The sequence below is a fragment of the Janthinobacterium sp. PAMC25594 genome (genome assembly GCF_019443505.1).
In the GTDB taxonomy this organism is placed as follows: Bacteria; Pseudomonadota; Gammaproteobacteria; order Burkholderiales; family Burkholderiaceae_D; genus Janthinobacterium.
Genome location: NZ_CP080377.1, coordinates 2,010,238 through 2,066,832, shown reverse-complemented (window position 1 = coordinate 2,066,832; position 56,595 = coordinate 2,010,238). Strand labels below are relative to the sequence as shown.

Sequence of the window (56,595 nt, the reverse complement as noted above, 5' to 3'; positions counted from 1 at the left end):
AGTCTTTGATTTAATAGGGTATTAATTTTCGGCGTCGAATCTCACCGCTTCCGCCAATTATTCGTCTTAATTATTTGATTTTATTGATATTTTTTTATTTTAATAATGGTCGACTATCAAATTGACTATCAAATAGAACGTTGACTGCGTTTTAACTAAGAACATGTCTAAGTGGTAAGGGACTCTTTGTGGTTTGGATGCGTTGCTGCCTGTATCGCTGTTAAACGTCATGCTTCATCTTCCGCTCGGAGCTCGTCTAGGGCCTGCATGGTCTCAGGTTTCAAGTAAACCATGGTCTCAGGTTTCAAGTAAACGCATGTTCAAACTTTGTACTCATTGGTACAGATCGACGAGGTCTAGCAAGTTCAAATCTGGTTGGTCAGTCACGATTTGAAGTCTGCTGCGCTTTTTCTGCGGTCACTGGATCAATCAGCGTTTTCCCTAAGTGTTACCCTCAGCGGTGGGTGTTGACCGAACTCATCAGATCGTTGGCGTATGGCAGAAGTTTGGGAATGCCAAAGCCAGCGCGACTGAATGAGACGCTGAGCGCCATAATTTCGACACCTGCGATTATTGCCTCTTCAAAGGCTTCGGCGTAAACAGGATAAAACGAACTGCTTACTACAAAACTGTATGCGTCAGATCTTTGGATGAGGAAGAGAAGAACTGCACGATTGCCTTTCAACACTTGTCCCGTTAGGCCCTTCAGCTGCTTTATTCCTCTTGGAACCAGGCAGTCTGGATAGCGCTCAACGCGTTCTCCCCAGCTGTGGAGCTTTTTACTTCTAGAATGCAATCGCCATTCTCCCCAGCAAGTAGGAAGCCCACTCGAAAACCGCTTTCTATGAGTCGCTCGCGGGCAATATTGTTATACGAACTCATCCCCGGAATCAATTGCTGTTTTAGTGCCTCTTCAATAATCCGATTGGAGAGATGAGTGTCTGTGCCGATCCAAATCCCGTTAAGCTCAATAGCCCGCAAGGTATATCGAAGCTTACGTTTTAGATCGTTACTTTCCCATAGTAGAGCTCCGCTCCCAGGGAACAGGCAACCGGCCATAGACCCAGAATTGGCAAAATAGGCAACCTCGTCAGTTCCGTCAGAAAACTGCATTTGAGCTAAGAACCGCTGACGCCTCTGTAGAAACATAGCCTCTCGTTGCGGCTGAGGGAACGGCATAAAAACTTTGTCGGCAATCACTTTATTGGTAACCCTGCCATGTCAAAACTTTTGCTTATGCCTCCAACTGTCTCAAGCGAAGCATTCTTTAAGTTCATGTGCCGCCTTAAATACGAATGCTGAGTAACGCGGCCACGCCGGAAATCCCTCCATCCGAAAATAAGCTTCATTGGCGAAATCAGAATGATGCATCACCTTAGCTTTAATTGAATTCGCTGTAGATACAAGAGCGATAGCTGATCTAAGCACTCAAAGAGTGGAAAAAATCCTGAATTATTCGTTAAGCACGTGTACAGCCAAGCGGGTATTGATAATTAGTCGATTAAAAAATTTGTCTTGACAATTAGTCGATTAAAAAATAATTTCGGTAATTTTCTATGCAAGCCGGCGGCAATCAAAATATCTCTAAAATTGGAAGAGCTGAAATTGGACATGTTTAATTTTTCGCATATTCGATTTCTGCATTTGTAGATAGTATCGGCGGTCCTTGCATTCTGCTTTGGCCTGTATTTGTCCATGAAAGAAGCTATTTGTTTAAAGTTCCAATTCATTATTATCAAAAAACATATTTCATGTTCGTATTCTGTCAATTTCAAACCTTCAATATTGAATTCATCACCTGTATTTGCAATACTGCATTCCATGCCGAATTCCATGGCGTAGTTCGGTATCAGAATAAAGAAATTCTTTATATCTATTTCGTAGGCATCGTACATCAATCCCAAAATCGATCTCGATAGGTGATGTTTTATCATGCTCTTGTTAAATACCAGCGCTTTCATCCCATCGTCATATTCGTGAATATTTAGTGTTATTATTTTATTGTTAATGTTGGTTGACTGAAGAAGATCTCCATCTTCCTTTATATAACTTTCAGCAAAGCTGGCTGTGCCTTTGCATGGCATATCCCGGTCCAATCGATTCTCCACATCCTTCCCATTGAGCAGACCAACGAGATTGGCATATGCATCGGTTGAAGTGAAATGCCTGGAATTAATATCTTTTGCGCCAAGGATGATATTTGACTGAGTAGAAATGAGATTGATGGATTCCTTTAGTTTTTCCATGAACACAGTTTGCTCTACTGTGAAATTTTCTTGTGCAACCAGGCGGTAACTCATAGGCGGATTGACTCATTCAAGGTTGGGTGTCGCCGACCAGTGACTTCTGCGAAGGCATCGGTGTGAGATAATTAAAGATAATTAAATTTTTATCATTATTTAGTATTTGGCATTATATGTTGCGCCAATTTATGCCGCTTGGCAAGCGTGCGGGGGTAGAGCGCGGCGATCGATGTGTATGTTGAGGTTGATATCGGCCAAGGCCGCTGTGTCGTCCCGCCAGACCAGGCCGGAGAACTTGCGCGATAGGTCGTGCGCAACGGTCTGCGTTTGGCCGGACTACAAGACTACCAGGGCCAAGCTCAGCATGTTCGCGCACTGGCACACGCCAGGCTAACGTGGCGGCAGCGGCTGGCCGGGTGGCACTGGCACGGGCAAGTGAGGAACGGGCTGGACTGAGTGTGGGCATGGTGACGGGCGGTGGTACGAGCACTTGCTGGCACGATAGTCATCGGCATTTACGGCGAAATACGGCCGGGCACTGATCTGTTCATAGATCGCGACTACGGCGCCAACGAATGGACGCCGCCGCACCGGCTTTCGAGCAGGCGCTGTTCGTGAAATGCCAGGTGATCAGCCGCAGCCTGGACCATGCTGTGCTCGATGCCGGTCATAATGCACATGTGATCGACACCGGTCTGCCCACGATTGTCGGTGGCACGCTGTGCTACCACAACGGCGGTGACGAGCATGGCCTCCTTACCGCCATCGGTGCGGCGCCGTTGCCGGAAATGGGCGACATGGTCTGGCTGATCCCCGGCCATTGCGACCCGACCGTCAACTTCACACGCATTATGCCGCCGTGCGCGGCGGGTTGGGCGCCGGCGTGGTCGATGCCGTCTGGCCGATAGAGACACGGGGCTGCTTGACCTAAGCATGAGTCGTGGATTCGCACGGAATTATACGGAAAATTTCGTCATCGGCTCAGCCACGCGACAGGAACCCGGTTCTTGGTTGGAACCGCCTGCGCGCCGGAAGGGCCGATCAATTCCATGCCGTCTTAGACGCCGTGGCACAGGCCATGGCGCACACTCCGCGAAGCAGTGCCCAGGTCGAAAATCTCAATTCGAGGCTGCGCAACTACTTTACCCTGCGTCGTCACTTGGGTGGCTCGTATTATCTGGACTTGCTACAATTTTTCCTGAGCCACCGGCGCTTCCTGTGTAGCTGGATTCCGGAACGAGTCGGTAAAAGTCCAAAACAATTGCTGTACGGATCCAGCCATCCTTATTGGCTCACGTTCCTTAGCTTGGGGCCGCTTCAACCACAGCAGGCCTGAGGCTAGGTGACAGTACCGATCTCGTCATTGAATGGGATAGAACGTGCGCGCATACACTACCGGGTTTTCACGATAACTTGAGAGATTGGTGCGCAAGTGGGCGTGATAGACCAGAACGGATGGGCACGATCACCGGAATACGCACAAACCCTGCGAAGTCCAAAAAAATGGACTTACCATGCAATCCTTTTGTAAATATCATTCCACTAAACAAATAACTCCACTGCGCTAAAGCCTAAGCCATGTCGGAAAGTTTTAGTCGATTTCCGAAATAATAGTTGAATTATTTTTTAAGTTGTTGAAATTATATCGAATTGACGATTAATGAAGACGCATGTCAATTCGTCTCACGAGTGTTGTTTGATACAATTTTTCAACCTAAAAGGATTTCATAATGGAGTGGCAGCGAGAAATTCAAAGTGATGGGATAGTGGATTCGCGAACGGTAGAATTGCCTATATATGAATATGAACGCACACCTGCATATGAGCGTGCGGGCCGATATCGAGCCCAGGTTGCATTTGTATCTCCACCAAGTCGGCGATCCAGTTTCGAATCAGAAACGGAATGCTTTCTTGGTGTCAGTTTGGAGAATCGCAATTTTGAACCGGCTCGATTTCATGCCCTGCTTGAATGGATAGCACGCCGCTTCGCGAAATGTAAGATACTCATCGGCGATAGCATTCATCGAATTACGCTGGAAACCAAGTTAGGCTTACTGGCTGAAGTGGCGTTACCAGCAGCCCTGAAATCAGGCCGCGAGTTTATCGATGAACATCGCTCACTGGTTGAATCCTATCGAGGTACCACCGAATTCGAATTCGTGACATGCCAGGATATTCAGAAAACCAGCGCCTATGCGCAATACAGTCGGCATATTCGAGACTATTTCGACCGCACGCCTGAATTCAAGGACTCGGTCGAAGCGTTTGGTCGTCACTACCATCGCAGTGACCTGGATGAGATCGGTCATAATCGGTCTACATACCTTATTCGACGTTCCTGCGATTATTTTCTCGAGGAGTTCGCCATTTTTTCTTGCCTAGTTAAAGACGGCAATGCCGTCATGGTCTATCCGGGCTCCTTCAGCACACTGGCGGAAATTGCCGATGGGGTGTTTCCAACCGTACTGCCTGAGTTGCAGGCGCTGACCGTTGTTTCCATTAAACTGAAGAGGCGTTAAAGATGACTCAGCCTTCCATTTTTCCACAGTGGGATTTAAAGCGGGGCGCCATTTACCAGGACGTCTACAGCAAGCGGGTCGATGAGCGGCCAGTGGAGGTGGTCGCCTCGCTCGTTCGAGCGCGTGTCGAGGGAGATGCCTTGACCTTTGCTTCCGAGTCGCAACGACACTGCGCATTACGTGATGGCATCTTTCTGTTGTACATTCCCGCCACCATCGACCTATCGGCCGGTGACGCCTTTGCCGGCGGATTCTATCAAGGATCGACATCTCAGCCTTACGGAAGATTTCGCTCGATGACGTCCGAGCATTTCGGCGATCCATTGCTCGGGTTCCACGAGCGTAGCAATCAGATCGAGCAATTTCTGCTGGAGCGCCGCTTCTGGAAGCGAGACTACCCGATTGAGATTATGGATATTGGCGAGCAGATGGTTGCCCTCGCCCATACGGTCCTTAGGTCGGTGCTGCGTCTCACCGACATACCTGAACGTGATTGGCCGACTGCGACAGGGGGCTGCTCCGACGCGGCAGGGTCCTACCATCTGACCTTCAACCATTACCGTCCCGCCTTGCCGGGTGTTGGTTTGGCGTCGCATAAAGACGATGGCTTTGTGACCCTGCTTCGTACCACCGCTGCTGGCCTGGAGATCAATCGCAACGAGAACTGGGAGTCAGTCGTACCTGATCCCGCGTATTTCGTGGTGAACTTCGGTTTATCGATGGAGGTGCTGACCCGTGAGTCGGCCCAACCGGTCGCCGCGATTATGCACCGTGTCCGCCACCAGTCCAGCGATAGGTTTAGCTTTGGGCATTTCAGCTCCAGTTTCTGCGAACCAGACAGCGATGTAGGGATCTACTGCTTCAATACGGAGGCTGGCCTGAGACGGATATGCAGCTCGCGGAACCTGATTGATGCTAACGACGAGGAAATTTACCAGGGAACACAGAGACGCGGGGAGAGCCCATGATAAGCGGTGACCGCTACCTTCCCCACCGCGCCAGGATGAAGGAGGGGTATTTGTGCTTCGACAACCCTGACGCCATCTTTGAGGTGTTGCGCGCCGGTTGCTTTGCGCTGCGCATTCCGGACGATTTCAATCCGGCGCCGGGTATCAAGCTGGCGCGTGAATTTTATCTTGACGCCGATACCACTACATCGCATGCGCACATGAAGTACCGCGGGTATCGACACAAGGCTGGTATTTACTTCGACCGCGATCGTTTTCAGACAGAGCATATCCTGATCGATACGCCGCGGCGCGAAGTCGAGTTTCCGCTTGCCGTTAATGTTGCTTGTGAGCAGATGTACGGATATGCCAGGATGATTCTGGGCGAGATTCTGCGCATCGCGGGGATCGATCCAACTTTGTGGCGCGACGTGACCGACGGTTGCATCGACGGGTGCGGCGTGCAGTGGTTCGGGGTCAGCCATTACCGTCCCGAACGCACGCAACCGGGCGCACCCGCCCACAAGGATACGGGCTTTATTACGGTGCTGTACTTTGATCAGGCAGGCTTAGAGGCGCGCATCGATGGCCGGTGGCAGGATATCGCACCGGTTGACGGATATTTCCTGGTGCATTTTGGCGGGGCTCTTGAGGCGCTCACCCAGCAGCTTCCCGTGCAAGTGCATGCGCCCTTACATCGTGTCAGACAATGCGTCCCCCATTCGGGTCGGGAGGATCGTTTTTCCTTTGCCGCGTTCCTGAATCCTTCCGCTGACAGCAATCTTTATCAAGTGAGCGCCGATGGTCGAAGCGCCAGCACGCTCGGCTCTGTCGCGGAATTTCTACTCGAGTTCAACAACGTGACATGGCAGGACGAGCATACCGACTTTGGTATAAAAAATAGCGTGCTTGAATTGCCGTATGATAAGGAGGCGCAAGAATGATAAAAAATGTACTGGAATGCCAACCTGAAAAAAGCCGACCGTGCGAGCGGACCGGACTGCATGGAGAGAGTACCGATACCGGGAAGGGATGCCCATCCTATTTACCCTATGCCGGTGTCATCGCCCATCATCCAGGTTCTGGCGTGTCGTCGGATCACGAGGGCGCCTTCCGTGTGGCGACCCAGGAGCAAGGCCTCGATGCTTCCAGCTACTTCGAACAGTCGGGGATCGCTGAATTAGCCGACGCCAACGAGGGACTGTGTACTTTCTGGCTCGGTGAAACGCTCGCGCTCTACCAGAGTACCAATATGCCGCTGGTGCAGGATGTGGACTTGGCGCCTTCGATCGACACCAATGCCGGTCTGTTCGGATCCTTTATGGGGGCCCTAGACTCGGGCGATCCCACGCGTGTGGCGAAGCGCGCCGTGGTCGAGCGTGTGTTAGGGAACTCAAAATACCTCGCCGGCCTCGATGAGCCGATCCGGGAAGAGGCCAAGGCCTGGCTGGCAAAGCTGAGTGGGCAGCCATTGGCGCTCGATGCGTTTTCGCTGCAGTTGATCGCGCATATCGACAGCGTAATCCCTGGGATATTGGATCTGCGGGACAAGCCTTTGACGGCGTATCTTGACTCCGCCCAATACGGGTTCATTGCCAAAAGTTTTTTTGAGATCGCATCGGAAGTGATCAGCAAAATGGCGCCGCAAGCCATCAAGGACGCCGAACTGGTGGTCGATTTAACGCGCGATATCTTGGAGGCGAATTTTCAGTCGCTCACCGGAGCGCCCGCAGCGAATATGATCCGTGCGCAGTTCGACCATTTTGAGCTGCCGTTTACCTTGGCGTCGATACGCGCGCTGTCGGCCGAGCAGCTCAAGGAATTGGGCACGGTCATCATTGCCACGTACGATACGACGGCGCTGAGCCTATTGTGGAGCATCGCGTTTCTCGAAACCCATCCGCACGAGAGGGGGCGCTTACTGCAGGCCATCGACGAGAGAACCGACCCACTTGCGGTGTCGTCAGTGCTCGTCCTCGAAGCATTACGTCTGGGAGGCAGCAATCCTAGCGCCTTGTGGCGCAGGATCACGCGACCGGTCGTGATTGAGCATCGCGGCTTGAGCGTCACAATTCCCGCCAACACCATACTGTGGCTGGACCGGCGTCGTGCCAACAGAGATGCGCGCGTATTTCCTTATGCCGATCGCTTCGATGCCAGGAACATTGAACAACTGATGAAGACCTGTGCCGAACTGCCCGCTTCGGTCTTAGCTCGCAATCGTTATGAGATCAACTCTTTTAGCATGGTCAATGCGGAACGTAATCCGAGAAAGTGCCCTGGTCGTTTGTTCGCCGTTAGAGTCCAGGCGTTGGTGTTGGTTGAACTCTATACCGGCTACGAGGTCTGTGTCAGCCAGATCGATACGGCAGTCGCCACGCATAGTTCGATGCCACGCCCCAAGCAAGCCGGAACCATCACGATCACACCACGGCGCTAAATCCCCCCGCATTTTTTTACTGTTATGCCAAACTATATGGAAACTCACATGAGCACGATTCTTCCGGCCGCAACCCTGGCCAAAGGACAACTTCACTTCGCGGACCAAGATGGATTCGACAGGATGCGCCAGCATGGAGCATTCTACCTTCGCTATCCTGAAGGAATGGACTTTCGGGCCGGCATCGAATTAGCACAGAAATACTATCTCGACTGTCTTGGCCAGTCCGATGACGCATATCGCGGTTTCCGCTCGCGGGATCTGGTGAAGTCCTTGCTAGGATATTCGCAAACAGGAGGAGATCAAGACGAATTGCTGCAGATTGAGCTGCCGCTATGGGGGGAGTATCTGCCGGGGCAGGTCACCACACTACTCGGTTCTCTGAATGAGCTCAGTCGCACTGTGCTATTAGATTTATTCCGACGTACTGGTATTGATGCCGCTCACATTGACACGATCTCATCGGGGTTGTCGAACAACCAGTCGCTTCAGTACTGCATCTTTAATCACTATCGCTCGGCGGTGCAGCACCCGATTGGTTTGACTGCGCACAAGGATAGCGGCTTTATCACGACCTTGTACACCACAGAGCCTGGTTTGGAGTCGCTAGAGGAGGGGGAATGGGTGCCGTTCGATCCGCTTGCCGGTCATTTCACGGTCGTCATTGGCCACGCATTCGAAGTGCTCACTGAACAGTTGTCGAAGGCGATGCGCGCGAGCTACCACCGTGTGCGTGGCATGGCACCCAGGACGGCGGAACAACCGGAGCGCTTCACATTCGGTGTCTACATTGGACCGGCCTGGACTCAGGATTTATATCAATGCGATGTCGACGGGCAGCCCGTCGCGAAGATGTCGTTTCTGGACTTCCAGAAGCGCAAGGCGGCCGAGATGAACTACGAATTTCATCCCAAAGTTCACGCAGCGGTGACTTGAGCGCAACGCGCTCAAGTCAACTCAATCACGCAAGGAGAATAGTCATGTCGCACATTCCATCGCCGACGCAAAGGCGCCCCGTCCACCTACCGACCATGCCATTGGAGCAGGAAGCTGCAGGGACAATCCCCCCGGTCGTGATGGCGCGTTCCCGTCTCGACGGCGACGAACTCATCTTCGATGACAGCGATGGCTTCGAACGTGCTTTGCGACAGGGTTTTTTTCTTCTCCGCATCCCGTCCGACATCGAACTGAGCGCCGGCGACTGCTTTGCCCAGCACTTCTTCGAACCGGCTGCGACAGGCGAGTTGGCGGCCTATACCGGGTTCAAGTCCTGCGCTGTCCCCGGAGCGTATCAGGGCTATTTTGATCGCGAGCATGATCAGTGGGAAAACTTTTATATCGAGCGCGGCAATTGGCGATTGCTTCCCCCTGACTTGAACGAACTGGGGGATGTCCTTGCCGGGGTAGGTATTCAAGTATTACGGGCAGTGCTCCAGCGATTGGCGATACCGCGGCAACTGTGGGCGCAACTGACCGGTGGCTTGTCTGAGGGAGGGGGCCACCAGTTGTTCGCTTTCAACCATTTTCGCTCAGACAAGCCCACGCGCGGGTCGAAGTTTCACCGAGATTCTGGATGGGTGACCGTGCTGCGTTCCATCGAGCCGGGGTTGCTGGCGCATATCGACGGTGAGCTGCACGCGGTCAACCCCGAGCCAGGGTATTTCATTGTCAATTTCGGCAGTTCCCTTGAAGTGCTGTCCGAGGACATGGTGCAGCCGGTGCGCGCCAACGTACATGGCGTGGCACGCACTGTGCGTCAAGCCGGCCAGGCTGACCGGTACTCTTATGTGGTCTTTCTCGATAGCGATTTGAGCGGCGATATCTATCGATGGGCGGCAGATGGGATGCAAAAGGTGCAGTCCGTCGCGGAGTTCGCGGTCCAAGAGGTTGCCCGAACATATGACGCCCATGATCAACAACTGTAGGAGCGGTGCTAGCCTGGAGAGCAAATTATGTTAACGAAGAGTGAATACCCATGGGCGAGTGCCAAACTCGAAAACGATGCGCTGGTGTTTGCCGCGCCAGGGGGCCTATCGCAGGCTTTGCAAGACGGTTTTTTTTTCATCGATATTCCCGCGCAACTCGATCTATCCGCCGGTGATCTGTTTGCGACGAACTTTTACCAATCGTGCAGCGGCGGCCCCTTTGATAGCTACCAGGGTTTTCACGCATGGAGTGCGGATCGGCTTGCCGAGCATGAAGGCTATTTCGTCCGCGATACCGACCAGGTTGAGCAGTTTTTCCTGGAGAGCCGTTTTTGGGATCGTGTCTTCCCGCCTGTGCTCACGCTCCAAGCGATAGCCATGCGCAATCTGGGCCTGGCCATCTTGCGGGCCGTGCTGGCGCAACTGGATATTCCTACGCAGTTGTGGAACCCGGCAACCGGAGGCTGCCTGTCCGATAAAGGTTCTTACCACATGACATTCAATCACTTCCGACCATCGGTCCGTGCGCGCGGACTCAATACCCACAAAGACTCTGGCTGGGTGACGGTGTTGCGATCTCTGGAACCTGGCTTGGAGGTGCGACGAGGCGATAGTTGGCTGCCGATCACGCCGCGTGCGGGCACATTCATTGTCAACTTTGGCTGTGCGATGGAGATGTTGACGCGCCACTCGCACACCCCCGTTGCTGCCGTGGCACATCGCGTGGCCGAGCAGCGGCCGGACGGCAGAACGTGTCCTGATCGCTTTTCCTACGCTCTATTTCTCGACAGCGGCATGGGTGAGGACTTGTATCAATACGATGCGGCGCACGGCCTAGTCTCCACGATGCCCTTTAAAGAGTTTCTCGACAATATACTTCGCAATACCTATCAATTGGGTACCGAAGGACTCTACTGACCTCGCCCGCACCCATGAATAATCGCTCCACTATCTCTTCCACCTCCGTGCAAGCGCCGCGAAACAGTCGCATGTTTCTCCTAGTCTTGGCAATGACCGTCTATTTCGTCGGCTTCACCGAATTCATGCTGTCGTCGATGTTGAGTCCACTGGCGCAAGCCTTTCGGACCTCTCCTGCGGGGGCGAGCTGGCTGATATCGAGTTATGCCTGTTCCTACGCGCTGGCCGCGCCCGTGTTTGGCTATTTTTCGGACCGGGTCAATCGGGAACGCCTATTGCTCGTTGCCTTGTTGTTGTTTGCCGTCGATGGCATCGGCATCGTCTTCGCCCCATCTCTGGAAGTGGCGGTTGGGTTGAGAATTTTTGGCGGCATGGCCTCGGCCGCGCTCATCCCCGTGGCATTCGCCTTGATTGCCGATGTCGTTGAGCGCGAGCGCCAAGCGGCAGCGATGGGCGTCGTGATGCTCGGTATGACACTGGGCATTGCCGCAGGGCCAGCGCTGGCCGGGATACTCACGGACCTGTACAGTTGGCGCATGCCTTTTCTCTTCTCCTTTGTCGGCTGCCTGCTCGCGTTTGCTGTCGGCGTTCGCGTGATGCCGCGTCGTATGCAGCACACTGTTACGACAGCGCAGCCGGGCTTGAGTTGGTTAAAGAACGGGGCAGTGCTCAGGCCGCTGATCGCCAAAGGCGCATGGAACGGCACCGCAGTCGCGGCATTCTTGCTTTCGGGGCAAGTGCTGCAACAACGCTATGGTTTTAGCGCTTCAGGGGTCGGGCTCACCGTTACGGCCTTTGGCATAGGTTTGGGGATGGGCAATCTCTCGGCGGGATGGCTGCGAAAATTATGCGGTCGTGAAGAAGTCTCGCTGGTGTTCGTGACCGTACTGGTGACGATATCCATCTCATTGTTCATGTTGTTACCGTTACCGTTGCTCGGCTCCCTGGCTTGCCTGACTTGCTGGGGCGCGGCCTTGGGCGCAGGTGCGCCCTCGAGTACCGTGATCTTGGCTGCGCGGGCCGGTGCGGACAAGGGGATGGTGTTGGCATTTGCGGAAACCCTCAACAATGTCGCGATCTTGTGTTCGGTTCCTCTCGCGATGGACAGACTCATGGCAGATGGACCGCGATCGGCCATGCCGATTTTGGCTGTCGGACTCAGTATTGGATTGGTGCTCACGCTGGCGGATCTCGTGTTGAGCCGGAAGTCCGGCGCTCAGCACTACACGGATAGCGATGTTGCAATCTAGTCTTACTGTGTCACAAAATGAATTATGTCCGGGCCATAGGGGGAAGCAGGAACTGCCGAAAATTCCGGGCTGCTGTATCCCACTCGTCAGCTTGAGCCATAGTCCATTCTGACAAGCAGCGACGCGGAATTTTCTGGGGTTCCGGCTTACATCCCGGTTATGTCGCAGTCGAGCCTCCTGTCGACGGCCGGCCATCAGCCCGAGAGAGTGGATGGCCGGTGTGAAGGGATGCCTGGGATCCATGGTGCTGGCGGCGCGCCTGGTGAGCTCTACGAGGACAGGTGCATCGTGACAGAATGCGTAAAGGCTCCCCATTTCAAGTTGCCAAACGGGACTAGCCATGTAGGCGAATGCAATGGTGAGACCGTCGGAGAGTCATCGACTGTGGTGACTAACCCATCAAAGGCGCCAAAACGAATGGTAGTGGGTGGCATTGAACTGCCTGAAGCGTTGGTTAAGCGGCGCAAAGCACTAACGCTCCGTAAACCTGGTGAGGACGGCCGGGTACCTACGTGTCAAAACCCGCTTGGTTGTACACGTACTTAACGAATAATTCGGGCTTCTTTATTTGCCAGTCCTTGAGTGATTAAATCGGTGTCATGTGGTTTAACGCGCGCTGCGGAATGCTGTTGTTGTAGATCTTCAGATAGCTGCGTAGGGTCGATTCGAGCTCTGCAGCGGACGTGAACCGGGTCTTGCTGACGACCTCGCTGATGCGTCCGTTAAAGCGCTCCACCATGTCGTTCGTTTGCGGATGACGCGGCGGGATGAGGCGGTGTTCAATGCCCAATTGCTTGCAGAGTCGATCGAACACATGGTTGCTAGTCGGTATCTGCTTGCCGTCGGCATCCTTCTTCCTGCTGGTGTAGCGGTCGGTGAATTGGCTGTCATTGTCGGTCAACAGTTTGATGATGGTGACCGGGCAGGCATTTTTCAGCTTGATCAGGAAGTCGGTGCTGCTGCTGTCGGACTGGTCGGCATAGATCTCCATGAAGACCCAGCGTGTGGCGCGGTCGATAGCGACGAACAGGTAGCGCCGCGATGACTCGTCCGGCATCTGCGGCAGGTACTTGATGTCGATATGGATGAATCCCGGCTCGTAGTTGTAATGACCTGCATTTGAACCAGGCCCGACCAGCATTCCAACCGATTCTCAGCCAGGAATACCTGCAACCGAAGGCCCCCTCAAACCAGCATTTGCTGCGAATGAACCCGCATTTATCCGCGCCGACCTGCATTCCATTGCCGCGAACCAGCATTATCTGCAACTGACCAGGATGTGCTACACCGCCATAATATCGGCCAGTACGCCCAACCAGCGTTTATTGACGTGGTGGAACGGAGCCGTTCTGAACATACACCTGAGTCAGTGGAGAAGAATCCATACCGGACGCAAGCAAGCGCTACCCATCTTGAAGAAGGAAGTTTTTCAGACACTACCAAAACTTGTAAAAACTATGCTAGATTTCCTATAACAAGTAATAGAAGGAGAATCTTTCATGTTGCATCATTTTTTGTTAAATAACCGGGACGAGTTGACTGCTCGCTGTCGGATTAAAGTGGGGCACCGTCCTGGTCGCTCAGCTACAGAAGTGCAGCTTCAGAACGGCATCCCCTTATTTCTTGACCAGTTAATCAGAACCCTCGTTGTTGAGCAAACACCCGAGCGGGAGAATAGCGAACTTATTTCAGGACCGGCCGGAGGAGGCGTAGCACTGTCAGAAGTGGGCGCGTCAGCCTCTCAACACGGCAAAGATCTGTTGGAGCTGGGTCTGACCGTTGACCAGGTAGTGCACGACTACGGAGATCTTTGCCAATCTATTACTGATCTGGCGGTGGAACAGGATGCACCTTTTGAGGTGGATGAATTCCGTACACTGAACCGATGCTTGGACAACGCCATTTCTGATGCAGTATCAGAGTTCGGCTATCAAAGGGATGGCCTTCATGCCGCACGATATACCGATGAGTTGAATCAGCGGATAGGCTTCTTCGCTCACGAACTTAGAAATTTGCTTGGAACGGCGTCGCTTGCCTTTGCAGCTGCCAAAGCTGGTAACCTCAGTTTTACCGGCGCTACGGGCTCGATTCTTGAACGAAGCCTGAATGGCCTCGAAAAATTGATCACGAATTCCATACAAGACGTTCGTTCCGCAGGGCAGACTGAACTCACCTTGAACTCTTTTTCTCTTGCTGGTTTTATCCAGGAGATTTACGACGCCGCCATGCTCTCAGCTCAGGTGTACGGTTGCGCGCTCCGCACCTTGCCGGTAGATGCCGACTTGGCGGTTAGAGGGACGCGGGATCTGCTTATTGCTGCAGTCGCCAACCTATTGCAGAATGCGTTCAAATTCACCGAGCCAGGTACAGAGGTCTTGCTGACAGCGTATGCGCAGGGGGACCGAATCCTGATTGATGTCAAGGATCATTGCGGCGGGTTGTCGACTGGGGTAGCGGACACCATGTTCCTACCTTTCTCGCAAGCCGGAACTAATCGAACCGGGATAGGCCTCGGGCTGACCATCGCAAAACAAACAGTAGCTGCGAACGACGGCACGTTGACAGTGCATAGTCTTGATGGGATCGGCTGTGTTTTCACCATCAGCCTGCCTCGCCACAGTATACCCACCTGATTTCGCCGACGGCGAACCTAACTTACCAATTCGCGGTCAGCGACTTGTGATGTGTCGAATGTGCAAGACCGCCATTTCAACATACGGACTTCGGTAACGCCCCAATCGTGTCCAACAAATGAGGGTTTTTTGCACTCCCGCGCCCGGCCGACGGGCGGCGGGTAGCGCAAGCACAAAGACCATCCACAATCCCTTTCCAATATTCAAAGTCCAGCTATACTGAATTTTCGTGATTTACTGGACAAGTCGCCATGCTGATCGGCTACGCTCGTGTTTCGACCGACGACCAGAACCTTGACTTGCAGCGCGATGCGTTGCAGGCTGCCGGTTGCGAGCGCGTCTTCGAAGATATGGTGAGCGGTGCCAGGGCGGACCGAACCGGACTGGCCACCCTCATGAGCATGCTGCGCGCCGGCGACACGGTGGTCATCTGGCGGCTGGATCGGCTGGGCCGGTCGCTCAAGAACCTGATCGAACTGGTCGAACGGCTTGAAGCCGCCAAGGTCGGGCTGCGCAGCCTGCAAGAGAACATCGACACCTCGTCGAGTGGGGGCAAGCTGGTCTTTCACCTGTTCGGCGCATTAGCCGAGTTCGAGCGCAACCTGATCCGTGAACGTACCCAGGCCGGGCTGGTCGCGGCGCGCGCGCGTGGCCGCATGGGCGGGCGGCCGAAGCGCCTCGATCCGGTCAAGCTCGCGCTTGCCGTGAAACTGCACCGAGAGCGCAACCACACCGTTGAGGAAATCTGCAAGATGATGGGGATTTCCAAATCCACGCTCTACAACTACATCGACAAGGCTGAAAGCGATGGCGGCCGGGTGGCGTAAGCAAATTCCGGCCGAATCGCTGCTGCAATTGCGGCAGCGGCTTGACCGCTTGCCTCACAAAAGTCCGGAGCGTGCCGCCCAGGTGCGCGCCATGTCTGAGCTGTACGGCATCTCCACCACGTCGGTGTATCGCGCCCTGAAGGACTTTCTGAAGCCGCGCGTCGTCCACCGCATCGATCATGGCAAGCCGCGCGTGCTGCCGAAATCCGAACTGGAGCGCTACTGCGAGCTGGTCGCCGCCCTCAAGCTGCGCACCACCAACAAGCAGGGCCGTCACCTGTCCACGAAGCGCGCCATCGAGCTGCTGGAGGAATACGGCGTCGAGACGGTGCAGGGACTAGTGCGCGCGCCGAAAGGCGTGCTGACGCGCAGCACGGTCAACCAGTACCTCACACTTTGGCACCTCGACCAGCCACGACTGCGCCGGCAGCCCCCAGCCGTGCGCTTCCAGGCCGAGCACAGCAACGACTGCTGGTAATTCGACATGTCGCCGTCCGACCTCAAGCGGATCGACAAGCCTGACTGGATCGAACCTGGCAAGGGCGAGCCGACGCTGATGCTGTACAGCGTCGTGGACGACCGCAGCGGCGTACCCTACCAGGAGTATCGCTGCGTCTATGGCGAGGATGCCGAATCGGCGCTGCGCTTCCTGTTCAACGCAATGGCGGCGAAGGCGGACCCCGAATACCCGTTCCAGGGACGGCCGTTGATGATCTACCTAGACAACGGCCCTGTCGCCAAGAGCCGGGTATTCCAGAACGTAATGCACGCGCTGGGCATCGAGTGGATGACGCACATCCCTGCCGGCAAGGACGGCGAGCGGGTCACCGCGCGTTCCAAGGGAAAAGTCGAACGGCCGTTCCGCACGGTGAAGGAAGCCCACGAGACGCTGTACCATTTCCACAAGCCGGAAACCGAGCAACAGGCGAACGAATGGCTGTTTCGCTACCTGATGCGCTACATTCGCCAGGATCACCGCTCCGAGCAGCATTCGCGCATCGAGGACTGGCTCGCCAATTTCCCGAGCGGTGGCATCCGGGAGATGTGCGCGTGGGAGCAGTACTGCCGCTTCGCCCGCGAGCCGGAACGGCGTCGAGTGGGCGTGGATGCGCGCGTGTCGGTCGAGGGCACCAGCTACGAAGTCGAGCCGGACATGGCCGGCGAATACGTGCTGCTGCTGTGGGGGCTGTTCGACAACGAACTGTACGTCGAGTACGAAGGCGTGCGCACCGGCCCATACTATCCGGTCGCCGGGCCGATCCCGTTGAACCGCTACCGTGCATTCAAGCGCGGCGCGGCTGACGCGCGCGCCGACCGTATCCGCACTTTGGCCGACCAGCTTAAGCTGCCCATCGAGGCGCTGGCCGGCAAGGAGCTGCACCTAGCTCCACTGAATCTACCAGGTGAATTGCCAATCCAGCCCTTCGACGCCGAGGCGCACGAATTCCATTTTGCGAACGTCATCGTGGCCAAGCTCGCAATTGCGGACGAGCTGGCCAGGCCGCTGGCCAAGCTGTCGCAGGAGGATCGCGCCGTCATCGACCAGGTGCTGAGCGAGACGCTGACACGCAGCGTCGTGCTCGCACGCATACGAGATTATTTCCGAAACAAGAAGACTGGAGAGGACCATGCGAGTTGAAGTGATGCAGTACTACGGGTTGACACAGCCGCTCAGCCAGGCCGGCTACTACGAAACCGACCACCACAAGCAGCTGATCAAGGACATCAAGGGCGCGGTCCTTGAGGGGCGGCTGATCGCCCTGTGCGGTGTAGTCGGGAGCGGCAAGACGGTCACGCTGCGCCGCCTTCAACAGATTTTGAAAGACGAGAACCGCGTGGCCGTCGCCAAGTCGCTGTCCGTGGAAAAGCACAGCATCAAGCTGGCCATCCTGATCTCCACGCTCTACTACGACCTGACGCAGGACAAGCAGGTGCAAATTCCCAAGCAGAGCGAGAAGCGCGAACGCGAATTGCAGGAAATCGTCAAAAAGGGGAAGCGGCCGGTGGCGCTGTTCGTCGACGAGGCGCACGACCTGAACGGCCACACACTCATCGGCCTCAAGCGCCTGATGGAAGTGGTCGAGGACGCGGGCGGCCGACTGTCAGTGATCCTGGCCGGCCATCCGAAGCTGCGCAACGACCTACGCCGGCCGACCATGGAGGAAATCGGCTACCGGACCGACATCTTCACGCTCGATGGCGTCGCCGGCAGCCAGCGCGAATACATCCTGTGGCTGCTTGGTGCCAGCTCTGCCCCGAACACCGATCCAGAGTCGATCCTGGACGGTGCGGCCATCGATATCCTGTCCACCAAGCTGCGCACGCCGCTGCAAGTCCAGTTGCACCTGACCCTGGCGCTGGAAGCAGGCTACCAGACCGGCGAGAAGCCCGTCACGGCCGCGCTCGTGGAAACCGTGCTGTCGCGCCAGTTGGACGATCTGGAGCCGACCTTGACCCGCCATGGGTACAGGCTGAAGGACATGGTCGAACAATTCGACGCCAAGCCTGCGGAAATCCGCGCGCTGTTCAACAACAAACTCGAACCGGCGCGCACAGCGGAGCTGCGCGACCGGATGCTCGCTGCTGGCCTGCCCATCTAATCTTGTACATGAAATTTAAACAATTTACAGTCGCCAACTGCTTTTCGTCCTTCATGCTGCCGCACGTTCTCTTCGTTGACGAATTCGAGACGCGGAAGAAGGCCACCATGAGCTGCTGCCTTGCCTGGAATATCAGCCTCTTTCCTGAAATCGAGCAGGAAAGCCACGTCGAGCGGATTTGGAAAATGGTTGAGGCCGACAACCGAGACGCAGCGCCTCCCGGCTTGGAACAGGGATTCAAGCAGGACCTGCGCTTGCTGGTGGAGCAGAAAAATGAACTGTTTACGTGGACGCATACGAATATCCCGAATGCGGATTTGATCGGAGCGGGCGTCCACGATGTCTTGAGGATCGCCACCGGCACCGGCACGACCGAGGAAATCGAAATCCTTGCCTGGCCGAATCCGACCGGATTACCGCTCATCATCGAGCACCTGCGTGGAATCCAGAGCGACACGGCCGCCCAGGTTGGCCTGTTGGAGCAGGCCCGCCGTACCCCCGGAGCATTTACTGACATCGAGGCAACCCAGATGACGACCGCGTATTGCGTGCAGCGGGCCGATCTGGTCGGTTACCAGCGCATTCTGACGGTTTGGCGCGACACCCAGCCGGCACCGAGCGTCAAGCGGGTCATAGGTCACTGGATGGGCGTGCTGGCCGAAATCGAGGCCGATACCAAGGCCGTGTTGAACATCCTGGTCAGTTGCAGATAATGCTGGTTCGCGGCGATGAAATGCAGGTCGGCGCGGATAAATGCAGGTTCATTTGCAGCTAATGCTGGTTTGAGGGGGCCGTCAGTTGCAGTTATTCCTGGCCGAGAATCGGTTGGAATGCTGGTCGGGCCCGTTTCAAATGCAGGTCACTACACGTAGTCCTTGAAGGTTTTTTTCTTAGCCGGCTCACCGCTCTCCTGGAGCACCAGGTCGGTCAGTTGGGACACGCCATGGCGGCGCAGGCAGCGCCCCAGGCCAGCACGGGAGACGGCGGGATTGATGAACTCGCGCGTGATGGCCAGCAGGTCGTCGGTGGGCAGCAACAGCGTCGTGCGCAGTTCGACGACGATCGCTTCCTGCGCTGGCGTGAGCGTGGTGTGCAAGGTGTCGGGACGATGTGAGCGGTCCTCCGCACTATCGCGTCCCTGCCACTTGCGAATGGTCTGGCGGGTCACGTTGTAACGGCGCGCCAGTTCCGCCTGGGTTAATGTCGACTCCCGAGTCTCCTTACGGATTAGGTGGGTCGTTCTGGCAAGGCTATGCAGGGCTTGGCTCATGGTGCGCGCTCGGATTCGCTGGAAAAAAGTAATGTACTCAAAACGTGCCGAGCTTTGAAGAGGGGCCAGCTACGGATGGGTGCATAATCACACGAATCTAAACACCTACGGTCTCCCAGCGCATCAAGGTGAGACGTACGAGCTTATCGTGGATGCGCTAGATGACGTCTACTGGGTTACTCAACACCAGCGTTAAATCGGCGCCGAACGTAGCAGTAGCGACTACTTCGGTTAAAGCGAAGAAGACCGCGCATGCTGCCGCCGGTTTCATCGCTTGGTGGCAACGCTGACTGGCACTGGCCGACCAGACCCCGAAGCGTCTGGTCGGCCGCATCCGCCGTCAATCCGCGCGCTTGTTGAACACCTGAAGGAATTTAACGCTTGGCATATTTGGGATGGGAATTCTGGTGGCTGGGATGATGGCTCTCTTGGAAAAGACATTCACTGCGTGTGCTGGGTACCTTTATCGTGGTTGGCCTTTTCCTCCACTTGGTCAAGTAGGAAATGCGGCGCTGAGATGTCCAGGCACGGCCGACGTGCGTGCGCCTACAATGGCCTAACGGGAGGGATCGCGGGCAATATCGCCTCAAGTGGCAACTTGGCGTTTATGCGGGCTTTTTCGATTCAGACGTGCGCCGCGAAGAGGGCATCCCGCAACCGCCCTCGGCGGCCCTGGTAGTTGGGGGCTTTCGGCGCCAGAGAACCAACTCACCGTCGCCCAGGCAACCGTCGCCAATGAAAGCATACAATGCGGTGCGCACTGATCTGACCGAACAATTCAAGAGATAGGTATTGGCAACCCGGCGGCAACATCCGCCACGATCCTCAAATTTGTCGACAGCCCAGAACCGCCGTTGCGCTTGCCTTGGCCGGACTTGGCGTTGCGCCTGCGATGACGAACTAAGTTAGGCGGTCTGATACGCTGCGTCCAATCACCTCGAAATCCCAGTACAACCTGCTTGCAGCGAGCCTGGTTCATCAGTTATGATTCCCCATCGGGGGTACAGATTTTGGTACAAATGAGTGGTACAAAGTGTTTTTTCAAAGCCGCTTAAGTCTTTGATTTAATAGGATATTAATTTTTGGCGTCGAATCTCACCGCTTCCGCCAGGAAATAAAGAAACCGCCTTCGGGCGGTTTTTTATTTCCTGGCGGAAGCGAGCAGGGCGCCTTCGCGCCCTGCGTGTGAGATTCGAAGGGCTGGGCCTACCGGCCCAGCCCGCCCCGAATCCTCCAATCGCTGCCGCTGCGCGGCAGCTTCACGTGCCGCAGGCGCGCGTTCGTGGTTCTAATTAGGTCTTCAACTGAGCCACCTTCCACGCCACCCAACGCACCAGTCCGTGTCTGAATGGCGGACCTGACCCTTGCGTCCGCTTGCGTCCGATCAGGATGTCAAATGGATTGATGCGCGAGTGTATGAACAACGACCCTGACGGAGTTCCTTGTTGGTCCATAGAAGTGAAAAAATGAGATTCCCAATTGTCAAGAAATTGCTTTTCACCGCATCCCTGTTGGTATGCATCCCGCTTCTGGCCGCTAACACGCCGTGCTCCGGTCGCAAGGGCGGAATTTCTCACTGTGATGGCGCAACCTTCGTCTGCAATGACGGCTCGATCAGCGCATCGAAAAAAATATGTTCTGCCGCCGGCCAACCAGCCAGAGTGCCAGTGGCCGATACTTCGGGTTGCACCTGCCGCAGCGGCAACTATTGTACCGGGCCGCGTGGCGGGCAGTATTGTTTGAGCGACAGCGGCGCCAAGAGTTACCGGCGCCACTGATTTCTTTTCCAATTATTCCCTATTGCATCTCGACATACCTGTCTTCCCGCAGTGACGCGAGGTGCACGTATGCTCGTTGATTATTTCCAGGTGAATTTGAATAAATTACCTTCCTGCGTATAGCTCAGACTTGCCGATTCATATTCCGGGATGTTTTTTGCATGAGGCTTGCCATCCTTCCAATAGAAATGGAGGGAGCCATTGGGGGACTCATACTCGCCGTTGGATTTTCTGACGAATATCGCCGTCACCACGGGTTTGGTTTCGATATCGGTTTCCTTGAGCGTGACGAATGCGCGCGGAATATTCGGGTCGATTCCTTGCTCCGGCTCGGGATTAGGTTGCGTGACAGAACCGAAACCCGCGCTCTGGAGCGTCATGCTGCGCCGCAGATCGGTGCTGTCGTCGAACGTGAATAACAACGCATGGTGGCCGACTTTATTGAGCACCACAAAAGCGCTCATGCCACCCACATTGATATTGCCCGTATCGGTATTCAGTTCGTTCGTAGGTGCCCCAAAACCTGCATGACGAAATGCCAAGATTTTGCAGGCGGCCCCCACCTTAACCGAATTCAATCGATCGTTCAGATGGCGGTAACTTTTGTAAATATCGACTTCCGCGCCCAGTGTGGACAGATAGGCTTTGCCTTGGAAGTTTTGTCCCTCATAGAAAATAACCTGATTTTGATCCGGCGTGGTCAGCGTGGTTTCAGTCAGTGACATAACGGCTCCTTAATTAAAATCAATGCATTTTCTCCCGGTATTACTCACCGTGCGCTTTGGGTGGATGCGCGGGTGTGATAATGCGATGCGTCCATTGCTGTACCTCTCGCAATATTCCCATCGACACTTTTTCAATCGATTTCCGTAGTAGATATAATAATATTTAAATTAATATGGAAATTTGTAAATAATTTCCAATCTGAAATTCATTGTTTTATTGGAATCTGTCAATTTAATATCCATGGAACTTAAGTATTCTCTGCCTTGGAAGATAGAGAAATTTGATATATATCAAATGGAACGAATGTTAAAAAATATTGTGCTGACACATGATTTTCAATTGCGCGTCTGATGGGCACCTCGAAAAAACACCCAAGCTCTGGAATGATGTAGGCGAGCCGATTCTGACTTTATTCTAATGATCAAAGCCAGCCTATTTTCCGACTAGGAATGCGAAGCGAAGCTGAATAAGCTTGACGATGTGCTGCGAGGTGATGGAATAGCATGTCGATTTCGCGGAGCTGGCGTATGCATAGCCAACGTAAGGGCAGCCAAGACAAGCCGATCTCAGAAACGAAGGAACGCCGGAATAAACGCATCGCCAAAACTCGGGCGCGTGTGGAACACGTCTTCGCGGGCTTGGCACTGATGGGCGACAAGGTGCTGCGCTCGGTCGATCTACCGAGCGCTACGCTGCATTGGAATTGGAAAGTCGCCGCATACAATTTGCAGCTCCTTTGCTAGTCAGTTGGTGGCGTCCACCTTGGCAAGGTCCGTCTTCGGCCAGGAGCTGTTTTTGACACATCGAACGAATCAAATAACCTGATGTAAACCAGGAGCTGTACGGCGTGCCGCAGTACCTGAGCGCGCTGCAATCAGCCTGGCTCAACGAGGCGGCCACCTTGTTCCGCCGCAAGTACTACAAGAACGGTTCGCATGCGGGATTCGTGTTTTACATGACGGACGCCGCCGCCAACACGCAGGACGTGGACAAGCTGCGCCAGGCCATGCGCGACAGCAAGGGCCCTGGCAACTTCCGCAATCTGTTCATGTACGCGCCGAACGGCAAGAAGGACGGCATCCAGATTCTGCCCGTGTCGGACGTGGCCGCCAAGGACGAGTTTTTTAACATCAAGAGCGTCACGCGCGACGACCAGCTGGCCGCGCACCGCGTGCCGCCGCAGCTGATGAGCATCCTGCCGAACAATGCCGGCGGCTTCGGCGCCGTCGAACCGGCCGCGCGCGTCTTCGCGCGTAACGAGCTGGTGCCGCTGCAGGCGCAGTTCGAAGCGATCAACGAGTGGGCCGGCGTGGAAGTGGTGAGGTTTGCCCCGTATGACCTGGCTACGGGCGGGGAGGGCGCGGCATGAGCGACCACATCGATAACACCGACAAGATCATCTTCGCCGAGGTGGCGCGCGGCCTGGCCGCTGTGCGGCGCCGGCCCGCCCTGGTGGCGCATGGCTGCTGCCACTACTGCGACGAGGCGCTGGCGCCCGCGCTGCTGTTCTGCGATGTGGACTGCCGCGACGATTACGAAAAGGAGCAAGCGGCCAAGGTCCGCGCCGGCCGCCCAGGATGACCGCCACGCCGCGATAGTCGGCAGGGCGGGGCCGCGCTAGCGCAGCCGCGCCGGAGCGTCCCAGCCATAGCCATCTATGAGACGGCTTTTTCACGTCCCGACGAATGATGTTGCACCAAAAGCAAGAAAAAAGCCCATTTCAGCCCGGTGCGCGCAGTTGTCCCCCCCTCCACACCTGCCCGCTATATAGGGCTCTTTTGACTCAACTTTGCGCCATGGCCGAAGGCGCATGAGCACTGGCGCGGCGGGGCGGAGAGGGGGCATGCGATTTGACGCATTTTGACGCACTTTTGAGCCATTTTTCACGGCTCGTTTCCTTGGCAATGTATGCTTATTTTTACTCGGCGGCGAGCCTGTGTGTGCTGCAAATAGCCAATTCAGCGCATTGGAAATTACGAGCCAGGCTTTTCTCAAATATTAAAATTGGCATCAGTAAAGTATAATTTTTCTGATCAGGTTAGCCTCGCTAAATACCTGCGCGATAGCAGCTTGAGAGAAATTAAGCTAAGTTTAATTTTTTTAAAAAACTAAATTGATATTAGTCCGCCGTTCAGGAGTTCTGGTTGCACTAAGAGGGTGTAGACAAAATCAATACCGGAGTTGTGGCATGCTATCGCGATGTGGGAGGAGCATGCCATGGCAACGAAATATCCACTCGACGGCACGGAGCCGTCAAGCAGAGCCGGCGGCAGGCCACCTGCGTTGAAGCCTGAGCATATCGCATTTTTACACGATATCGTAATGGAGCGCGCGCAGGCCAGCTTGCAGGAAATCGCCGACGAACTTCATCACCGCTGTGCTTTACGCGTGTGCGCAGCAACGATTCGTCGCGCGCTACGCGCGCTAGGTGTCGTACGGCTCAAGCCGGTACACCGGACCTTCGCTGTGCGAGCCGAAGGAACGAAGCGGTATGGCTACACAGCAGCCCACAGGCGCGAGGCCATCTCGCCATACAGCACCAACCTGACAGATGCGGAATGGGAGCTGGTTGCCGATTTGTTCGAACGTATGCCGGGACAGCGCGGCAAGCCCGTGCGTTACAGTCGCCGCGATCTCGTCAACGCGTGTTCTTACGTGCTGCGCACCGGCTGCGCATGGCGGCTGCTACCGGAGACGTTTCCACCCTGGCAGGCGGTCTACAAGGCGTTTTCGCGCTGGGTTGGCGCAGGTGTATTCGAACAGATGCAAGACCGGCTACGCGAACAATGGCGTATCCGCATGGGACGAGCAAGTACGCCAAGCGCGGCGGTGATTGATGCACAGTCCACCCGTATCTCGCCGCAAGGTGGCGAAAGCGGATTTGATGCAGGCAAGAAGATCAAAGGGCGCAAGCGTCATCTCGTGGTCGATACGATGGGGCTGCTCATCGCAGTGTCGGTCACCGCCGCGAGCGTGCAAGATCGGGATGCCACACCAGCGGTGGTGACGCAAGCGTGCAGCAAGAGCCCTCGCCTCGAGAAGCTCTATACCGACGGTGCCTATGGCGGAAAATGTGCGCATGCCATCGAGCAGGCACACGGTATTCGCGTTGAAGTAGTTCGTCATCCAGCCAATGGCACCACCGGAACGCTACACGATCCCAAGATCGCTCCTGTGCATGATGCGGCTACAAATGCCGGATTCATGGTCCTTCCCATGCGCTGGGTCGTCGAAAGGACCCATGCGTGGACTGAACGCTGGCGCCGCACGGTAATGCATCACGACCGCAAACTCGATGTCTCGGCAGCTTGGGTTTGGTTGGCTGAAGCGCGTATGCTACTCAACAGACTCGCTTATAAGAGTTGATTTTGTCTACACCCTCTAAGAGACGGTTTAATAACTTAGCGGAAATTTAGTCGATGCAGCAGCAACGATCCCATGGCCAGATAGATCATGTTTTCCGACACGTCAATGCGCTGTTCGTAGTCACGCACCAGACGCCGGTAACGCATCAGCCATGCGAACGTTCGCTCGACCACCCAGCGCCTTGGCTGAACAGCGAAACCTTGCTGCCCCTGCAGACGCCGCACGACTTCCACAGTAAAGTCGAGAAACGCGGCCTTGTCCATCAACTGTCTGCGGTCGTATGCAGCATCCCCAAACAGATGCTTCACCCACGGCCAGCGTTTGATCAATCCATCGAGCACCATCTGCGCGCCAGTGGAGTCGGCAATGTCGGCTGGCGTCAGGTTTATCGCCAGCAAGCGACCATCCGTGTCGACCGCAATGTGGCGTTTGCGCCCGCTGAGTTTCTTGTTGGCGTCATAACCTCGCGTTCGCGCGCCGGGTGCTTTCACGCTCTGGCTATCGACAACACCGGCACTCGGCAGCACCTCCCGCTCATTGCACAAGCGATCCAGCATCAGCGCCAAGTCATGAATGGTACGAAACAGCATGCGCCGCATCAGGCGCCGAAACCAGTAATAGACCGTCTGATACGGCGGGAAATCATTGGGCAGCATGCGCCACTCGCATCCGGACCGCACCATGTAACGCAGCGCATTGATCACTGCGCGCAAGTCCGTCTTGCGAGGTCTTCCCGTCTTCGCTTGCCTTGGCAGCAGCGGCGCGATCAGGCGCCACTCTTCATCTTTCACATCTGTGGGATAGCCACGTTTGAGTGCCGTCCTCACCTGCTGATGCCGGTTTCGATTCTCTTGCGTCCACATCATCAATCGCTCCAAAAACATCAAAGATGCTTTGACCCGAAAGTTGCTATGAAGTTTTTAAACCGTCACTTAGCAGTCATAGCTCTTTATCTTAAGCTGACTTCAAACTTTATAGAGCCAGATATGCACAGGTCAAGCTGTGATTGCTGACCCTGGGCACTATGCGGGCACCCACCAGTGCCGCGCACGATCCACTGTTGCGTGAGGTCCTGCGCCGCTCCAAGGTCTCCATGGCAGGTATGCTGGGTGACCAGGATGGCATGGCCCAGGCAATGAAAAATCCGGAATATGCAGCAATTTTCCAGAGCGTCGTGCAAACCATGGTCGGCGATCTAGTATCGCAATACCCGATTCCCAAACTACTGGAGATCATCAAAATTTTGCTCGAACACGGCGCCAATCCCAATGCCATCGTCAACGCTCCGGCGAAGGGGAGGACGGCCCTGATGCTCGCCGCCGAGAGCGATAGTGTGCCGGCGTTCGAGCTGATCCTGCGCCATGGCGGCGATCCCTTCCGCAGGGATCATGCCGGTGCCGACAGCAGGCAGATCGCCCGCAGTTTTGGTGCGCGTCGGGTGCTTGACTGTATGCATAGCCGGGGCATGCTATAGGACTTAGCAGCGTCCAAGCAATGGGGCCGTTGAGCGAGTGCAACCTCATGCTCTTACCGAAGTTTTCATCTACGTGTGCGCAATTCCATTAACGGCATCCCCACCGGCACCAACTACACTGTCGCCTTCGGGAACGTCGATGGGCAATACGTCGTCGAGCTGCGCAAGGAGTCGCGCGTTCCTGTGATTGTCCTGACCGCAAACGAGTTGTTTGCGCCGCATTCACTTTGCGAAGTATGGGGGAAACTGGGCGGTAAACATGATGAGTTAGCAAACGTGTGGGGGATCCGGACAGAAAATTTGCGCATGCTTGCCGATTTGACTCAGCAACTCTATCTACAACTGCCACCCGACAGTGCGTGGCTGAGGGTGAAGTGGGAAAACGGTAACGCGCGGCGTCTAATCAGCTTTCCGACTGAGCTGATTGATAAGAAAATCGTACACCACCTCCATGAATAAAACAGGAGAATCTTTGTAGACCTCGTGCCCTGCATATGGGATGTTCAAGAAGGCAGAACCTTTTATTTGATCTCGTAGGTCAGCGATGCACTTTAACGAACAAAGATGATCTTCGTCGCCACGCACCAGCAACGTTTGTGCCGTGATCTGCTTGATCAGATTGCCAGGGTAAGCGCTGTGTTTTATATTTGTCCAGAGCGATACAACCGATTTGATCAACGCATCAAAGTCTGGTTCTGGATTGTTCTCTCTGTAGTAGGAGACTGCATCGGGAAACTTTGTCTCCCAGAAATCAGCCGTCACGCCACTTAACATAGGAAGGATCGGGGCGTCCGCTTCCATTTGACTTTGAGCCGCCACAGCCACCAGTCCCTTGATCCGCGCAGGGGTTTCAGCGGCCATGCGCAAGGCGGTGATACCACCGTCACTAAAGCCCAGTATGGAAAAACAATCGATGTTCAAGTGTGCCAGAATAGCTTCAACATCTGCTTGATATCGTTGATAGGTCAAGCGGGATTTCCCGAGCATCGACTTGCCGTGCCCACGAAAATCAACGCCAATCAATCTAAATTCATTTGCAAGTTGACCGACAATACCATTGAAGTCTGTGAGGTTGCCTAAGCCGCCGTGCAGTAACAGCAATGGACTCCTTATCGGATTGCCTATGATTTCAAAGTATATTTCGGCATCATCAACGGATAAGTGCTGGCCTGAAGAGTGAGTAAAAGTAGTCATGGTGAATTTATCCCTGTAACTTTTTGGTTTTTGGTTTTTGATTCGCCGATCATACGTAGGTTGACTGTCAGTTTTTGTCAGTATCTGATCGGTATCTGGCCCTCACGCCCGTATGGTGCTTTCTGCTTTAGCTTCTGAAAAATTCCTCCATGTGTACCTTGTCTGTCCAGAAGTACTGTGTAAAAATACAGTGTCAACTTTCAAAAAGGACATCTCATGATCAAAGGTAGTTGCTACTGTGGCTCAGTAAAGTTTGAATTGGCATCACCCCCGAGCATGATGGGCATGTGTCACTGTTCTCGTTGTCGGAAGGCCGGAGCGAGTGCCTTGGCCTTTGTTGATAAAAATTCATTTACCTTGCTGGAGGGGCGAGAATTTATTCAACGATATGAACCAGAGCCTCCCTTTAAATATGCAAGAACTTTTTGCAAAAATTGCGGAACCTCGTTGGGGGAAGTTGGCTCAGAGAGTGATTCATTTCCAATATCGGTTAACTGTCTGGATGATGACCCTGAGGTAAGAATGCAATTTCATGTTTATGTTGGCTCCAAGCCTGCTTGGTATGAAATTTGTGATAATGCAAAGCAGTTTCAAGAAAGTCCGGCATAATGAAAAAAGCCAGTCATTTGACTGGCTTTTTTATCGTACTCTTGATATTCCGAAGAATTTCGATGTTCGTTTGCTGCCTTCGCGCCCTTCGAATCCTCCAACGGCAACTTCGCGGACCAATATTATCTGAAAATCATCGATTCTTTAAAATCACACCACTCATGTATTGATTCAAGTCGCGAAAATCCTGAACTTTCCAGGCGTACGCCGATATTTTTACGCCATTTTCTCGCAAAGTTTTTGGAATCAAGTCGCCATTCGGGCGAAGTATGACTGATGAAACAATAACGCCAGGATAATCTTTCAGACGTTTTTTGAAGGCGGATGTTGTAAGGTCAGGCGTGGGAGGATTACTTTTATTTGCCAATGGGCCGGTTCCCCTGATATCTGTTCCATGACACATGGAGCATCGCTGTACATAGAGATTTTTCCCGTTGATATTATCCGCGAAGGATGGGGGTGCTTGAATTAGCGATAGCATTCCTAGCGAGGCGATGAATGATATTTTTATTTTCATGTGGTCTTGTTGTATCAATAAATCTGAGTCGATTATTATATCTGCCGTTGTTCGGTTGCACCAGATTAGTGATTCAGAAGCGAAATTGTGGTGCCAGTGCTAAGGCAGCGCCGCGTGGTTCCGCTGATCTCCTCGGTTGAGCCAGTTTCTACGACGGCCAGCACCTCAGTTCGTGTGCAATGCCATGGAATGACCCCGATGTGCTCATGTATGCGCCATCGGCTCCTTATTGATTGGTACGAACACTTCCCATTTCTTTTGCATCGTGGGTTTTACGGTCTGGCCGCAACTTACAGCAACATTCGGTCCAGACAGGCCATGGCTCTTCGGAACCCATTTCACGCGCAGAGATACCGCGCATTTGGCAACCAGAATCTTCCGGTTCGGCTCCATGGCCTGCCAGTTTGTTCCATTTTTCAGATTTTCAGCTGCAATGAACTGTACAGCGGCATCCCTTATCTCAAACAATCCATGTATGTCACCTCGTGTCCGATCCTCGTCAAGAGTGGTAGCAAACGCCGATGAGGCACCCGCAACAAGAAAGAAGGATCCAGCAAGGGTGGCGTACACGCGTTTATTCAATCGTAACGGTAGCAACATATTTATAATCCTTGTCAAGTTTGCTTTTTATCAGATAAGTTTCAGCGTGCCTGCTTGCGTGAGCTGGCCGCCTCGGTCTTGATGAGCGTTAAATGCGGGTATGCATCTTGTCTATGGCGCGACTGGAGCCTCATGCCGCGCCAGCCCCTGCCCGCAAGACAGAACCGCTTATTGCTCCATTATCTGGCAGAAGAGGTTTCCCATGCGCGATCTCCTTACGCTCGTGAACCGATGAAAAACATCACTGTCGTATATCGTCATAACTTTTCGATGCCATGTCCTACTATCCCACGCTCGGTTTTGAAGCTGCCGGCAATGCATACGTCATTCGGCGCAAACACTGAGTGAGCGCTTACAAGAACTCTTGCACCCTTATGTGACCTGTCTACACCCTCGCCGAAGCCCTGGCACAAGACCCCGATCGCGTCGCCAAGACGCAATCGCTGACCCTTGACAGCGCCAAGCCCCACATGGGCCTGAAAGGCAGGCACGGCCTGTTCGCCTCCGAAGCATGGTGGGACGGCATCAAAGCCGGCCGCCTCCAGACGCAAACGGTGACGGGCAGCATCGAACGCACGTATTTCGCGGGCCAGGATAGCCGCCATGGCGATCAAGTCAACAGCTTCACCCTGCGCCTGGCTGACGGTTCGACAGTCGACGAAAGCATCTACACGCACAGCAAGCAGGACATCAAGTTGTTCGTGCCCGGCGCCATTGTGACGATGGTGTATGCGCTGGACGAACTCAAGGCACAGCCGGCCGCCGATGGCAGTGTCAATATGGCGCGGACCGTGCTGGAAGTGTACTGCGTCTTGCCGACACACCAGCCATCTGCATAGAATTGATCCCAGACAAATTCCCCACCGAAATTCGTTTGACCGCCCCCCGCGCCAGGTCTAGAGTCAACAAGGAACCTTCAACCGACCACGATCGCCTCCCATGGCCAAGCCCTTTCCCTTGAACCCCAAGAACCCCGAACGCATCTGTTGGGGCTGCGACAAGTATTGTCCGCCGGATGCCATGCGTTGCGGCAATGGTTCCGAGCGCACGCAGCATCCTATCGAGCTGTTTGGCGAAGGCTGGAATGACTGGGGGCTGGCGGCCGCTGATAAAGAAGAGGCGGAGAAAAAACCTTGACGGTGCGGGCGGCTGATTAAACGGTTGCCTCAGTGCCCGGCCACGGGCGCGCCGCCGCTGCGCCGTCCCGGTCGGAAGCCATGTTTGCGGGCCGACCAGGCGACCGCGAAAGCCAGCACCAGCAAAGCCACCATGGCCCAGGGAAAGGCGCCCGCGCCCCAGGTTTCCAGCAGGGCGCCACCCACCACGCCCGCGGCCGCAATCGCCCCATTCCACGCCACCACGTTCATTGACAAGGCCACGTCGGCACCGCTGCCGGCCGTGTCGGCCAGTGCCGTTTGCAACAGCGTTGCCGCCCCGCCAAAGCTCAGGCCCCAGACGGCCATGCCGACATAGATGACAGCAGGCAAGTGCGACCCGACGCCCAGCACCAGGGCCGTCGCGGCGAACGCGGCCAGGCTGAACAGCACGGTGGCGCGCAGGTGGCGCTCGACCAATTTCCCCGTAATCCAGATGCCGGCCATGGCGGTGGCGCCGAAGACGAGCAGCACCAGGTCGATGCGTCCCGTCAATCCGGCAGGGGCCACAAACGGGGCAATGTAGGTGTAGAGAATGTTGTGCGCCAGCATCCAGGCGATGACGACGGCCAGCACGGGCCGCACGCCCGGCGTCGTGAAAACGCGGCGCAGGGGCAGGCGTTCATGGACGGACTGGCCCGGGTAGTCCGGCACTTTCGCCAGCACCCAGGCGATCAGGACTAATGTCAGGGCGGAAATGATCCAGAACGCGGCGCGCCAGCCCACCAGCGAGCCGAGCAGGGTACCCAGCGGCACGCCCAGCGACAGGGCGATGGGCGCACCCACCATGGCCAGCGCCAGGGCGCGGCCTTGCTGGTGGGGCGCCACCATGCGCCGTGCATAGCCGGCCAGCAAGCTCCACGCCAGCCCGGCCGCCATGCCGGCAAAGAAGCGGGCCGCCAGGGTCAGCCAGTAGTACGACGACAGCGCCGTGACGGTATTGAACACGAGAAAGCCGATGATGGTCAGCAGCAACACGTTGCGGCGGCGCCAGCCGCGCGTGGCGATGGTCAGCGGAATGGCTGCCAGCAAGGAACCGAGCGCGTAGGCCGTGACCATTTGCCCGGCCAGCGCGGCGCTGATGCCGAGGCCCGCGCTGATCTGCGGCAGCAAGCCGGCGGGCAAGGTTTCCGTGACGATGCAGATAAAACCCGTCATGGCCAGGGCCAGCAGGCCGGCGACGGGGAGGCGGTCGGCCAGCACGGGGCTGGTTCCGGTAGTGATAGTGGCGTGATTCACGGCAAACATCCTTGTAAAGAGATCAGGCGCAGGAGTGCCCTGACCGTCATGGCGGTATATATATATCGATCGGTATAAATATAGGCGATGGCGCGCTCCGTTGTCAATGACTTCTGTATCGAGTAGTATGTAAGTAGAAAATGCGTAGATGAGAAGGAGCGATGAATGGCGCAAATGGGACGGCCGCGCACGTTCGACCGGCAGGCAGCCGTCGAGCAGGCCATGTTTTTATTCTGGCAGCAGGGATATGAATCGACGTCCTTGAGCCAGCTCAAGGCGAGCCTGGGCGGCGGCATTTCCGCGCCCAGCTTTTATGCGGCGTTCGGCTCGAAGGAAGCGCTGTTCCGCGAAGCGGCGCAATGCTATCTGGGCACCTTTGCGCGCGTGACGGAATGTCTGTGGGACGATGGCCTGGCGCCGCGCGCGGCCATCGAACTGGCCTTGCGCCAGTCGGCCCGCATGCAGTCTGATGCGGGCCATCCGCCCGGCTGCATGGTAGCGCTCGGCTGCATGAGCGCGCCGACGGCCGAACATGCGGCCGTGGCCGCGCCGCTGACGGCTTCGCGCGCGCACACGCGTGCCGGCTTCGTGCATTGCGTCGAGCGGGGCATGGCCAGCGGAGAGTTATCCGCGCAGACGGATGGGGTAGCGCTGGCGGCCGTGTTCGACAGTTTTCTATCGGGCGTGGCGATCCAGGCCCGCGATGGCGTGGGCTACGCCGTGTTTGACCCTGCCATTACGCAGATCCTGCGCGTGTGGGATGCCAATCGCGTTAAAGCCTAGGCTGTCAGGCGAAACTCCAGCACATCGTCGCCATACTTGTCGGTCTCTCCCGTCGCGGTCCAGCCCAGGTAGCGGTAAAAACCGTAGGAGCGCGAGGCGGGGTCGCTGGAGCAGCCGAGGAACAGCCGCTGGTGGCCCCGGGCGCGAAGGTCGGCCATCACCAGTTCCAGCAAGGTCTTGCCTATCCCCAGGCCTTCGAATTCCGGCAGCAGGGCCAGGACGATGATTTCGCCCGTGTCGCGCTCGCCGAAGCAGTAGCCGACCAGTTGGCCGTCATGATGGCAGACCTGGCCGGGCAGGCTGCCTGAGCGCATCATTTCCGCCCAGGTGTCGGCCGTGATGCCCACTTCCGCCAGGCGTTCCTGGGAAACGGCGTTTTGCCGCGTCTTGCCGCGCAATGCGATGAAGGCCGGGGTGTCTTCCGCCTTGGCGGGATGAAAAGTAATCGATGCTGGATGTGTCGTCATGTGTGCGTGAATTGTTGTGAATTGTTGGATGGTAGTGAAGGATTTAATCCCACGGTTTGCGCATGATGTGCGCGTGGCGCTGCCAGTCATAGGCTTTGGTATGTTCGATGGCCTGCTGGCCGGGATTGTCGCTATCGATGATTTCATCCTTGACGAGTATCAAGTCATTCTTTTCATTCAAACGATATTCCCGATAGCGCTCGCAATCCTGCTCGCGCCGGGCGATGGTAATTAATTTGCTGGCCTGCCAGGCATAGCTGTCTTCATAAAAGCATTGCGCCGCGCAGCCGCAATTGGCGATGCCGCCTGCGATTCCTTGATCGGCGATGCTGATGTCCAGATTCGGAATCGCCGACAACGGTTTGTTGAAACTGTATTGTTTTGCTTGCGCATCCCACAGCCATACATCGGAACAGCGGATGCGCCCCTGGCTATCCGTGTAACCGGTCACCCACAGGTCGGCATGGCCGTCGAAATTCATGTCCAGCAGCAGCGCATGCAAATTGCCCGTGCCGCTGCTGCTGCAGCTGCCAGCGATCCAATGCTTGCCGATTTTCAGCTGGTAAGTCTGTTTTTCATCGTGATTGACATAGCGGATATCGGCCGCTTGCCGCACCTTGCCTGTCGCGGCTTTATCCAGATGCAAGGTGGCGCCATAAGCGGAGGTGGAAAGCAGGGATAAAAGCAGAACAATCAATTTCATGGCGTTATTCTTGGGGCACAATGTCCCGATTGCATCAGGCGGAGAATGATCATAACGCAGGATTTGGGCAATGCGCCACACGGTTCCTATCGTGCATTCTGTGTGGAACAGTGCTGTGTACAATGCCCAAAAATCCCCGATAAGGAATTCTGATGACATCCTCTCCCGAATCTTTGAATGAAGCGGGCATCCTCGCTTATAACGACGGCAATCATGCCGAGGCCTTTAAACAATTCAACGCCGCCGCCGCGGCTGGTGATCCCGCCGGACAGCATTTGCTGGCCAGCCTGTATTGCCAGGGCCATGGCGTGACGCAAGACATGCCGAAAGCGGTGGACTTGTTCACGGCGGCCGCGCAAGCGGGTTTTCCCCCGTCGCTGGCCAATTTGGCACTGATGTATGCGAGCGGCGATGGCGTCGCGCAAGACATGGCCCAGTCGCTGGCCTACGGGCGCCAGGCGGCCGAGGCGGGCGATGGCCAGTCGCAATTCAATCTGGCGCAGGCTTACCGCAAGGGCGATGGCGTACCGCAAGACTACGCCGAGGCGGCGTTCTGGTACAAGCAGGCGGCCGAAGCCGGCTCCCTTTCCGCGCAGAATGAATACGGCTTGCTGTACGCGCAAGGACAGGGCGTGGACCTCGATTACGTGCAGGCGTATGCGTGGATCGCCATGCCGGCCGAGGCGGGCAGCGCGCAATCGGTCAAGAACCGCGACCAGTTGCTGGAAATCCTCACGCCCTCACAGCAGCAGGCGGCGCGCGCGCTGGCGGCCGAATATGCGGCGCAGTATGGCGTCAATCCCCACTAGATTTCTTTGCCGGCAGCCTGGCGAGCAGGCCTGTCGCATCGAGTTCATAGCTGTCGAAATCGCGCGCCAGGAACAGTTCACCCGAGTAATGCAGCCGCGCTTCCGCTTCCAGCTCGGCCATGCCGTCCGCATTGTGATAGCGGGCGCTGAAGTGCGTTAAAATCAGATTGGGCAGGCGCACCGCTTCGGCGAACTGCGCCACGCGCTGCACCGAACTGTGCGTGGGGCCGGGGCCGACCTTTTGCAGCATGGCTTCCGTGTAGGTGGCTTCATGCACGAGCAGTTGCGCGCCGGCGCAGGCGTCCGTCAGTAACGACGGCGTGTCGTTGTCGCCGCCGATCACCACCGTGGCGCGCTGCGTTTCCGTCTGGCGGAAAGCGGCGGCGCGCAAGACCGTGCCATCGTCGAGGATCGCATCCTGGCCCGCCTGCAAGAGTCCCCAGGCGGGGCCGGGCGGCGCGCCGGCCGCCTGCAGGGCCGCCTTGTCCAGCTTCCACCTGCTCGTTTCCAGCGCAAAACGGTAGCCCACGCTCGGGGCGCGGTGCGACAGCGCGTGGCGCGAGATGGTCAAGCCCGCTGCTGCATGCACGACTGGCGCGCTGTCCACGTCGATGTGGATCAGCGGGTACGTCAAAAATAGTTCCGTGTGCAGCAGGGTGGCGTCGATCCAGGCCTTGATGGGGGCCGGGGCGATCAGCAGCAGGGGTTTCTTGCGCCCCGTCATCGAGGCGCTGGCGAGCAGGCCCGGTAGTCCATAGCTGTGGTCGCCATGCACGTGGGTGATGCAGATGCCCACCAGGTCGTGCACGGACAAGGGCAGGCGCTGCAGCCGGTGCTGCGTGGCTTCGCCGCAATCGATCATCCACCAGTCGCGGTTGTGCGTGGTTTGCAGGGCCAGCGACGTGACGTTGCGGTGGCGCGTGGACACGCCGGAAGACGTGCCGAGAAAAGTCAGTTTGAACATGCCCGCATTATGCGGCAGGCGTGCCCGCTTGCCAACGCCGCTGGCCTCAGCCTGCCAGCTGCTCGCCCAGTTTGTCCTTGTAGATGCGGCCGTTTTTCATGATCAGGAACAAGCTTTCCTCGGGATGCGCGAGGAAATCGAGGTTCTTCGTGGGGTCGCCCTCGGCCACCAGCAAGTCGGCCAGGGCGCCTGCCGCCAGGCGGCCCAGGGCGCCGGGGTAGGGCGCGCGCTGGCCGGACAGGGCCAGCAATTGTCCATTCTGCCCCGTCGCCTGCGCCAGCAGGGTCAACGGATCGTAAAAGCGCATGAGCTTGGCCAACTGGCGGCCTTGCGTGGGCGTGTTTTTCGCGTTGAACAGGATATCCGTGCCCCAGCCCGTCTTGATGCCGTACTTTTGCGCCAGCGCATACGCCTTTACCGTGCCTTCCGAGACGATCCTCTGGCTGGCCTTGCGCACCGCATCGGGGTAGACATTCGCATCCGCATCTTGCAGGAAAGGCTGCAGGCTCCACCACGTGCCCGTGTCGCGCATCATGCGCGCGGACTCGTCGTCGGCCAGTTGGCCGTGCTCGATGCTGCGCACGCCCGCGCGGATGGCGCGCTGTATGCCTTTCGGCGTGTACACATGGGCCATCACATACGTGCCCCAGTCGGCGGCCGCTTCCACGCCGGCGCGCAGTTCGCGTTCCGAATACTGCGTGCTGTCGAGCGGATCGTACATCGAGGCGACGCCGCCGCCGGCCATCATCTTGATCTGCGTCGCGCCCAGCATCAGTTGCTCGCGCACGCGGCGCAGCACTTCCGCCTCGCCATCGGCGATCATGGCCACGCCCATCGATTCCACCATGCTCAAAGGCGCATTCGCCGCGCGCGGGATATCGGAACGCATGCGGAAGTCGCCATGGCCCGAGGTTTGCGAAATCATGGCGCCCGAGGGAAAGATGCGCGGGCCGTCGACGATGCCTTCATCGATGGCGCGTTTTAATGCAAAGGCGGGGCCGCCAGGATCGCGCACGGAGGTAAAGCCCCGCAGCAGGGTGCGCCGCGCTTCCTGCGCCGCCACCAGGTACAGATAACCGACGTCGGACGTCATGGCCGTCACCTGATTGATGGCGGCCAGCATGGTGTGCCAGTGGGCATCGATCAGGCCCGGCATCACCAGCTTGCCCTGGCAATCGATCACTTGCGCACCCTCGACTTTCTCGCCGGCCGGCGGCAGGGCGGTAATGCTTGCCCCCGTCACCAGCACATTGACACCCGAACGGGGCGCCTTGCCCGTGCCGTCGAACAGGCGCAGATTGGTCAACAGCAGGGGACGTTCGGATGTCTTGGGCTGCTGGGCAATGGCGTTGCCCGTGGACAGGCCGAGGCCGATGAATGGCGCCAGCATGGCAGCCGTGCCACCGAGAAATTGTCGGCGCCGCATGTCCGCCATCACCCGCTGGTGCAGGATGGTAAAGACGGTGCCGCCGCAATCGCAGGCGCGCGGTTTCAAGCCGCCCGTCTGCCAGGTTTCCGCCAGATGCTGTTCTTGTGCCAGGGCCATCGCGCCATCCTTTCATCGCTGCCGCGCCAGGAGCGTGGCAGCCGGCAAAGTTAATGATTAGAAACTATTGCCATAGAAAGCCGCCAGCGTGGGCAAGTCAAGCGTGCACTTGCTTTACGGAAAAAAATGTAGCATCGGCTTGCCAGACGGTACGCTTGCCCCGTTTTTCCTCCGTCAAGGCGGCGGCGCGTCGCCGGCCGTGTAGTCGACAAAGCCGTCGCGGCGGCAAAAACTGGCCAGTTGCATGCCGGCCTGGCGCGCGATGCGGATGGCTAGCGAGGTGGGGGCGGAGATGGTGGCGACGAGCCCGATATGCATGCGCGCCGACTTGCGCACCAGTTCATAGCTGGCGCGGCTGGACAGGAAGACGAAGCCGTCGTGCATGGCGATGCGGTGCAGCGCCAGATAGCCGATCAACTTGTCCAGGCCGTTATGCCGGCCCACGTCCTCGAACACTTTGACCACCGCGCCCTCGGCCGTGCACCAGGCGGCCGCGTGCACGCCGCCCGTCTTGTGCATCAGTTCCTGGTACGGCAGCAGTTCCCGCGCGGCGCGCCCGATGATGGCGCTGCTGGCAACCAGCGGCGGCAGCGGTCGCGTGATCTTTTCCGGCACCAGGTCCAGCAGGGCCAGGCTTTCGATGCCGCACACGCCGCAACCGGTGCGCCCCGTCAGCGCGCGGCGGCGGGCCTTGAGCTTGATCAAATCGGGCTGCGCGATGGTCAGCCGCACTTCCGCGCTATCCGCGCCGCAACATACATCGAGGTCGTAGATGTCGCGCACGCTGCCGACGATGCCTTCGGTCAAGGTAAAGCCGACGGCGAATTCCTCCAGGTCGCGCGGCGTGGCCATCATCACCGCGTGCGCGATGCCGTTGTAGACGAGGGCCACGGGATATTCCTCGGCCACCATGTCACGGCCCGCCGTGGCCACGTCCCCCTGGTGGCGCACCATGGGCACTTCCAGAAATCCATCGCGCTCGATGGTGGTGATGTCGCATTCCATGATTTTTCCTCCGGTTAATCGATCTGATAGCGCGGGCAGGGCCGGATCGAGGGCGGCAGCGGCTCGCCGTTCAATTCCAGCAGCGAACGTTCCGTTTCCCGCGTCATGGCGTTCAGGGCCAAGCAGTTGGGCGCCAGGCCGAACGGTTCGGCGATCTGCTGCGCGATGGCTTCCAGCGCAAACAGGGTGTAGGCGACAAACACGGAAATGAGGGGCGTGGCCACGCCGATGGCGTCCACCAGGCCCAGCGGCAGTAAAAAACAGTACATGTAGACGGTGCGGTGCACCAGCACGCCATACGGATACGGAATCGGCGTGTTCTTGATGCGCTCGCAGCCAGCCACGGTGGCGGCCAGGTCATTGAGCTGCGTGTCGAGCATCCACAGCAGCTGCGTCTGTCCCGGCTGGCGCTGCACGGCCTCGTGCAGCATGGCCCGCACCGTATGCAGTACGGCGACGGGCTTGAAGACGATGCCCTGCAAGCGCTGCACTTCCTCGGCCGGCAGGTAGCGCGCCAGGTCTTGCTGCGGGTCCGTCTGGCGCAGCTGATGCTTGAGCGCATACACGAAGGCGATCAGGCGGCGCAGCAGCAATTCATGGTCCAGGCCGCTCGTTTCTTGTGGCAGATACGTGAGCGCCTGTGACGCGAGGGCCCGCGCGGCGATCAGCAATTGCCCCCAGATATGCCGCGCCTCGACGAAGCGCGCATAGCTGGCGTTGTTGCGAAAGCCGAGGAAGATCGCCAGGCTGATGCCGACCATGGGGAACGGCGCCGTATCGAGCGGAATCTTGACGCCGAAGATGCGGCCATCCGTCAGCAGGGCCAGCGAACTGACGACCAGCATCAGCAGCAACTGCGGGATGATGGCTTGCAGCACGGAGCCGTTCCAGACGAACAGCATGCGGAACCAGTTGGTAGTAGGCCGAATGATCATATTGGATGCCGCTCAATGCTTGCGGGGCACGACTTTGCCCTCGAAGACGTAGTATTGGAACAGGTTGTAGCCGATCATGATCGGCAGCATGGAACCCATGCCGATCAGCATGAAGATCAACGTCGGCTCGTCCGATGCGGCCGCCGCGATGCTCAGCTTGCCCGGCACCAGGTCGGGGAAGAAGCTGATGGCCAGACCAGCGAACGAGGCCAGGAACAGCACGATGGCGCCGCGGAACGGTCCGCGCACGCCGTTCACGTGCACGGCCCACAGGATGTAAATAAAGGCGCTGGCGGCGATAGCGGCCAGGGCCAGCAGCACGCCGAACACGCCAGGCTGCGCCCAGCGGTCGTGGCCGATGGCGCTGAAGACCATGGTGCCGGCCGACAGCACGATGGCGGCGGCGACAGTCGCCAGCACGCTGGCCGTCGCATAGCGGCGCGCCGCCGCTTCCAGCTGGCCGCCCGTCTTCTTGATCAGGTAGGTGCTGCCCAGCAGGCAATACCCGGCCACGACGCCCAGCGCCGTGCAGGCCGTGAAGACGCCGCTCAGCGGCCCAGGCTGCAAGCCCGTGATGACTTCGCCCAGCACCACGCCTTGCGCCACGGCGGCCAGCAGGCTGCCTACGCCGAAGATCAGGTCCCACAGGCGCTTGTTGCCGGCCGCATGGCGGAACTCGATCGAGGCGCCGCGCATGATCAGACTGGCGATCAGCAGCATGATGGGAATGTACAATCCTTCCAGCAGGGTGGCGTAGGCGCTGGGAAAGGCGCCGAACAGGGCGCCGCCCACCACCACCAGCCAGGTTTCATTGGCGTCCCACACGTGGGCTATCGACTGGAAGATCAAGTTGCGTTCCTGCTCGCGGCCGGTGAACAGGCTGAGGATGCCCACGCCCAGGTCGAAGCCGTCCGTGACCACGTAAAACACCAGCATCAGGCCGATCAGGCCGAACCAGGCATTGCCCAGCATGGCATGCGAATTGATATCCATTACATACTCCTTGATTGATGGGGGCGCATTTCAATACCCCACGGCATGGGCGGCGTCCGGCAGCGGCAGCGCCAGGTCCGGGCCTTGTTGCAACCATTTCCTGGCGAACACAAAAAACGCAAGGAACAGCACGATGTAAAACACGCAGAACATCAGCATGCTGCCGGCCACGGCATGGGCCGACACGTCGGAGACGGCGTCGCGCGTGCGCAGCAAGCCGTACACGACCCATGGCTGGCGTCCCACTTCGCGCACGATCCAGCCGCACTCGACGGCGATATACGGCAGCGGTATCGTCAGCACCCAGGCCAGCAGCAGCTTGCGGTTGCGCACGAACTCCTGCACCCGCCCACCCACCTTGCGCCAGGCCACGAAGGTCCAGAACGCCAGCAGCACGAACCACATGCCGATGCCGGCCATGGCGCGAAACGCGTAGTACAGCAGCGGCAGCATGGGCGGCTGGTCTGCGCGGGCGATGTCGGCCAGGCCCGTGATCTTGCCCGTGGCGCTATGCGTGGCGATCACGCTGAGCATGCCGGGCACTTCGAGCGACCAGTCATTCTTTTGCTCGGCCTGGTTGGGCCAGGCCAGCAGGGACCAGGCCGCGCCCTCGCCATCGGGATTCGTGTGCCAGTGGCCTTCGATGGCCGCGCCCTTGGCGGGCTGGGTCTTGAAGACGTCGACGCCGCTCGAGTCGCCGAGCCACACTTGCAACGGCGCGATGACCAGCAGCAGCATCAGCGCCAGCTTGAACGAGCGGGCGAAGAAGGCCGGCTCGCGGCGCTTGAACATATACCAGGCGGAAATGCCGGCGATGACGAACAAGCCAGTTTCCACGGCGGCCACCCACATGTGGCCCACGGCCCAGGCCATGTCGGGATTGAAGATGGCGGCCACGTAATCGGTGACGATGATCTTGCCATCGACCACGCGCACGCCGGCCGGCGTCTGCATCCAGGAATTGGCGACCATGATCCAGAACGAGGAAATGCTCGACCCTAGCGCCACGATGCCGGTGGCAAACAGGTGCACGCCCTTCGGTACGCGGCCCCAGCCGAACATCATGACGCCGATGAAGCCCGCTTCCAGCATGAAGGCCATGGCGCCCTCGAAGCCGAGGATGTTGCCGATGAACTGGCCGGAATGGTGCGAGAACGGCGCCCAGTTGGTGCCGAACTGGAATTCCAGGGGAATCCCGCTGACGACGCCGACGGCGAAGTTGAGCACCAGCAGCTTGCTCCAGAAGCGCGCGTGGCGGTAGTAGACGGGGTCGCTGGTGCGCAGCCACAGCGCCTCGACGACGAACAGGAACAGCGACAGGCTGATCGTCAATATGGGCCACAAAATGTGGAAGATGGCCGTCATCGCAAATTGCGCGCGCGACAGGTCCAGGGTATCGAAACCGAACATGGCGTTCTCCTGATCAGCTGAGGGCGGCCGAAGGCGACAGCAGTACGGGGATGGATTTGAAGGTCGGCGTGCGCGAACCGTGGCCCACGCTGTCCAGCGGCACCAGCGGATTGGTTTCCGGGTAGTAGGCGCCGATGCAGCCGCGCGGAATGTCGTACTCGACCAGCAGGAAGCGGTCGGCGCGGCGTTCGATGCCGTCATGCCACACGCCGATCAGGTCGACCCAGTCGCCGGCCGCAAAGCCCAGCATGGCCAGGTCATCCTTGTTGATGAAGACGACGCGGCGCTGGCCGAATACGCCACGGTAGCGGTCGTCCATGGCGTAGATCGTCGTGTTGTACTGGTCGTGCGAACGCGTGGTCATCAGCACCATCAGGCGCTCGCCATATTGCTGTCGCGCACGGTGGATCGGCGTGTCCAGTTCCACGGCGTTGACGAGGAATTGCGCCTTGCCGCTCGGCGTCTTCCAGACTCTTTCACGTGAGGCGATTTCCAGGTGGAAGCCGCCCGGCTTGGCTATGCGCAAGTTGTAATCGAAAAAGTCATCGAATACTTGCTCGATGGAATCGCGCAGCAGCGCATAGTTGCCGGAAAAGCGCAGCCAGTCGATCTTTTCGCTGCCGACGGTCGCCTGCGCCATGCCGGCCACGATGGCGATTTCCGAGCGTAGATTGGGCGAGGCGGGCTGGTTCATGCCGAACGAGATGTGCACCATGCTCATCGAGTCTTCCACCGTCACGCCTTGCGCCACGCCTTGCTGCACATCGATTTCCGTGCGGCCCAAGGTGGGCAGGATCAGCGCATCCTTGCCGTGCACGAGGTGGCTGCGGTTGAGCTTGGTGGCGATATGCACGGTCAGGTCGCACGAACGCAGCGCGTCCCAGGTGCGCGGCGTGTCCGGCGTGGCCATCGAGAAATTGCCACCGAGCGCGACAAACACTTTCACTTTTTTCTCCAGCATGGCGGCGATGGTGCCGACGGCGTCATAGCCGTGGTGGCGCGGCGGCTCGAAGTTGAAGACCAGGCCCAGGCGGTCGAGGAATTCCTTGGTCGGCTGTTCCTCGATGCCCATGGTGCGGTCGCCCTGCACGTTCGAGTGGCCGCGCACGGGGCACAGGCCCGCGCCGCGCTTGCCGATATTGCCGCGCATCATCATCAAGTTCGACAGAATTTGCACGGTGGCCAGCGAATTCTTGTGCTGCGTCACGCCCATGCCCCAGGTGGCGATGACGGCCTTGCCTTTGACATAGATCTGCGTCAACTCTTCGATCTTGTCGCGCGCCACGCCCGATTCGGCGATCAGCAAGTCCCAGCTTTCCGCGCGCAGGTCGGCCGCGAAGGCGTCGAAGCCGCTCGTGTGTTCGGCGATGAAGGCGCAGTCGAGCACGCGCTCCTGGCCGTGGGCGATGGCGTCGTCATCGAGCTCGACGACGCGCTTGGCCATGGCCTTGATCAGCGCAAAGTCGCCGCCCAGAGTCGGGCAGATGAACAGCGAACAGATGTTCGTGCTGCCGCCCGTCAGCATTTCCAGCGGGTGCTGGGGGCTGGTGAAGCGTTCCAGGCCCCGTTCGTGCAGCGGGTTGATGGAGACGATGACGGCGCCACGGCGCGACGCTTCGCGCAATTCGCCCAGCATGCGCGGGTGGTTGGTGGCCGGGTTCTGGCCGAACAGCAGCAGGGTGTCCGCATGCTCGAAATCGTCCAGCAGCACCGTGCCCTTGCCGATGCCGACCGTTTCCGGCAAGCCACGGCTCGTCGCTTCATGGCACAGGTTGGAACAGTCGGGGAAGTTGTTCGTGCCGTAGGCGCGCACGAACAGTTGATACAAAAAGGCCGCTTCGTTGCTGGCGCGGCCAGACGTGTAGAAGGCGGCCTGGTTCGGGTCGTCCAGCGCGTGCAAGTGGTGCGCCACGAGGGCGAAGGCGTCGTCCCAGGCAATGGCCTGGTATTTGTCGCTGGCCGCGTCGTACACCATGGGGTCCGTCAAGCGGCCATGTTGTTCCAGGTCATAGTCCGACTGCTGCATCAGTTCGGTGACCGTGTGTTCCTGGAAAAACTCGGGGCGCACGCGCTTGCTCGTCGATTCGGCGGCCACGGCCTTGACGCCGTTTTCGCAGAATTCGAACGTGGACGCGTGTTCGCGGTCGGGCCAGGCGCAGCCGGGACAGTCGAAGCCGTCGGGCTGGTTTTGCTCGAACAGCGAACGGTAGTTGCCTGCGCTGACTTTTTCCTTGAACAGATTGATGGCCACGTACTTGAGGGCTCCCCAACCGGCCGCGGCATGGGTGTAGGGCGCGATGCGCGCGTCGGACTTTGGCTTGCTCATGATGACTCTCCTGGTGATATGCGATGGGACAATCACATGGTAGGGGCGGCGGACCTCCCCGTAGGCGCACAGTTCCGGACAAAAAAACAGAGTACAGATGGCAAGACGACGATGCCGGTCGCGCCGGCGCCGGCCGTGATTTATGATGTGGACAAGGAGAAAAAACATGCACAAGGAAGAAGGGATCGACGCGGCGCTGATAGCGCTGCTGGCGCTGCTGTGGCAAGCACGGCAGGAGGCGCCGGAGAAACCGTGGTCGCTGGCCAAGCTGGCCAAGCGGGCAGGGGTACAGATGAGTACTTTGCTGCGCCAGCTCAATGCGCTGTCCAGCGCGGGATTGGTGGTGGTCGCCGCGGCGGAGAGCGGCGGCGGCAGCGCATCCCTGAGCGCGGCGGGCGCGCAGCTGTGCGCCAGCATGTTCGCGCCGCCTGCGCAGTAAGAGCACAGTCCGGCGCGTCTGTACTCTATCGGCTGGCGCCGGACTGTACCTCTTTGCCTGCCCCCATTCGTCTTATGCTACATCCTGACGTATGCCTATCGAGGGGAAGCAACAATGAACACCATCCTGTATCCGCAGCCAGCGCTCCGGCAGCCAGACTATTTTGAGCCCTGCGTGGACATGCTGGGCCGCCCCCTGACGGACTTGCGCATTTCCGTCATCGACCAGTGCAATTTCCGCTGCACCTATTGCATGCCGGCCGAGCTGTACCCCAGCGATTACCCGTTTCTGCCATCGAGCGAGCGCCTGTCCTTCGCGCAGATCGAAACGATGGCGCGCGCCTTCGTGCGCCTGGGCGTCGATAAAATCCGCATCACGGGCGGCGAGCCGCTGCTGCGCAAGAACCTGGAACAGCTGATCGAGATGCTGGCGAGACTCACCACGCCGGACGGGCGCGCCGTGGGCATCGCGCTGACGACCAACGGCAGCTTGCTGGCGGCCAAGGCGCGCTCGCTGAAGGATGCGGGCCTGGAGCGGGTCACCGTCAGCCTCGACAGCCTGGACAACGGCATATTCCAGCGCATGAACGGCGTCGACTTTCCCGTCGAGAAAGTGCTGCACGGCATCGAGGTGGCGCAAGCCGTGGGCTTGCATCCCGTGAAGGTCAACATGGTGGTGCAGAAAGGCGTCAACGATAGCCAGATCGTGCCGCTGGCGCGCCATTTCCGCCACACGGGCGTTATCCTGCGCCTGATCGAATTCATGGACGTGGGCGGCATCGGCGCCTGGTCGCGCACGCATGTCGTCACGTCGGACGAAGCGCGGGCGCTGATCGCCGCCGAATTTCCCCTCGTGTCGCTGGGCGAAGGCAAGCCGATCTTGCACGAGACGGCCAGCCGTTATAGTTACCTCGATGGCGGCGGTGAAGTGGGCTTCATTTCCAGCGTGTCGCAGCCGTTCTGCGGCGACTGCAGCCGCGTGCGCGTCTCGTCGGACGGCAAGCTGTTCACCTGCCTGTTCGCCCACGACGGCCTCGACCTGAGGCCCCATCTGGATACCGAGCAAGGGCTGGAAACCGTGCTGCGCCGGCACTGGCAGCGCCGTGGCGACCGCTACTCGGAAGTGCGCGGCGCACTGGCCCAGGTGGGCGGGCGCAAGCAGTATCCCACCGTGCGCATGTCGCTGGTGGGCGGGTGACGGGACTGCGTGGAGTGGCTACAGGAATTCGGTGATAAGTTTGCCGAGCAGGATGATCGCCTGTTCCACGCCCACGCTCCACGGATAGCTGTAATTGAGGCGGATGCAATGTTTGTAGGCCTGGCTGACGGAAAACATGCGCCCCGGACCCACCGTGATCTTGCATTCCAGCGCGCGCCGGTACAGCTGAATGGAGTCTATGTCGCCGGGCAATTCCACCCACAGCACGTAGCCGCCCTGCGGGTGCGAGATTTTCGTGCCAGCGGGAAAGAAGCGCTGCACGGCGGCCGCCATGATGCGTGCCTGCTGGGCGTAGGCCTTGCGGGTGCGGCGCAGATGCTGTTCGTAGCCATCGTTTTGCAGGTATTCGGCGATGGCCAGCTGGGGAAACGAGGACGTGGCCAGGGTGTTGAGGAATTTGAGTTCCTCCACCTTGCCCCGATAGCGCCCGGCCAGGGCCCAGCCCACGCGCTGGGCCGAACTGAGGCTCTTGGAAAACGAGGAACAGTGCAGCACCAGGCCCTTGCGGTCGTAGGACTTGAGCGAGGACGGGTGGGCGTCGCCGTAATACAGTTCGTTGTAGACGCCGTTTTCGATGGCGGGCACGTCGTGCTGCTCCAGCAGCTGGACCAGGGCCCACTTGCGCTGGTCCGACATTTGAAAGCCCAGCGGATTCTGGAAGTTCGGCATCACCATGACGGCGGCGATCGGTTGCCGGGCCATGATGTTGGCCAGCGCCTCGATGCTGATGCCTTCATACGGATCGGTGGAAATTTCCACCACCTTCATGCCCAGCCGTTCGACGGCCATCAGCATGGCATAGAAGGTGGGCGACTCGACGGCGATGGTATCGCCCGGCTTGGCCACCGCTTGCAGGCACAGGTTGATCGCTTCCGTGGCGCCCACGGTGACGATGATTTCGTCGGGATCGACGGCCAGGCCGTTTTCCATGTAGCGGCGGGCGATTTCACGGATCAGCTGCGGGTTGCCCGGCGGAAGGTCGTCCGTCATGTTCCACACGCGGTTGCGGCGCGCCACGGCACCCGCATACTGGTTGATGCGTTCCCAGGGAAACCGCGAAGGGTCGGGGTAGGGCGAGCCCAGCGGAATGGCATCGTGCAAGCCGATCGAGCGCAGGGTCGACAGCACCAGGCGGCTGACGTGCACTTCGGCCGGCACGGGGCTGGGGTGCGACGCCTGCATGCACAGGGACGGCGCGGCCGTATCGCTGGCCCGCTGGCGCACGAAGTAGCCGGACTGGGGCCGGCTTTCGAGCACGCCCATGCTTTCCAGCTTGACGTAGGCGCGCAGCACCGTGGTGATACTGAGCTTGTGCTGCTGGCTGGTCTGGCGCACCGAGGGGATGCGTTCGCCGGGCAAGAGCACGCCCTTGTCCACCAGTTGCTCGATGTCGCCGACGAGCTTTTCATACAATTTCATGCAATGGTTCCATTCTTGATTCTTGCTCTACATCATTGCATTATCGTCCAATTCATGACGACCTATAGTTACAAAGATCGCATGTTGCCTAAATGAAACTACCAACCTGCACTTCTGGTTTAATATCCATAGAGAAAACTAAAAGAGGAACATCTGTCATGGCAATTCCACAAAGCATGCTGTCCGTCGTCGCGCGCGATGAAGTGCATTTGCAGTTCAATGTCAAGGCCGGCGTCGATATGCGGCAGTTGTTCAAGTCGCTCAGTAAATTGTGGGAATCCGAAGTCACGGGCATCCTCGACCCCACCCTGAACCGCCACCATCAGTTGACAGGCGGCACGGCCAATGTGGTGCTGGGATTCAAGCCTGAGCTGTGGCGCGCCGCCTGTCCCGGCGGCGTGCCGGACAACATGGAATCGTTCGCGCAGGATCTCGTGGGCGCCAACGGCAAGACGGCGCCCGCCACCCAGCACGATTTCTGGGTCTGGATCACGCAGTCGAACGCGGCCACCCTGTACGACAGCATGCGCACGACGCTCACTTTGCTGAGTCCCTTCGCCGAGCTGGCCAGCGAACAAGTGTGTTTTCCATATCACAATAATGTGACCTTCGACGGCTTTGCCGACGGCGTCGCCAATCCGAATCCGTTCCGCGCCCACGGCGTGGCCATCATTCCGGACGGCGAGGCGGGTGCGGGCGGCTCCACCGTGCTGCTGCAGAAATGGCGCATGGACGTCGAGCGCCTGCGCGCCTTGCCCGTGCACGCGGCCGAGCAGGTGTGGGGCCGCACCAAGGCCGGCAGCCATGAATTGTCGCCGCTGCCCGTCGATTCCCATGTGGGCCGCAACCAGTTCATCCGCGATGGCGAGGAAGTCGATATCGTGCGCCGCAATGCCAATTACGCCAATGCCGGCGAGGCGGGCGTCATGTTTGTCGGTTTTTGCCGCGATATCACGGTGACCATGGGCATGCTGCGGCAAATGTACGGCGTAGGCTATGATGGCGTCACCAAGACGGACAGGCTGCTGGATTTTTCCACGCCGCTGTCGTCGGCGATTTACTTCGTGCCCAGCATCGATGCCTTGCTGGCCGTGGGTATTTCGCCGGCGGATCCCGGCTAAGGGCCGCCCCGGCGGTTCCCGGTCCTGTCCCTATTCTTTACTTTACAAGGAGTTTTCCATGCGTATTCGTCCCGCCACACTGTTGTCCGCCCTGATCTTCGGCAGCGTCGTCTTCAGCGCTTCCGCTTCCGCCGTCGGCCTGGGTTTCCTGGCCGATACGCCGATGGCCTACCTGAACAAAAACGACAAGCCCGTCTTCGTGAAAGCCGTCACCGACGTGCTCAATGACAAGAAGGATGGCGAAACCGTGCAATGGAGCAATGAAGGCTTGCGCAATTCCGTGCGCATCGCCGCCGAGATCACGGCCAGCGACACGGAAAAGACGGACGCGCAAACTTGCCGCAAGGTGCAGGTGGGCTTGAGCGCCAAGGGCCAGGAACAGACCCTCAAGCTGAAGGTCTGCAAGGCCGGCACGGCCGCGTGGAAAGTGGCGAAGAGCTGATTTTCCGTGCATTGCCCTTGCCGGTTCTGCGCCGGCAAGGTGCGACTTTCGTCTAAGTAGGGCGTGGGAAATTATTGTGAAGTTATGACGAACAGAACCGGATGCTCTGCAAGGCGCCCGCTGCGACGCAGTGCGAGCACTGCTAGCAGCGGGCAACACCGCAGAGCGTCGGTTATGGAAGTCAGAAATCACAATAATTTATTGCGACCTACTTAGGTAAGTCTGGCAGCGGTTAGAATCACGCTTTACCCTCACTTTTCCCAACTACATGCAGCAAAGTCGCCTCCTGTTCTTCCGCCTGGCCGGCCAGTTTCGCCGCTATGGCGCCATCGTTGCCGCTACCTTGCTGGCCGTGGGCGTGGCGTCCGCCACCGATGTGTTGTTAATCCGCCAGTTACAAAACGTCGTCGATGCCATGCGCACGACGGCCAGCGAGCAGGTCGCGCCCGTGTCCGGCGTGATGGGCATGCTGCAGGGCTGGGTCGACCGTTTCCTGCCCGCGCATGCGGGACAGGTGGACTTGTGGGTCATTCCCGCCACCATCCTGGGCCTGGCCGTGCTGCGCATGGTCTCCAGCTTTGCCGGCGATTACGGTTCCGTATGGCTATCGAGCCGGGTGCAGGCCGATTTGCGCGAAAAGATGTTCGCCACCATCATGCGCCTGCCCAGCCGCTTTTTCGACACCACCACCACCAGCCTGACGCAGTCGCGCGTGGCCTTCGACGCCAGCCAGGTGTCGCAGGCGGGCTTGAACGTGCTCAACGTGATGGTGCGCGATTCCGTCGCCACCATCGGCTATCTGATTTTGCTGTTCAGCATCGATGTGAAACTGGCCCTGTTCTGCATGGCCTCGATGCCCATCGTGGCCCTGGTCGTGACCCTGGCGGGCCGCCGCATGCGCCACCTGAGCAAGAGTTCGCAGCAAGCCGTGGGCGAGCTGACCTCCGTGCTGGACGAAAGCATCGCCGGCCAGCGCGTGGTGAAAATCTTCGGCGGGCAGGATTATGAACAGGCGCGCTTCGTCGACGTCGTCAAGCGCAACCGCCAGCTGGCCGTCAAACATGCGGCCACCTCGGCCATGAATTCCGGCTTCATCATGATGCTCGTCGGCATTACCCTGTCTTCTGTGATTTACTTTGCCATGCTGCGCGCGCAAAGCGGCGCCATCACGCCGGGCGCCTTCGTCGCCTTCATGGGCGCGCTGATGGCGATGCAGTCGCCGATCAAGAATTTAACCAAAATCAATGAGCCGCTGCAGCGTGGCCTGGCGGCGGCCGAATCCGTCTTCGGCTTGATCGACACCCCGCTGGAACCGGACCCGGGCACCATTGCGCCGGCGGCCGTGCAGGGCAATCTGTCCTTGCAGAACGTCAACTTCCGCTACAACAGCGACGATCCCGATGCGCCCACGGCCTTGAGCGAGATTACGCTCGACATCCGCGCCGGCGAAACGGTGGCCCTGGTGGGCGGCTCGGGTGGCGGCAAGACGACCTTGCTGGGCTTGCTGCCGCGCTTCTACGACGTCAGCGGCGGCCAGATCCTGCTCGACGGCGTTGACGTGCGCGACTACGCCTTGCTGGCCCTGCGGCGCCAGTTCGCCCTCGTCAGCCAGGATGTGATTTTGTTCAACGACACCATGGCGGCGAATATCGCGTATGGCGACCCGGCCCCGGACCAGGACAGAATCGAAGCGTCGGCGCGCGCCGCCTACGCGCACGACTTCATCATGCAGTTACCGCAAGGCTACGCGACCCAGGCGGGCCAGAACGGCTCGCGCCTGTCGGGCGGCCAACGCCAGCGCCTGGCGATCGCGCGCGCCCTGTACAAGGACGCGCCGATTCTGCTGCTCGACGAAGCCACCAGCGCGCTCGATACGGAGTCGGAGCGTTCCGTGCAGGCGGCGCTGGAAGTGCTGATGCGCAACCGCACCACCATCGTCATCGCCCACCGCTTATCCACCATCGAAAACGCCGACCGCATCGTCGTCATGCAGGGCGGGCGCCTGGTGGAGTCGGGCAGCCATGCCGCCTTGCTGCGGCAGGGCGGCGCGTATGCGCGGCTGCATGCGAGCCAGTTGTCTCCCGTCAAGAATGGCGCGGCTTAGAGCCTATGCCAGTAGGGAGCGTCTTCTGCTGGCAGTTCATCAGGAGCGCTGACAAGGCGTGAGGAGGACGCGTGGCGAGCCACGCGACGACGATCAACGCAGTCCCCGCTTATGAGGGGCGCCAGCAGGGGATGTATTCATCTACTGGGGTAGGCTCTTAGAACCACCCCTTTAAAGGTGCGTCGCCACAGATGAAATAAAACCTGCACTCTTTGTAGCAAACATCATCTAACTGGGACAGGAGGAAACTGCCATGATGATGAATGCTGTGGTATCGCACTGCGCAAAAATCAGCCCGCTGACTGTAATGGCAAGGCTGGCGCTGCAACGTGCCCTCGATCCTGCTTGGGTCGATGCACTGTTCGAGCGTGAACGTGGCGCCCAATACCAGAGGGAGCTACTGTTCTCGACGACAGTCGAACTGATGTCCGTGGTCGCAGTTGGGCTGCGGCCATCGCTTCACGCTGCAGCGCAGGCTTACCCTGATTTGCCTGTTTCGGTGCAAGCTTTATATGACAAGGTCAAGCATACCGAGCCGAACCTGGTACGGGCTCTGGTCACCGGCAGCGTCGAGCGCCTTGGAGATGTGATCACGCCATTTTTGCAGGGGAATGCACCGCTGGTTCCGGGTTACCGCACCCGAATCGTGGACGGTAACCATTTGCCTGCAAGCGAAAAGCGGTTGAAGCCTTTACGCGCCTTTCGCGGCGCCGCAATGCCTGGCCAGTCCCTTGTGGTGTATGACCCTGATTCGGGCCTGGTCGTCGATATGGAGCCTTGCGAAGATGCACACTCGCAGGAACGCGCCGTAATGCCGCCGTTACTAGAGCGTTCGCATCCGGGCGACCTGTGGATTGCTGATCGCAACTTCAGCACGCGCATGATCCTGTCCGAATGGGATCGCCGTGGGTGTGCCTTCATCGTGCGTGAGCACGGTCGTACGCCCAATCCGGCACCGCTCGACGAGCTGACATATCGAGGGAGAATCGCGACCGGCGCCGTCTTTGAACAGTGCGTTGCCATCCCTGGAGCTACAGGACAGAAGGTAGCATCACGTCGCATTGAACTGCAACTTTACAAGCCCACTAACGATGGCGAAATGATTCTCCGATTACTGACGAATCTACCAAAAGAGCATTTCAGCGCACGCGCCATTGCTCGCCTATACAGCAAGCGCTGGCGGATCGAGACAATGTTCCAGCGGCTCGAATCGGTCTTGCACAGTGAAGTCAAGACTCTCGGACACCCGCGCGCAGCCTTGTTCGCGTTCGGTATCGCGATCCTGGCCTATAACGTGCTGACTGTCTTGCAGCGCGCGGTAAGCACCGCGCACGACTTGGTTGCCAGCGGCATTGAGCTATCGCCGTTTTATGTGGCCGTGGAGGTACGGGCGCACTATGCCGGCATGGTGATGGCTGTGCCAACCAAAGCATGGCGGCGCTACGACGCCATGTGTGCATCAGAGCTGAGCAAATTACTGCTTCAGATTGCCGCTTACGCCAAACCAAAAACGCTGCGCAAACACCCTCGCGGCCCGAAAAAAACAGTAAAAAAAGGCTACGTGGCCGGCGCTGTTGCGCGACGCCACGTATCAACGGCACGGGTATTAAAAGACGGTGCTGTCAATGTACACCTTTAAAGGGGTGGCTCTTAGAACACGTGAATTTCCTGTAATACCAGCGTGGCGCCCTCCACGCGAAAGGTGGCAGTCAGGTCCGACCAGGCGCCGTTCAGGGGCAGGGAATGACGCACCTCGGCGATCACTATGCCGCCATCCTGGCCGTCCGGGCGCTCGACGCAGCGCTCGTGCGGCGCGCCGCTGGCCTGCGCCGCCGGGGTGACCCGGTAGACCCGGCCATCCGCATACGCTTCCGGCGAACCATACCCTTCGATCACGGCGCGCAACAGCGCCGGCGTCCAGCCGTAATACGCGTCGTGCGCCGTGCGCGCATGGGCGCACGCGTAATCGCCGCGCGCCAGGTCGGCGATCCAGGCGTCGATGATGTCCAGTATCCGGGTGTCGCCGGGGGCGGCGGGCAAGTGCATGGCTTTCTTTCGTGACAGGGGAAAACGTTGCCTTCCTTTATGATGGCAGTCGCAGAATAACATCGCAACGGAACACAATGCACACACCACAGACGACGCGCGCGGCACTGGCCGCACTGCTGGGCATGGCCCTGGCCTTGCCGCTGGCGGCACAGGAACAGCCGGCCGAGAAAACGCCAACGCCAATGCCAACCTTGCAGGAGGAAGACCACAGCATGTATCTGGATGAAAATTTCATGCCCAGCAACCAGCGCGGCGCCGTGTATGCGCTGCGCACGCCGCCCGTGCGCGACGAGGCGCTGGGCGCCTGGCATGTGCGGCTCGAATTTCCCGACACGCCGGGCGTGCTGGCCTTTGAAACCTATGCCACGGATCTCTACCTGAGCCAGATCAAGTTCGTGCGTTTTCGCAAATACTACTACGAGAATGGCCAGCTGCTGCGCGAAACTTATTTCGATGCCCAGGGCGAGGAGCTGCCCGGCGGCAGCGTGTACTTCGAGAATGGCCAGCTCAAGCAAAAGGTGACGCCGCTGCCGAACGGGCGCGACAGCATCTCGGAAACGTATCACGAGAACGGCCAGCTAATGAGCCGCACGCTGTATCACGGCGACGAGATGGCCGATGGCGAGCAGGTGTCGTATGGCGCGAATGGCGCCGTCAGCAGCCGGTCTTATCAACGCAATGGCGAGATGCATGGCGTGCAGGAATCGTTTTATGCGGATGGCAAGCTGTTCCAGCGGGGACAGTTCGTCGATGGCAAGCGCGAGGGCGAGTTTGTCACGGTTGCCCAGGATGGCAGCGTGCTGGCCAGGACCGTCTGGGTGCACGGCCAGCCCGACGGCTGGTCGTTTGAAAGCCATGGCAATGGAAAACTGTCGAACAAGACGCTGTACCAGAAGGGTGCCGTGCTCAGCTTGCAAACGTGGGGACCGAATGGCCGGCCCAATTTTGCGTGGCAGAAAGACGTCCAGGGGCGCGACCACGGCGACACGACTGACTGGCATGCCAACGGCGTGCGCGCCAGCGTGACCCCGTTTGTCGAGGGCCAGCGCCACGGCTTGCTGCAGACCTGGTACAGCGATGGCAGCCTGCGGCAGATCGTGCCGTACGAACACGGCAAGAAGCAGGGCATCGAGCGCCACTGGGACCCTGCCGGCAAGCTGGTGCTGGAACAGGCGTGGCAGGATGGCCAGCCCGTGGCCGCGAAGTAGAGGGATCGCATGCTATATCGACAGACTATGCGGACCATGCGCCTGGCGCTGCTGGCGGCGTTGATTGCCTTGCCGCTGGCGGCGCAGGGCGATACGTCGTTCTATGACAACGGCCAGCTCAAGCAAAAGGTGACCCGGCTGCCGAACGGGCGCGAGCGTATTGTCGAGACTTACCATGCGAATGGCCAGCGGATGAACCGCATCCGCTACCACGGCCAGCAAATGGCCGATGGCGAGTATGTGTCGTACGGTCCGAATGGCAAGGTGAGCAGCCGCGCCTTCCTGAAAGGCGGCAAGATGCATGGGCTGCAGGAAGTGTTTTACGCCGATGGCAAGCTGTTCCAGCGCAGTCATTTTATTCATGACAAGCAGGATGGCGAGTTCCTCACCCTGGCCGAGGATGGCAAGGTGCTCGCGCGCAAGGTCTTGGTGGATGGCGAAGCCGATGGCTGGTCGTTTGAAAGCCATGACAATGGCCAGCTGGCGCAAAAGGCCCTGTACCGCAAGGGCAAGCTGCTGAGCATGCAGAAGTGGGGCAGCAACGGCAAGCCGTCGATCGCCTGGCAGCAGGACGCGCAAGGGCGCGAGCAGGGCGATGTCACGGAATGGCATGACAACGGCGTGCGCGCCCAGGTCACTCCCATGCGCGACGGCCAGCGCCACGGCTTGCTGCAGACCTGGTATAGCGACGGCAGCCTGCGGCAGATCGTGCCGTACGAACACGGCAAGAAGCAGGGCATCGAGCGCCAGTGGGACCCGGCCGGCAAGCTGGTGCTGGAGCAGGCGTGGCGCCATGGACAGCCTGTAACAGGCAGTTAGTCGAGCGCTTCCTTTGCAGGTATCATGCAGGGATTCCGGCCCGCCAGCAGGCGTGAAGCCGGCAGGATAACTGGAGGCAATGGTGGTGGAAGCGGAAGTTTCGGCGGTAGCCCGGGCGCAGGGCATGGCCTTGCAAAACATGCGCGTCGTTATGCGTGCAGCGCAGCGGCACTCGGCGCAGATCGAGAAGCAATGCGGCGTGTCTGGCGCACAATTGTGGGTGATGCAGGAATTGCTGGAGCACCCAGGCCTGCGCATGGGCGAACTGGCAAGCAAGATGTCTATCCACCAGACGACGGCCAGCAACCTGGTCGACGCGCTGGTGAAAAAAACCTATGTGCGCAAGGCGCGCGACCAGCCCGACCAGCGCGTGGTCACACTCACCCTGACGCTGGAAGGGCAAGCCGTGATCGCCGGCGCGCCGCAGCCCGCGCGCGGCCTGCTGCCCAGCGCGCTGGCCCAGCTGGACCCCGACAGCCTGGCGCACCTGAACCAGGGCTTGAACGCCTTGCTGGCCGTGGTCGCCCCAGACGACCGCCAGGCGGGCATGCAGCCGTTTCCGTTTACGATGTAGTATCCCGGCCAACCTGCAACTGCAGCGGCAACCGTTGCAGCTGCAGTTGCGCCAGCGCCCCGTACAGCGGTTCGCTGAGGACGCGCGAGACGGTGCTGGCCACCACGGCGCAGGCCATCAGGCTCAGCACCATGCCGTGGCCGTCGACCATTTCCATGACAATGATAAACGCCGTCAGCGGCGCCTGCGTGGCGGCGGCCAGGAAACCCACCATGCCCAGCGCGATCAGCGCGGGCGCGTGCGGGTAGTGCAGCAGCACGGCGATATCGTGGCCGATGCCGGCGCCGATGGCCAGCGACGGTGCGAAGATGCCGGCCGGCACGCCCGACCACACGGTCAGCCACGTCGCCACATACTTGAAAGCAACAAAGGCGGGCGAGGCGTCGCTGGAACCTTCCAGCATGGCGCGCGTGGCCACGGTGCCGCTGCCGAACGTGGCGCCATGGCTGGCGATGCCGATGGCCGCCACCAGCAAACCGCAGACGGCGGCGAACAGCACGGGCCGGCCTTTTCTCCACGCGGATAACTTCCCCAGCGGATTGCCGCGGGCGGACGCCAGCAGCAGCCGCGCGAACAGGCCGCCGGCCACGCCCGCCACCAGGGTCACGAGTAAACCTGGCAAGGCCAGCGCCAGGCCGATGGGGCCAGGGTGGATGATGCCGAAGTGGGTGGCATTGCCGTGGATGGACACGGCCATCATGCCGGCCAGCACGATGCCGGCCACGATGAGGCCGCTGTTGCGCTGCTCGGGCGAGCGCGAGAGTTCCTCGATGGCAAACATGACGCCCGCCAGCGGCGTATTGAAGGCGGCCGCGATGCCGGCCGCGCCGCCGGCCACCAGCAGGGAATGGGCGCTCACCTGCGAGTGGCGCGGCAGCCAGCGGCGCGCGGCCAGCATCACGCCGGCGGCGATCTGCACGGACGGTCCTTCGCGCCCCAGAGACAACCCTCCCAGCAAGCCGCCCGCCGTCAGGACGATTTTCGCGGCACTGAGTTTCAGCGACACGAACAGCGAACGCTGCTCGGGTGCCA

General features: G+C 58.6%; 51 protein-coding genes and 5 pseudogenes (1 of these 56 only partly in view). 34 read left to right on the top strand and 22 right to left on the bottom strand.

The features are described from left to right. Positions 1–454: 454 nt before the first annotated feature. Positions 455–1,113 (bottom strand): annotated as a pseudogene (locus KY494_RS29655) (DNA/RNA nuclease SfsA). A gap of 380 nt (positions 1,114–1,493) precedes the next feature. Next, a complete protein-coding gene (locus KY494_RS09170) occupies positions 1,494–2,300 on the bottom strand; it encodes a hypothetical protein (RefSeq protein WP_219890702.1) in 807 nt (268 codons plus the stop codon). Between the two features lie 518 nt (positions 2,301–2,818). Between KY494_RS09170 and KY494_RS09165 the strand changes: the two genes are divergently transcribed. The 9 genes from KY494_RS09165 to KY494_RS09125 all read left to right on the top strand — a co-directional run bounded on the left by KY494_RS09165 (position 2,819) and on the right by KY494_RS09125 (position 12,242). Continuing rightward, a complete protein-coding gene (locus KY494_RS09165) occupies positions 2,819–3,151 on the top strand; it encodes a hypothetical protein (protein WP_219890701.1) in 333 nt (110 codons plus the stop codon). 822 nt (positions 3,152–3,973) lie between these two features. Continuing rightward, positions 3,974–4,762, top strand: coding sequence for a tRNA-dependent cyclodipeptide synthase (locus KY494_RS09160; protein WP_219890700.1), 789 nt, complete (start codon positions 3,974–3,976; stop codon positions 4,760–4,762). Between the two features lie 2 nt (positions 4,763–4,764). Beyond that, positions 4,765–5,730, top strand: coding sequence for a 2OG-Fe(II) oxygenase family protein (locus KY494_RS09155; protein ID WP_219890699.1), 966 nt, complete (start codon positions 4,765–4,767; stop codon positions 5,728–5,730). Then, positions 5,727–6,653, top strand: a complete 927-nt coding sequence (locus KY494_RS09150) for a 2OG-Fe(II) oxygenase family protein (protein ID WP_219890698.1) — start codon at positions 5,727–5,729, stop codon at positions 6,651–6,653. Before KY494_RS09155 ends, KY494_RS09150 begins: the two co-directional genes overlap by 4 nt. After that, positions 6,650–8,149, top strand: a complete 1,500-nt coding sequence (locus KY494_RS09145; protein ID WP_219890697.1) for a cytochrome P450 — start codon at positions 6,650–6,652, stop codon at positions 8,147–8,149. The genes KY494_RS09150 and KY494_RS09145 overlap by 4 nt, the downstream gene beginning before the upstream one ends. A 48-nt stretch (positions 8,150–8,197) precedes the next feature. Further along, positions 8,198–9,085, top strand: coding sequence for a 2OG-Fe(II) oxygenase family protein (locus tag KY494_RS09140; protein ID WP_219890696.1), 888 nt, complete (start codon positions 8,198–8,200; stop codon positions 9,083–9,085). A 44-nt stretch (positions 9,086–9,129) separates the two neighbouring features. Then, positions 9,130–10,074, top strand: a complete 945-nt coding sequence (locus tag KY494_RS09135) for a 2OG-Fe(II) oxygenase family protein (protein ID WP_219890695.1) — start codon at positions 9,130–9,132, stop codon at positions 10,072–10,074. Between the two features lie 27 nt (positions 10,075–10,101). Continuing rightward, positions 10,102–10,992 (top strand): 2OG-Fe(II) oxygenase family protein, encoded by an 891-nt coding sequence (locus KY494_RS09130; RefSeq protein ID WP_219890694.1) that lies wholly within the window; start codon positions 10,102–10,104, stop codon positions 10,990–10,992. Between the two features lie 71 nt (positions 10,993–11,063). Further along, positions 11,064–12,242 (top strand): MFS transporter, encoded by a 1,179-nt coding sequence (locus KY494_RS09125; RefSeq protein ID WP_219890693.1) that lies wholly within the window; start codon positions 11,064–11,066, stop codon positions 12,240–12,242. Positions 12,243–12,750: 508 nt separating this feature from the next. Here KY494_RS09125 and KY494_RS09120 read toward each other — a convergent pair. Continuing rightward, positions 12,751–13,347 (bottom strand): annotated as a pseudogene (locus KY494_RS09120) (integrase core domain-containing protein); the annotation flags it as partial. A gap of 394 nt (positions 13,348–13,741) precedes the next feature. Between KY494_RS09120 and KY494_RS09115 the strand changes: the two are divergent. The 5 genes and pseudogenes from KY494_RS09115 (at position 13,742) to KY494_RS09095 (ending at position 19,015) form a co-directional block, all read left to right on the top strand. Continuing rightward, positions 13,742–14,875, top strand: coding sequence for a sensor histidine kinase KdpD (locus tag KY494_RS09115; RefSeq protein WP_219890692.1), 1,134 nt, complete (start codon positions 13,742–13,744; stop codon positions 14,873–14,875). A 251-nt stretch (positions 14,876–15,126) separates the two neighbouring features. Then, a complete protein-coding gene (locus tag KY494_RS09110; protein WP_219890691.1) occupies positions 15,127–15,702 on the top strand; it encodes a recombinase family protein in 576 nt (191 codons plus the stop codon). A gap of 4 nt (positions 15,703–15,706) precedes the next feature. Continuing rightward, positions 15,707–17,341 (top strand): annotated as a pseudogene (locus tag KY494_RS09105) (IS481 family transposase). Then, positions 17,331–18,302 (top strand): ExeA family protein, encoded by a 972-nt coding sequence (locus KY494_RS09100; protein ID WP_219890690.1) that lies wholly within the window; start codon positions 17,331–17,333, stop codon positions 18,300–18,302. Before KY494_RS09105 ends, KY494_RS09100 begins: the two are co-directional and overlap by 11 nt. An 8-nt stretch (positions 18,303–18,310) precedes the next feature. Then, positions 18,311–19,015, top strand: coding sequence for a hypothetical protein (locus KY494_RS09095; protein WP_219890689.1), 705 nt, complete (start codon positions 18,311–18,313; stop codon positions 19,013–19,015). Between the two features lie 155 nt (positions 19,016–19,170). On the opposite strand, the pseudogene KY494_RS09090 reads toward KY494_RS09095, so the two are convergent. Continuing rightward, positions 19,171–19,572, bottom strand: a pseudogene (locus tag KY494_RS09090) (IS481 family transposase); the annotation flags it as partial. A gap of 1,858 nt (positions 19,573–21,430) precedes the next feature. Beyond that, on the bottom strand, positions 21,431–22,075 hold the full coding sequence (locus KY494_RS09085) for a beta/gamma crystallin domain-containing protein (RefSeq protein WP_219890688.1): 645 nt from the start codon (positions 22,073–22,075) through the stop codon (positions 21,431–21,433). 528 nt (positions 22,076–22,603) lie between these two features. Here KY494_RS09085 and KY494_RS30120 point away from each other — a divergent pair. The 4 genes and pseudogenes from KY494_RS30120 to KY494_RS09065 all read left to right on the top strand — a co-directional run bounded on the left by KY494_RS30120 (position 22,604) and on the right by KY494_RS09065 (position 25,442). Next, entirely contained in the window at positions 22,604–22,819 is a 216-nt protein-coding gene (locus tag KY494_RS30120) for a transposase (protein WP_219890687.1), read from the top strand. Positions 22,820–22,896: 77 nt separating this feature from the next. Continuing rightward, positions 22,897–23,445: pseudogene (locus tag KY494_RS09075) on the top strand (phage portal protein); the annotation flags it as partial. Further along, complete coding sequence (locus KY494_RS09070; RefSeq protein ID WP_219890686.1) at positions 23,442–23,657, top strand: hypothetical protein; 216 nt, start codon at positions 23,442–23,444, stop codon at positions 23,655–23,657. The pseudogene KY494_RS09075 and the gene KY494_RS09070, both read left to right, overlap by 4 nt. Before the next feature lie 636 nt (positions 23,658–24,293). After that, positions 24,294–25,442 carry an IS5 family transposase gene (locus KY494_RS09065; protein WP_219890685.1) on the top strand — a complete coding sequence of 383 codons (1,149 nt, stop codon included), beginning with the start codon at positions 24,294–24,296 and terminating at the stop codon, positions 25,440–25,442. A 35-nt stretch (positions 25,443–25,477) separates the two neighbouring features. On the opposite strand, the gene KY494_RS09060 is transcribed toward KY494_RS09065, so the two are convergent. Continuing rightward, positions 25,478–26,305 carry an IS5 family transposase gene (locus tag KY494_RS09060; RefSeq protein ID WP_219891541.1) on the bottom strand — a complete coding sequence of 276 codons (828 nt, stop codon included), beginning with the start codon at positions 26,303–26,305 and terminating at the stop codon, positions 25,478–25,480. Between the two features lie 143 nt (positions 26,306–26,448). Between KY494_RS09060 and KY494_RS09055 the strand changes: the two genes are divergently transcribed. Together KY494_RS09055 and KY494_RS09050 are read left to right on the top strand one after the other, a co-directional pair. Next, a complete protein-coding gene (locus KY494_RS09055) occupies positions 26,449–26,916 on the top strand; it encodes an ankyrin repeat domain-containing protein (protein ID WP_219890684.1) in 468 nt (155 codons plus the stop codon). A 75-nt stretch (positions 26,917–26,991) separates the two neighbouring features. Further along, a complete protein-coding gene (locus KY494_RS09050) occupies positions 26,992–27,375 on the top strand; it encodes a hypothetical protein (RefSeq protein ID WP_219890683.1) in 384 nt (127 codons plus the stop codon). On the opposite strand, the gene KY494_RS09045 is transcribed toward KY494_RS09050, so the two are convergent. Further along, on the bottom strand, positions 27,316–28,110 hold the full coding sequence (locus KY494_RS09045; protein WP_219890682.1) for an alpha/beta fold hydrolase: 795 nt from the start codon (positions 28,108–28,110) through the stop codon (positions 27,316–27,318). The genes KY494_RS09050 and KY494_RS09045 overlap by 60 nt on opposite strands. 327 nt (positions 28,111–28,437) lie before the next feature. Between KY494_RS09045 and KY494_RS09040 the strand changes: the two genes are divergently transcribed. Then, entirely contained in the window at positions 28,438–28,719 is a 282-nt protein-coding gene (locus tag KY494_RS09040) for a GFA family protein (protein ID WP_258194761.1), read from the top strand. Between the two features lie 133 nt (positions 28,720–28,852). Here KY494_RS09040 and KY494_RS09035 read toward each other — a convergent pair whose 3' ends face one another. Further along, positions 28,853–29,236: a c-type cytochrome gene (locus tag KY494_RS09035; RefSeq protein WP_219890680.1), complete on the bottom strand. Its 384-nt coding sequence runs from the start codon at positions 29,234–29,236 to the stop codon at positions 28,853–28,855. A 204-nt stretch (positions 29,237–29,440) separates the two neighbouring features. Continuing rightward, positions 29,441–29,836, bottom strand: coding sequence for a hypothetical protein (locus KY494_RS09030; protein WP_219135737.1), 396 nt, complete (start codon positions 29,834–29,836; stop codon positions 29,441–29,443). 470 nt (positions 29,837–30,306) lie between these two features. Here KY494_RS09030 and KY494_RS09025 point away from each other — a divergent pair, with 470 nt between their 5' ends. Beyond that, positions 30,307–30,675, top strand: a complete 369-nt coding sequence (locus KY494_RS09025) for a hypothetical protein (protein WP_219890679.1) — start codon at positions 30,307–30,309, stop codon at positions 30,673–30,675. Positions 30,676–30,775: 100 nt separating this feature from the next. Continuing rightward, positions 30,776–30,973 carry a DUF3079 domain-containing protein gene (locus tag KY494_RS09020; protein WP_034786630.1) on the top strand — a complete coding sequence of 66 codons (198 nt, stop codon included), beginning with the start codon at positions 30,776–30,778 and terminating at the stop codon, positions 30,971–30,973. A 29-nt stretch (positions 30,974–31,002) separates the two neighbouring features. Here KY494_RS09020 and KY494_RS09015 read toward each other — a convergent pair whose 3' ends face one another. Then, positions 31,003–32,148, bottom strand: a complete 1,146-nt coding sequence (locus tag KY494_RS09015; protein WP_219891540.1) for an MFS transporter — start codon at positions 32,146–32,148, stop codon at positions 31,003–31,005. A gap of 246 nt (positions 32,149–32,394) precedes the next feature. Here KY494_RS09015 and KY494_RS09010 point away from each other — a divergent pair, with 246 nt between their 5' ends. Then, the gene (locus KY494_RS09010) at positions 32,395–33,012 is read left to right on the top strand and encodes a TetR/AcrR family transcriptional regulator (RefSeq protein WP_219135735.1); all 618 of its coding nucleotides are present in this window, start codon (positions 32,395–32,397) and stop codon (positions 33,010–33,012) included. Here KY494_RS09010 and KY494_RS09005 read toward each other — a convergent pair. Beyond that, positions 33,009–33,479 (bottom strand): GNAT family N-acetyltransferase, encoded by a 471-nt coding sequence (locus KY494_RS09005; RefSeq protein WP_219135734.1) that lies wholly within the window; start codon positions 33,477–33,479, stop codon positions 33,009–33,011. The genes KY494_RS09010 and KY494_RS09005 overlap by 4 nt on opposite strands. A gap of 43 nt (positions 33,480–33,522) precedes the next feature. Then, positions 33,523–34,341, bottom strand: a complete 819-nt coding sequence (locus tag KY494_RS09000) for a hypothetical protein (protein ID WP_219890678.1) — start codon at positions 34,339–34,341, stop codon at positions 33,523–33,525. Between KY494_RS09000 and KY494_RS08995 the strand changes: the two genes are divergently transcribed. After that, positions 34,335–34,991 carry a tetratricopeptide repeat protein gene (locus KY494_RS08995; protein ID WP_219890677.1) on the top strand — a complete coding sequence of 219 codons (657 nt, stop codon included), beginning with the start codon at positions 34,335–34,337 and terminating at the stop codon, positions 34,989–34,991. The two genes, KY494_RS09000 and KY494_RS08995, sit on opposite strands and share 7 nt — an antisense overlap. On the opposite strand, the gene KY494_RS08990 is transcribed toward KY494_RS08995, so the two are convergent. From KY494_RS08990 to KY494_RS08960, 7 genes are all read right to left on the bottom strand, one after another. Beyond that, complete coding sequence (locus tag KY494_RS08990; RefSeq protein WP_219890676.1) at positions 34,978–35,955, bottom strand: ribonuclease Z; 978 nt, start codon at positions 35,953–35,955, stop codon at positions 34,978–34,980. The two genes, KY494_RS08995 and KY494_RS08990, sit on opposite strands and share 14 nt — an antisense overlap. 46 nt (positions 35,956–36,001) lie before the next feature. Beyond that, positions 36,002–37,501: an amidohydrolase family protein gene (locus KY494_RS08985; RefSeq protein WP_219890675.1), complete on the bottom strand. Its 1,500-nt coding sequence runs from the start codon at positions 37,499–37,501 to the stop codon at positions 36,002–36,004. Positions 37,502–37,675: 174 nt separating this feature from the next. Next, on the bottom strand, positions 37,676–38,506 hold the full coding sequence (gene fdhD / locus KY494_RS08980; RefSeq protein WP_219890674.1) for a formate dehydrogenase accessory sulfurtransferase FdhD: 831 nt from the start codon (positions 38,504–38,506) through the stop codon (positions 37,676–37,678). Between the two features lie 14 nt (positions 38,507–38,520). Beyond that, positions 38,521–39,441: a bestrophin family protein gene (locus KY494_RS08975; RefSeq protein WP_219890673.1), complete on the bottom strand. Its 921-nt coding sequence runs from the start codon at positions 39,439–39,441 to the stop codon at positions 38,521–38,523. A 12-nt stretch (positions 39,442–39,453) separates the two neighbouring features. Further along, positions 39,454–40,434: a cytochrome d ubiquinol oxidase subunit II gene (locus tag KY494_RS08970; RefSeq protein WP_219890672.1), complete on the bottom strand. Its 981-nt coding sequence runs from the start codon at positions 40,432–40,434 to the stop codon at positions 39,454–39,456. Between the two features lie 30 nt (positions 40,435–40,464). Beyond that, the gene (locus KY494_RS08965; RefSeq protein ID WP_219890671.1) at positions 40,465–41,844 is read right to left on the bottom strand and encodes a cytochrome ubiquinol oxidase subunit I; all 1,380 of its coding nucleotides are present in this window, start codon (positions 41,842–41,844) and stop codon (positions 40,465–40,467) included. A gap of 13 nt (positions 41,845–41,857) precedes the next feature. Beyond that, a complete protein-coding gene (locus tag KY494_RS08960; RefSeq protein WP_219890670.1) occupies positions 41,858–44,170 on the bottom strand; it encodes an FdhF/YdeP family oxidoreductase in 2,313 nt (770 codons plus the stop codon). A 166-nt stretch (positions 44,171–44,336) separates the two neighbouring features. Between KY494_RS08960 and KY494_RS08955 the strand changes: the two genes are divergently transcribed. Both KY494_RS08955 and moaA read left to right on the top strand, forming a co-directional pair. After that, positions 44,337–44,609, top strand: a complete 273-nt coding sequence (locus KY494_RS08955) for a helix-turn-helix domain-containing protein (RefSeq protein ID WP_219890669.1) — start codon at positions 44,337–44,339, stop codon at positions 44,607–44,609. A 114-nt stretch (positions 44,610–44,723) separates the two neighbouring features. Further along, positions 44,724–45,806 carry a GTP 3',8-cyclase MoaA gene (gene moaA / locus KY494_RS08950; protein ID WP_219890668.1) on the top strand — a complete coding sequence of 361 codons (1,083 nt, stop codon included), beginning with the start codon at positions 44,724–44,726 and terminating at the stop codon, positions 45,804–45,806. Positions 45,807–45,824: 18 nt separating this feature from the next. On the opposite strand, the gene KY494_RS08945 is transcribed toward moaA, so the two are convergent. Continuing rightward, positions 45,825–47,246 (bottom strand): PLP-dependent aminotransferase family protein, encoded by a 1,422-nt coding sequence (locus KY494_RS08945; RefSeq protein WP_219890667.1) that lies wholly within the window; start codon positions 47,244–47,246, stop codon positions 45,825–45,827. Positions 47,247–47,404: 158 nt separating this feature from the next. Between KY494_RS08945 and KY494_RS08940 the strand changes: the two genes are divergently transcribed. From KY494_RS08940 to KY494_RS08925, 4 genes are all read left to right on the top strand, one after another. Continuing rightward, positions 47,405–48,367, top strand: coding sequence for a Dyp-type peroxidase (locus KY494_RS08940; protein ID WP_219890666.1), 963 nt, complete (start codon positions 47,405–47,407; stop codon positions 48,365–48,367). Between the two features lie 58 nt (positions 48,368–48,425). After that, positions 48,426–48,809 (top strand): hypothetical protein, encoded by a 384-nt coding sequence (locus tag KY494_RS08935; RefSeq protein WP_046682396.1) that lies wholly within the window; start codon positions 48,426–48,428, stop codon positions 48,807–48,809. A 268-nt stretch (positions 48,810–49,077) separates the two neighbouring features. Further along, on the top strand, positions 49,078–50,913 hold the full coding sequence (gene msbA, locus KY494_RS08930; RefSeq protein WP_219890665.1) for a lipid A export permease/ATP-binding protein MsbA: 1,836 nt from the start codon (positions 49,078–49,080) through the stop codon (positions 50,911–50,913). Positions 50,914–51,220: 307 nt separating this feature from the next. Continuing rightward, positions 51,221–52,552: an IS4 family transposase gene (locus tag KY494_RS08925; protein ID WP_219891539.1), complete on the top strand. Its 1,332-nt coding sequence runs from the start codon at positions 51,221–51,223 to the stop codon at positions 52,550–52,552. 11 nt (positions 52,553–52,563) lie between these two features. Here KY494_RS08925 and KY494_RS08920 read toward each other — a convergent pair whose 3' ends face one another. Further along, a complete protein-coding gene (locus KY494_RS08920; RefSeq protein ID WP_219890664.1) occupies positions 52,564–52,959 on the bottom strand; it encodes a hypothetical protein in 396 nt (131 codons plus the stop codon). A gap of 77 nt (positions 52,960–53,036) precedes the next feature. Here KY494_RS08920 and KY494_RS08915 point away from each other — a divergent pair, with 77 nt between their 5' ends. The 3 genes from KY494_RS08915 (at position 53,037) to KY494_RS08905 (ending at position 55,563) form a co-directional block, all read left to right on the top strand. After that, positions 53,037–54,170, top strand: a complete 1,134-nt coding sequence (locus KY494_RS08915) for a toxin-antitoxin system YwqK family antitoxin (protein ID WP_219890663.1) — start codon at positions 53,037–53,039, stop codon at positions 54,168–54,170. A gap of 27 nt (positions 54,171–54,197) precedes the next feature. Further along, positions 54,198–54,989 (top strand): toxin-antitoxin system YwqK family antitoxin, encoded by a 792-nt coding sequence (locus KY494_RS08910; protein WP_219890662.1) that lies wholly within the window; start codon positions 54,198–54,200, stop codon positions 54,987–54,989. A 124-nt stretch (positions 54,990–55,113) separates the two neighbouring features. Then, positions 55,114–55,563, top strand: a complete 450-nt coding sequence (locus tag KY494_RS08905; RefSeq protein ID WP_258194759.1) for a MarR family winged helix-turn-helix transcriptional regulator — start codon at positions 55,114–55,116, stop codon at positions 55,561–55,563. On the opposite strand, the gene KY494_RS08900 is transcribed toward KY494_RS08905, so the two are convergent. Continuing rightward, on the bottom strand, positions 55,553–56,595 hold the 3' portion of the coding sequence (locus KY494_RS08900) for a chloride channel protein (RefSeq protein WP_219890660.1). The gene runs 301 nt beyond the window's last position; only the last 1,043 of its 1,344 coding nucleotides appear in the window; the start codon falls outside the window, past its right edge — the gene reads right to left on this strand; its stop codon occupies positions 55,553–55,555. The two genes, KY494_RS08905 and KY494_RS08900, sit on opposite strands and share 11 nt — an antisense overlap.

Excerpts from the sequence above, each read along its gene's own strand:
- KY494_RS08910 (WP_219890662.1), top strand. The coding sequence starts at position 54,198 with ATGCGGACCATGCGCCTGGCGCTGCTGGCGGCGTTGATTGCCTTGCCG.
- KY494_RS08975 (WP_219890673.1), bottom strand. The coding sequence starts at position 39,441 with ATGATCATTCGGCCTACTACCAACTGGTTCCGCATGCTGTTCGTCTGG.
- KY494_RS09125 (WP_219890693.1), top strand. The coding sequence starts at position 11,064 with ATGTTTCTCCTAGTCTTGGCAATGACCGTCTATTTCGTCGGCTTCACC.
- KY494_RS09015 (WP_219891540.1), bottom strand. The coding sequence starts at position 32,148 with ATGACGGGTTTTATCTGCATCGTCACGGAAACCTTGCCCGCCGGCTTG.
- KY494_RS09005 (WP_219135734.1), bottom strand. The coding sequence starts at position 33,479 with ATGACGACACATCCAGCATCGATTACTTTTCATCCCGCCAAGGCGGAA.
- KY494_RS09170 (WP_219890702.1), bottom strand. The coding sequence starts at position 2,300 with ATGAGTTACCGCCTGGTTGCACAAGAAAATTTCACAGTAGAGCAAACT.
- KY494_RS09010 (WP_219135735.1), top strand. The coding sequence starts at position 32,395 with ATGGCGCAAATGGGACGGCCGCGCACGTTCGACCGGCAGGCAGCCGTC.
- KY494_RS08995 (WP_219890677.1), top strand. The coding sequence starts at position 34,335 with ATGACATCCTCTCCCGAATCTTTGAATGAAGCGGGCATCCTCGCTTAT.
- KY494_RS08990 (WP_219890676.1), bottom strand. The coding sequence starts at position 35,955 with ATGTTCAAACTGACTTTTCTCGGCACGTCTTCCGGCGTGTCCACGCGC.
- KY494_RS09135 (WP_219890695.1), top strand. The coding sequence starts at position 9,130 with ATGTCGCACATTCCATCGCCGACGCAAAGGCGCCCCGTCCACCTACCG.
- KY494_RS08985 (WP_219890675.1), bottom strand. The coding sequence starts at position 37,501 with ATGGCCCTGGCACAAGAACAGCATCTGGCGGAAACCTGGCAGACGGGC.
- KY494_RS09030 (WP_219135737.1), bottom strand. The coding sequence starts at position 29,836 with ATGTTGCTACCGTTACGATTGAATAAACGCGTGTACGCCACCCTTGCT.
- KY494_RS09070 (WP_219890686.1), top strand. The coding sequence starts at position 23,442 with ATGAGCGACCACATCGATAACACCGACAAGATCATCTTCGCCGAGGTG.
- KY494_RS09065 (WP_219890685.1), top strand. The coding sequence starts at position 24,294 with ATGGCAACGAAATATCCACTCGACGGCACGGAGCCGTCAAGCAGAGCC.
- KY494_RS09140 (WP_219890696.1), top strand. The coding sequence starts at position 8,198 with ATGAGCACGATTCTTCCGGCCGCAACCCTGGCCAAAGGACAACTTCAC.
- KY494_RS30120 (WP_219890687.1), top strand. The coding sequence starts at position 22,604 with ATGCATAGCCAACGTAAGGGCAGCCAAGACAAGCCGATCTCAGAAACG.
- KY494_RS08915 (WP_219890663.1), top strand. The coding sequence starts at position 53,037 with ATGCACACACCACAGACGACGCGCGCGGCACTGGCCGCACTGCTGGGC.
- KY494_RS09060 (WP_219891541.1), bottom strand. The coding sequence starts at position 26,305 with ATGTGGACGCAAGAGAATCGAAACCGGCATCAGCAGGTGAGGACGGCA.
- KY494_RS08970 (WP_219890672.1), bottom strand. The coding sequence starts at position 40,434 with ATGGATATCAATTCGCATGCCATGCTGGGCAATGCCTGGTTCGGCCTG.
- KY494_RS09000 (WP_219890678.1), bottom strand. The coding sequence starts at position 34,341 with ATGTCATCAGAATTCCTTATCGGGGATTTTTGGGCATTGTACACAGCA.
- moaA (WP_219890668.1), top strand. The coding sequence starts at position 44,724 with ATGAACACCATCCTGTATCCGCAGCCAGCGCTCCGGCAGCCAGACTAT.
- KY494_RS08965 (WP_219890671.1), bottom strand. The coding sequence starts at position 41,844 with ATGTTCGGTTTCGATACCCTGGACCTGTCGCGCGCGCAATTTGCGATG.
- KY494_RS08945 (WP_219890667.1), bottom strand. The coding sequence starts at position 47,246 with ATGAAATTGTATGAAAAGCTCGTCGGCGACATCGAGCAACTGGTGGAC.
- KY494_RS09100 (WP_219890690.1), top strand. The coding sequence starts at position 17,331 with ATGCGAGTTGAAGTGATGCAGTACTACGGGTTGACACAGCCGCTCAGC.
- KY494_RS08905 (WP_258194759.1), top strand. The coding sequence starts at position 55,114 with ATGGCCTTGCAAAACATGCGCGTCGTTATGCGTGCAGCGCAGCGGCAC.
- fdhD (WP_219890674.1), bottom strand. The coding sequence starts at position 38,506 with ATGGAATGCGACATCACCACCATCGAGCGCGATGGATTTCTGGAAGTG.
- KY494_RS09160 (WP_219890700.1), top strand. The coding sequence starts at position 3,974 with ATGGAGTGGCAGCGAGAAATTCAAAGTGATGGGATAGTGGATTCGCGA.
- KY494_RS09095 (WP_219890689.1), top strand. The coding sequence starts at position 18,311 with ATGAAATTTAAACAATTTACAGTCGCCAACTGCTTTTCGTCCTTCATG.
- KY494_RS09165 (WP_219890701.1), top strand. The coding sequence starts at position 2,819 with ATGGACGCCGCCGCACCGGCTTTCGAGCAGGCGCTGTTCGTGAAATGC.
- KY494_RS09025 (WP_219890679.1), top strand. The coding sequence starts at position 30,307 with ATGGGCCTGAAAGGCAGGCACGGCCTGTTCGCCTCCGAAGCATGGTGG.
- KY494_RS09155 (WP_219890699.1), top strand. The coding sequence starts at position 4,765 with ATGACTCAGCCTTCCATTTTTCCACAGTGGGATTTAAAGCGGGGCGCC.
- KY494_RS09045 (WP_219890682.1), bottom strand. The coding sequence starts at position 28,110 with ATGACTACTTTTACTCACTCTTCAGGCCAGCACTTATCCGTTGATGAT.
- KY494_RS08935 (WP_046682396.1), top strand. The coding sequence starts at position 48,426 with ATGCGTATTCGTCCCGCCACACTGTTGTCCGCCCTGATCTTCGGCAGC.
- KY494_RS09110 (WP_219890691.1), top strand. The coding sequence starts at position 15,127 with ATGCTGATCGGCTACGCTCGTGTTTCGACCGACGACCAGAACCTTGAC.
- msbA (WP_219890665.1), top strand. The coding sequence starts at position 49,078 with ATGCAGCAAAGTCGCCTCCTGTTCTTCCGCCTGGCCGGCCAGTTTCGC.
- KY494_RS09020 (WP_034786630.1), top strand. The coding sequence starts at position 30,776 with ATGGCCAAGCCCTTTCCCTTGAACCCCAAGAACCCCGAACGCATCTGT.
- KY494_RS09035 (WP_219890680.1), bottom strand. The coding sequence starts at position 29,236 with ATGAAAATAAAAATATCATTCATCGCCTCGCTAGGAATGCTATCGCTA.
- KY494_RS09150 (WP_219890698.1), top strand. The coding sequence starts at position 5,727 with ATGATAAGCGGTGACCGCTACCTTCCCCACCGCGCCAGGATGAAGGAG.
- KY494_RS08925 (WP_219891539.1), top strand. The coding sequence starts at position 51,221 with ATGGCAAGGCTGGCGCTGCAACGTGCCCTCGATCCTGCTTGGGTCGAT.
- KY494_RS08920 (WP_219890664.1), bottom strand. The coding sequence starts at position 52,959 with ATGCACTTGCCCGCCGCCCCCGGCGACACCCGGATACTGGACATCATC.
- KY494_RS09085 (WP_219890688.1), bottom strand. The coding sequence starts at position 22,075 with ATGTCACTGACTGAAACCACGCTGACCACGCCGGATCAAAATCAGGTT.
- KY494_RS08940 (WP_219890666.1), top strand. The coding sequence starts at position 47,405 with ATGGCAATTCCACAAAGCATGCTGTCCGTCGTCGCGCGCGATGAAGTG.
- KY494_RS09145 (WP_219890697.1), top strand. The coding sequence starts at position 6,650 with ATGATAAAAAATGTACTGGAATGCCAACCTGAAAAAAGCCGACCGTGC.
- KY494_RS09115 (WP_219890692.1), top strand. The coding sequence starts at position 13,742 with ATGTTGCATCATTTTTTGTTAAATAACCGGGACGAGTTGACTGCTCGC.
- KY494_RS08955 (WP_219890669.1), top strand. The coding sequence starts at position 44,337 with ATGCACAAGGAAGAAGGGATCGACGCGGCGCTGATAGCGCTGCTGGCG.
- KY494_RS08960 (WP_219890670.1), bottom strand. The coding sequence starts at position 44,170 with ATGAGCAAGCCAAAGTCCGACGCGCGCATCGCGCCCTACACCCATGCC.
- KY494_RS09130 (WP_219890694.1), top strand. The coding sequence starts at position 10,102 with ATGTTAACGAAGAGTGAATACCCATGGGCGAGTGCCAAACTCGAAAAC.